The 53,368-nt window shown below is 64.9% G+C and carries 62 protein-coding genes and 2 pseudogenes (2 of these 64 running past the window's edge); 36 read left to right on the forward strand and 28 right to left on the reverse strand.

Features of this window, described 5'->3' with window-relative positions:
- From der to ACNQFN_RS06150, 9 genes are all read left to right on the forward strand, one after another.
- Positions 1-527: the final stretch of a ribosome biogenesis GTPase Der gene (gene der, locus ACNQFN_RS06110; RefSeq protein WP_068636060.1), read on the forward strand. 802 nt of this gene lie to the left of the window's left edge; only the last 527 of its 1,329 coding nucleotides appear in the window; its start codon lies off the left edge, out of view; its stop codon occupies positions 525-527.
- 115 nt (positions 528-642) lie between these two features.
- Positions 643-879, forward strand: coding sequence for an RNA chaperone Hfq (gene hfq / locus ACNQFN_RS06115; protein ID WP_004342183.1), 237 nt, complete (start codon positions 643-645; stop codon positions 877-879).
- A 51-nt stretch (positions 880-930) separates the two neighbouring features.
- Positions 931-2,076, forward strand: a complete 1,146-nt coding sequence (gene hflX / locus ACNQFN_RS06120; protein WP_068636061.1) for a ribosome rescue GTPase HflX — start codon at positions 931-933, stop codon at positions 2,074-2,076.
- A 14-nt stretch (positions 2,077-2,090) separates the two neighbouring features.
- Complete coding sequence (gene hflK, locus ACNQFN_RS06125) at positions 2,091-3,380, forward strand: FtsH protease activity modulator HflK (RefSeq protein WP_068636062.1); 1,290 nt, start codon at positions 2,091-2,093, stop codon at positions 3,378-3,380.
- Positions 3,380-4,261 carry a protease modulator HflC gene (hflC, locus tag ACNQFN_RS06130; RefSeq protein WP_068636063.1) on the forward strand — a complete coding sequence of 294 codons (882 nt, stop codon included), beginning with the start codon at positions 3,380-3,382 and terminating at the stop codon, positions 4,259-4,261. Before hflK ends, hflC begins: the two co-directional genes overlap by 1 nt.
- Positions 4,262-4,268: 7 nt before the next feature.
- Entirely contained in the window at positions 4,269-4,454 is a 186-nt protein-coding gene (locus tag ACNQFN_RS06135) for a DUF2065 domain-containing protein (protein WP_068636064.1), read from the forward strand.
- A 6-nt stretch (positions 4,455-4,460) separates the two neighbouring features.
- A complete protein-coding gene (locus tag ACNQFN_RS06140; RefSeq protein WP_068636099.1) occupies positions 4,461-5,621 on the forward strand; it encodes an ATP phosphoribosyltransferase regulatory subunit in 1,161 nt (386 codons plus the stop codon).
- A 3-nt stretch (positions 5,622-5,624) separates the two neighbouring features.
- Entirely contained in the window at positions 5,625-6,935 is a 1,311-nt protein-coding gene (locus ACNQFN_RS06145) for an adenylosuccinate synthase (RefSeq protein ID WP_068636065.1), read from the forward strand.
- Positions 6,936-7,397: 462 nt separating this feature from the next.
- Positions 7,398-7,712: an integration host factor subunit beta gene (locus tag ACNQFN_RS06150; protein ID WP_418648272.1), complete on the forward strand. Its 315-nt coding sequence runs from the start codon at positions 7,398-7,400 to the stop codon at positions 7,710-7,712.
- 90 nt (positions 7,713-7,802) lie between these two features.
- Here the strand turns inward: ACNQFN_RS06150 and mobH are convergent, their stop codons facing one another.
- Positions 7,803-9,590, reverse strand: a complete 1,788-nt coding sequence (gene mobH, locus ACNQFN_RS06155; protein WP_418648273.1) for a MobH family relaxase — start codon at positions 9,588-9,590, stop codon at positions 7,803-7,805.
- Positions 9,591-9,819: 229 nt separating this feature from the next.
- Here mobH and ACNQFN_RS06160 point away from each other — a divergent pair, with 229 nt between their 5' ends.
- The 8 genes from ACNQFN_RS06160 (at position 9,820) to ACNQFN_RS06195 (ending at position 20,283) form a co-directional block, all read left to right on the forward strand.
- On the forward strand, positions 9,820-10,392 hold the full coding sequence (locus ACNQFN_RS06160) for a hypothetical protein (protein WP_418648274.1): 573 nt from the start codon (positions 9,820-9,822) through the stop codon (positions 10,390-10,392).
- Entirely contained in the window at positions 10,389-11,759 is a 1,371-nt protein-coding gene (locus ACNQFN_RS06165; protein ID WP_418648275.1) for a 7-cyano-7-deazaguanine synthase, read from the forward strand. The genes ACNQFN_RS06160 and ACNQFN_RS06165 overlap by 4 nt, the downstream gene beginning before the upstream one ends.
- Positions 11,756-12,925 (forward strand): XRE family transcriptional regulator, encoded by a 1,170-nt coding sequence (locus tag ACNQFN_RS06170; RefSeq protein WP_418648276.1) that lies wholly within the window; start codon positions 11,756-11,758, stop codon positions 12,923-12,925. Before ACNQFN_RS06165 ends, ACNQFN_RS06170 begins: the two co-directional genes overlap by 4 nt.
- A complete protein-coding gene (locus ACNQFN_RS06175) occupies positions 12,900-13,559 on the forward strand; it encodes a hypothetical protein (RefSeq protein ID WP_418648277.1) in 660 nt (219 codons plus the stop codon). The genes ACNQFN_RS06170 and ACNQFN_RS06175 overlap by 26 nt, the downstream gene beginning before the upstream one ends.
- Positions 13,560-14,153: 594 nt before the next feature.
- On the forward strand, positions 14,154-15,524 hold the full coding sequence (ltrA, locus tag ACNQFN_RS06180) for a group II intron reverse transcriptase/maturase (protein WP_418646661.1): 1,371 nt from the start codon (positions 14,154-14,156) through the stop codon (positions 15,522-15,524).
- A 567-nt stretch (positions 15,525-16,091) separates the two neighbouring features.
- Complete coding sequence (istA, locus tag ACNQFN_RS06185; protein WP_418648894.1) at positions 16,092-17,618, forward strand: IS21 family transposase; 1,527 nt, start codon at positions 16,092-16,094, stop codon at positions 17,616-17,618.
- 42 nt (positions 17,619-17,660) lie between these two features.
- Positions 17,661-18,449 (forward strand): IS21-like element helper ATPase IstB, encoded by a 789-nt coding sequence (gene istB, locus ACNQFN_RS06190; RefSeq protein WP_418648278.1) that lies wholly within the window; start codon positions 17,661-17,663, stop codon positions 18,447-18,449.
- A 385-nt stretch (positions 18,450-18,834) separates the two neighbouring features.
- On the forward strand, positions 18,835-20,283 hold the full coding sequence (locus ACNQFN_RS06195; RefSeq protein WP_418648279.1) for a hypothetical protein: 1,449 nt from the start codon (positions 18,835-18,837) through the stop codon (positions 20,281-20,283).
- A 190-nt stretch (positions 20,284-20,473) separates the two neighbouring features.
- Here ACNQFN_RS06195 and ACNQFN_RS06200 read toward each other — a convergent pair whose 3' ends face one another.
- Together ACNQFN_RS06200 and ACNQFN_RS06205 are read right to left on the reverse strand one after the other, a co-directional pair.
- A complete protein-coding gene (locus ACNQFN_RS06200; protein WP_418648280.1) occupies positions 20,474-21,838 on the reverse strand; it encodes a hypothetical protein in 1,365 nt (454 codons plus the stop codon).
- Between the two features lie 133 nt (positions 21,839-21,971).
- On the reverse strand, positions 21,972-22,439 hold the full coding sequence (locus tag ACNQFN_RS06205) for a hypothetical protein (RefSeq protein ID WP_418648281.1): 468 nt from the start codon (positions 22,437-22,439) through the stop codon (positions 21,972-21,974).
- 462 nt (positions 22,440-22,901) lie between these two features.
- On the opposite strand from ACNQFN_RS06205, the gene ACNQFN_RS06210 reads away from it, so the two are divergent.
- Genes ACNQFN_RS06210 through ACNQFN_RS06220 form a run of 3 tightly spaced genes read left to right on the forward strand, consistent with a single transcriptional unit; the run spans position 22,902 to position 24,093 of the window.
- Entirely contained in the window at positions 22,902-23,222 is a 321-nt protein-coding gene (locus ACNQFN_RS06210; RefSeq protein ID WP_418648282.1) for a type II toxin-antitoxin system PrlF family antitoxin, read from the forward strand.
- On the forward strand, positions 23,222-23,680 hold the full coding sequence (locus tag ACNQFN_RS06215) for a type II toxin-antitoxin system YhaV family toxin (RefSeq protein WP_418648283.1): 459 nt from the start codon (positions 23,222-23,224) through the stop codon (positions 23,678-23,680). The genes ACNQFN_RS06210 and ACNQFN_RS06215 overlap by 1 nt, the downstream gene beginning before the upstream one ends.
- 29 nt (positions 23,681-23,709) lie before the next feature.
- Positions 23,710-24,093, forward strand: coding sequence for a DUF3742 family protein (locus ACNQFN_RS06220; RefSeq protein ID WP_418648284.1), 384 nt, complete (start codon positions 23,710-23,712; stop codon positions 24,091-24,093).
- 25 nt (positions 24,094-24,118) lie between these two features.
- On the opposite strand, the gene ACNQFN_RS06225 is transcribed toward ACNQFN_RS06220, so the two are convergent.
- Positions 24,119-25,633: a conjugal transfer protein TraG N-terminal domain-containing protein gene (locus tag ACNQFN_RS06225; RefSeq protein ID WP_418648285.1), complete on the reverse strand. Its 1,515-nt coding sequence runs from the start codon at positions 25,631-25,633 to the stop codon at positions 24,119-24,121.
- A gap of 13 nt (positions 25,634-25,646) precedes the next feature.
- Complete coding sequence (locus ACNQFN_RS06230; protein WP_418648286.1) at positions 25,647-25,988, reverse strand: hypothetical protein; 342 nt, start codon at positions 25,986-25,988, stop codon at positions 25,647-25,649.
- Positions 25,989-26,227: 239 nt separating this feature from the next.
- On the opposite strand from ACNQFN_RS06230, the gene ACNQFN_RS06235 reads away from it, so the two are divergent.
- Both ACNQFN_RS06235 and ACNQFN_RS06240 read left to right on the forward strand, forming a co-directional pair.
- Positions 26,228-26,899 (forward strand): hypothetical protein, encoded by a 672-nt coding sequence (locus tag ACNQFN_RS06235; RefSeq protein ID WP_418648287.1) that lies wholly within the window; start codon positions 26,228-26,230, stop codon positions 26,897-26,899.
- On the forward strand, positions 26,892-27,602 hold the full coding sequence (locus tag ACNQFN_RS06240; protein ID WP_418648288.1) for an RES family NAD+ phosphorylase: 711 nt from the start codon (positions 26,892-26,894) through the stop codon (positions 27,600-27,602). Before ACNQFN_RS06235 ends, ACNQFN_RS06240 begins: the two co-directional genes overlap by 8 nt.
- 60 nt (positions 27,603-27,662) lie before the next feature.
- On the opposite strand, the gene ACNQFN_RS06245 is transcribed toward ACNQFN_RS06240, so the two are convergent.
- The 7 genes from ACNQFN_RS06245 to ACNQFN_RS06275 form a co-directional block, all read right to left on the reverse strand.
- Positions 27,663-29,051 carry an integrating conjugative element protein gene (locus ACNQFN_RS06245; protein ID WP_418648289.1) on the reverse strand — a complete coding sequence of 463 codons (1,389 nt, stop codon included), beginning with the start codon at positions 29,049-29,051 and terminating at the stop codon, positions 27,663-27,665.
- Positions 29,052-29,062: 11 nt separating this feature from the next.
- Positions 29,063-29,998 carry a TIGR03756 family integrating conjugative element protein gene (locus ACNQFN_RS06250; RefSeq protein ID WP_418648290.1) on the reverse strand — a complete coding sequence of 312 codons (936 nt, stop codon included), beginning with the start codon at positions 29,996-29,998 and terminating at the stop codon, positions 29,063-29,065.
- Positions 29,995-30,432: a TIGR03757 family integrating conjugative element protein gene (locus ACNQFN_RS06255; RefSeq protein ID WP_418648291.1), complete on the reverse strand. Its 438-nt coding sequence runs from the start codon at positions 30,430-30,432 to the stop codon at positions 29,995-29,997. Before ACNQFN_RS06255 ends, ACNQFN_RS06250 begins: the two co-directional genes overlap by 4 nt.
- A 121-nt stretch (positions 30,433-30,553) precedes the next feature.
- Positions 30,554-31,123, reverse strand: coding sequence for a hypothetical protein (locus tag ACNQFN_RS06260; RefSeq protein WP_418648292.1), 570 nt, complete (start codon positions 31,121-31,123; stop codon positions 30,554-30,556).
- A gap of 108 nt (positions 31,124-31,231) precedes the next feature.
- A complete protein-coding gene (gene radC, locus ACNQFN_RS06265; RefSeq protein WP_418648293.1) occupies positions 31,232-31,732 on the reverse strand; it encodes a RadC family protein in 501 nt (166 codons plus the stop codon).
- 187 nt (positions 31,733-31,919) lie between these two features.
- A complete protein-coding gene (locus ACNQFN_RS06270; RefSeq protein ID WP_418648294.1) occupies positions 31,920-32,114 on the reverse strand; it encodes a hypothetical protein in 195 nt (64 codons plus the stop codon).
- A 94-nt stretch (positions 32,115-32,208) separates the two neighbouring features.
- Positions 32,209-32,433 (reverse strand): hypothetical protein, encoded by a 225-nt coding sequence (locus ACNQFN_RS06275; protein ID WP_418648295.1) that lies wholly within the window; start codon positions 32,431-32,433, stop codon positions 32,209-32,211.
- A gap of 234 nt (positions 32,434-32,667) precedes the next feature.
- Here ACNQFN_RS06275 and ACNQFN_RS06280 point away from each other — a divergent pair, with 234 nt between their 5' ends.
- Positions 32,668-33,279: a DUF6088 family protein gene (locus ACNQFN_RS06280; protein ID WP_418648296.1), complete on the forward strand. Its 612-nt coding sequence runs from the start codon at positions 32,668-32,670 to the stop codon at positions 33,277-33,279.
- Positions 33,272-34,291, forward strand: a complete 1,020-nt coding sequence (locus tag ACNQFN_RS06285; protein ID WP_418648297.1) for a nucleotidyl transferase AbiEii/AbiGii toxin family protein — start codon at positions 33,272-33,274, stop codon at positions 34,289-34,291. Before ACNQFN_RS06280 ends, ACNQFN_RS06285 begins: the two co-directional genes overlap by 8 nt.
- Here the strand turns inward: ACNQFN_RS06285 and ACNQFN_RS06290 are convergent.
- The 4 genes and pseudogenes from ACNQFN_RS06290 to ACNQFN_RS06305 form a co-directional block, all read right to left on the reverse strand.
- Entirely contained in the window at positions 34,275-34,400 is a 126-nt protein-coding gene (locus ACNQFN_RS06290) for a hypothetical protein (protein WP_418648960.1), read from the reverse strand. The two genes, ACNQFN_RS06285 and ACNQFN_RS06290, sit on opposite strands and share 17 nt — an antisense overlap.
- 14 nt (positions 34,401-34,414) lie before the next feature.
- Positions 34,415-34,552 (reverse strand): annotated as a pseudogene (locus tag ACNQFN_RS06295) (TIGR03756 family integrating conjugative element protein); the annotation flags it as partial.
- Positions 34,549-34,674 (reverse strand): annotated as a pseudogene (locus tag ACNQFN_RS06300) (DUF1525 domain-containing protein); the annotation flags it as partial. The pseudogenes ACNQFN_RS06300 and ACNQFN_RS06295, both read right to left, overlap by 4 nt.
- Before the next feature lie 29 nt (positions 34,675-34,703).
- The gene (locus ACNQFN_RS06305; protein WP_418648298.1) at positions 34,704-34,958 is read right to left on the reverse strand and encodes an antitoxin; all 255 of its coding nucleotides are present in this window, start codon (positions 34,956-34,958) and stop codon (positions 34,704-34,706) included.
- Between the two features lie 682 nt (positions 34,959-35,640).
- Here ACNQFN_RS06305 and ACNQFN_RS06310 point away from each other — a divergent pair.
- Positions 35,641-36,414, forward strand: a complete 774-nt coding sequence (locus ACNQFN_RS06310) for a sulfite exporter TauE/SafE family protein (protein ID WP_418648299.1) — start codon at positions 35,641-35,643, stop codon at positions 36,412-36,414.
- Positions 36,415-36,481: 67 nt separating this feature from the next.
- Complete coding sequence (locus ACNQFN_RS06315; RefSeq protein WP_418648300.1) at positions 36,482-36,652, forward strand: hypothetical protein; 171 nt, start codon at positions 36,482-36,484, stop codon at positions 36,650-36,652.
- Positions 36,653-36,697: 45 nt separating this feature from the next.
- Here the strand turns inward: ACNQFN_RS06315 and ACNQFN_RS06320 are convergent, their stop codons facing one another.
- Positions 36,698-37,063: a winged helix-turn-helix transcriptional regulator gene (locus tag ACNQFN_RS06320; RefSeq protein WP_418648301.1), complete on the reverse strand. Its 366-nt coding sequence runs from the start codon at positions 37,061-37,063 to the stop codon at positions 36,698-36,700.
- Between the two features lie 90 nt (positions 37,064-37,153).
- Here ACNQFN_RS06320 and ACNQFN_RS06325 point away from each other — a divergent pair, with 90 nt between their 5' ends.
- A complete protein-coding gene (locus tag ACNQFN_RS06325; protein ID WP_418648302.1) occupies positions 37,154-37,480 on the forward strand; it encodes a nuclear transport factor 2 family protein in 327 nt (108 codons plus the stop codon).
- A complete protein-coding gene (locus ACNQFN_RS06330) occupies positions 37,480-38,259 on the forward strand; it encodes an SDR family oxidoreductase (protein WP_418648303.1) in 780 nt (259 codons plus the stop codon). Before ACNQFN_RS06325 ends, ACNQFN_RS06330 begins: the two co-directional genes overlap by 1 nt.
- A gap of 17 nt (positions 38,260-38,276) precedes the next feature.
- Here ACNQFN_RS06330 and ACNQFN_RS06335 read toward each other — a convergent pair whose 3' ends face one another.
- The 11 genes from ACNQFN_RS06335 to ACNQFN_RS06385 form a co-directional block, all read right to left on the reverse strand.
- Positions 38,277-38,471, reverse strand: a complete 195-nt coding sequence (locus ACNQFN_RS06335; RefSeq protein ID WP_418648304.1) for a hypothetical protein — start codon at positions 38,469-38,471, stop codon at positions 38,277-38,279.
- A 162-nt stretch (positions 38,472-38,633) separates the two neighbouring features.
- Complete coding sequence (locus ACNQFN_RS06340; RefSeq protein WP_418648305.1) at positions 38,634-38,999, reverse strand: SH3 domain-containing protein; 366 nt, start codon at positions 38,997-38,999, stop codon at positions 38,634-38,636.
- A 112-nt stretch (positions 39,000-39,111) separates the two neighbouring features.
- Positions 39,112-41,958 (reverse strand): conjugative transfer ATPase, encoded by a 2,847-nt coding sequence (locus ACNQFN_RS06345; RefSeq protein ID WP_418648306.1) that lies wholly within the window; start codon positions 41,956-41,958, stop codon positions 39,112-39,114.
- A 1-nt stretch (position 41,959) separates the two neighbouring features.
- Positions 41,960-42,397, reverse strand: a complete 438-nt coding sequence (locus tag ACNQFN_RS06350; RefSeq protein WP_418648307.1) for a TIGR03751 family conjugal transfer lipoprotein — start codon at positions 42,395-42,397, stop codon at positions 41,960-41,962.
- Positions 42,378-43,781 (reverse strand): TIGR03752 family integrating conjugative element protein, encoded by a 1,404-nt coding sequence (locus ACNQFN_RS06355; protein WP_418648308.1) that lies wholly within the window; start codon positions 43,779-43,781, stop codon positions 42,378-42,380. Before ACNQFN_RS06355 ends, ACNQFN_RS06350 begins: the two co-directional genes overlap by 20 nt.
- Positions 43,771-44,649, reverse strand: a complete 879-nt coding sequence (locus tag ACNQFN_RS06360) for a TIGR03749 family integrating conjugative element protein (protein WP_418648309.1) — start codon at positions 44,647-44,649, stop codon at positions 43,771-43,773. Before ACNQFN_RS06360 ends, ACNQFN_RS06355 begins: the two co-directional genes overlap by 11 nt.
- The gene (locus ACNQFN_RS06365) at positions 44,646-45,308 is read right to left on the reverse strand and encodes a PFL_4703 family integrating conjugative element protein (protein ID WP_418648310.1); all 663 of its coding nucleotides are present in this window, start codon (positions 45,306-45,308) and stop codon (positions 44,646-44,648) included. Before ACNQFN_RS06365 ends, ACNQFN_RS06360 begins: the two co-directional genes overlap by 4 nt.
- Positions 45,305-45,703: a TIGR03750 family conjugal transfer protein gene (locus ACNQFN_RS06370; RefSeq protein ID WP_418648311.1), complete on the reverse strand. Its 399-nt coding sequence runs from the start codon at positions 45,701-45,703 to the stop codon at positions 45,305-45,307. The genes ACNQFN_RS06365 and ACNQFN_RS06370 overlap by 4 nt, the downstream gene beginning before the upstream one ends.
- Before the next feature lie 10 nt (positions 45,704-45,713).
- Entirely contained in the window at positions 45,714-46,079 is a 366-nt protein-coding gene (locus ACNQFN_RS06375) for a TIGR03745 family integrating conjugative element membrane protein (protein ID WP_418648312.1), read from the reverse strand.
- An 11-nt stretch (positions 46,080-46,090) separates the two neighbouring features.
- Positions 46,091-46,324 carry a TIGR03758 family integrating conjugative element protein gene (locus tag ACNQFN_RS06380; protein WP_418648313.1) on the reverse strand — a complete coding sequence of 78 codons (234 nt, stop codon included), beginning with the start codon at positions 46,322-46,324 and terminating at the stop codon, positions 46,091-46,093.
- Positions 46,321-46,647 (reverse strand): RAQPRD family integrative conjugative element protein, encoded by a 327-nt coding sequence (locus tag ACNQFN_RS06385; RefSeq protein ID WP_418648314.1) that lies wholly within the window; start codon positions 46,645-46,647, stop codon positions 46,321-46,323. Before ACNQFN_RS06385 ends, ACNQFN_RS06380 begins: the two co-directional genes overlap by 4 nt.
- Here ACNQFN_RS06385 and ACNQFN_RS06390 point away from each other — a divergent pair.
- The 8 genes from ACNQFN_RS06390 to ACNQFN_RS06425 form a co-directional block, all read left to right on the forward strand.
- Positions 46,631-47,302 carry an SDR family oxidoreductase gene (locus tag ACNQFN_RS06390; RefSeq protein WP_418648315.1) on the forward strand — a complete coding sequence of 224 codons (672 nt, stop codon included), beginning with the start codon at positions 46,631-46,633 and terminating at the stop codon, positions 47,300-47,302. The genes ACNQFN_RS06385 and ACNQFN_RS06390 overlap by 17 nt on opposite strands.
- Before the next feature lie 31 nt (positions 47,303-47,333).
- Positions 47,334-48,116, forward strand: a complete 783-nt coding sequence (badI, locus tag ACNQFN_RS06395; RefSeq protein WP_418648316.1) for a 2-ketocyclohexanecarboxyl-CoA hydrolase — start codon at positions 47,334-47,336, stop codon at positions 48,114-48,116.
- A 67-nt stretch (positions 48,117-48,183) separates the two neighbouring features.
- Positions 48,184-49,338 carry an acyl-CoA dehydrogenase family protein gene (locus tag ACNQFN_RS06400; RefSeq protein WP_418648317.1) on the forward strand — a complete coding sequence of 385 codons (1,155 nt, stop codon included), beginning with the start codon at positions 48,184-48,186 and terminating at the stop codon, positions 49,336-49,338.
- 42 nt (positions 49,339-49,380) lie between these two features.
- Positions 49,381-50,553: an acyl-CoA dehydrogenase gene (locus ACNQFN_RS06405; protein ID WP_418648318.1), complete on the forward strand. Its 1,173-nt coding sequence runs from the start codon at positions 49,381-49,383 to the stop codon at positions 50,551-50,553.
- Between the two features lie 28 nt (positions 50,554-50,581).
- Positions 50,582-51,391 (forward strand): ABC transporter ATP-binding protein, encoded by an 810-nt coding sequence (locus ACNQFN_RS06410; protein WP_418648319.1) that lies wholly within the window; start codon positions 50,582-50,584, stop codon positions 51,389-51,391.
- Positions 51,388-52,095 (forward strand): ABC transporter ATP-binding protein, encoded by a 708-nt coding sequence (locus ACNQFN_RS06415; protein ID WP_418648320.1) that lies wholly within the window; start codon positions 51,388-51,390, stop codon positions 52,093-52,095. Before ACNQFN_RS06410 ends, ACNQFN_RS06415 begins: the two co-directional genes overlap by 4 nt.
- 52 nt (positions 52,096-52,147) lie before the next feature.
- Positions 52,148-53,035, forward strand: coding sequence for a branched-chain amino acid ABC transporter permease (locus tag ACNQFN_RS06420; RefSeq protein WP_418648321.1), 888 nt, complete (start codon positions 52,148-52,150; stop codon positions 53,033-53,035).
- A gap of 3 nt (positions 53,036-53,038) precedes the next feature.
- A protein-coding gene (locus ACNQFN_RS06425) for a branched-chain amino acid ABC transporter permease (RefSeq protein ID WP_418648322.1) crosses the window boundary here: on the forward strand, positions 53,039-53,368 show its 5' end (the start). Its footprint extends 612 nt past the window's final position; only the first 330 of its 942 coding nucleotides appear in the window; it begins with the start codon at positions 53,039-53,041; the stop codon falls past the right edge of the window.

Genomic DNA, 53,368 nt, shown 5'->3' on the forward strand with positions numbered 1-53,368 from the left:
CCGCGCAGGACATCTCCGACCAGGATGCGCACATCGCCGGCTTCGCACTCGACGCCGGGCGCGCGCTGGTGGTCGGCATCAACAAGTGGGATGCGGTCGACGACTACCAGCGCGACCGCCTGAAGGCGGACATCGCGCGCAAGCTGGCCTTCCTGGGCTTTGCCCGTTTCCACCAGATCTCGGCGCTCAAGTCGCAGGGCATCGGCGGCCTGCTGAAGTCGGTCGATGCCGCCTATGCGGCGGCGACCTCGAACCTGTCGACGCCGCGGTTGACGCGCACGCTGCAGCAGGCCGTGGCCCGCCAGGCGCCGCCGCGCCACGGCCTGTCGCGGCCGAAGATGCGCTATGCGCACCAGGGCGGCATGAACCCGCCGGTGATCGTGATCCACGGTACCGCGCTGGAGGCCATTCCCGCCTCCTACGTGCGCTACCTGGAACGCTGCTTCATGGAGGCTTTCAAGCTGCAGGGCACGCCCTTGCGCATCCAGTTCCGCACCACGCACAATCCGTACGCTGCACGGGACTGAGCGCGTGGACGACGAGAACCTGTTTCCACACCCGGATTTCGATGCATACTGCCATGTGGCGGTGCAGCATCAAATCCATTACATTCTTACAAACAGAAAATAAAGAGGTTCATACATGAGCAACAAAGGGCAACTTCTACAAGACCCGTTCCTGAACACGCTGCGCCGGGAACACATCCCGGTGTCGATCTACCTGGTCAACGGCATCAAGCTGCAGGGCCAGGTCGAGTCCTTCGACCAGTACGTCGTGCTGCTGAAGAACACCGTCACCCAGATGGTCTACAAGCACGCCATCTCCACCGTCGTGCCGGCCCGTCCGGTCGTCATCCAGCAGCAGGAAGAAGGCAACTGAGCATCGTAGCCATCGTTCGCAGCCGCGCGCGAGCGGCTGCCGGGAGCGCCCATGTTTGAGCGCCCCGCAGCGGGAGAGCGCGCCGTCCTCGTCCAGCTCGACCTCGGCCAGGGGCTCATCGACGAACGCCTGTCCGAACTGAAGCTGCTGGTCGGCAGCGCGGGCGCATCGATCGAGGCCGTGGTCCAGGGCCGGCGCCAGGCGCCCGATCCGAAGCTGTTCGCCGGCAGCGGCAAGGTGCAGGAGATCGGCGAAGCGCTGCGCGCGCATTCGGCCGACATCGTGATCTTCAACCACGCGCTGTCGCCCGGCCAGCAGCGCAACCTCGAGCGCGAACTGCAGTGCATGGTCATCGACCGCACGGCGCTGATCCTCGACATCTTCGCCCAGCGCGCGCGCAGCCATGAAGGCAAGCTGCAGGTCGAACTGGCCCAGCTCGAGCACCTGTCCACCCGGCTGGTGCGGGGCTGGACCCACCTCGAACGGCAGAAAGGCGGCATCGGCCTGCGCGGCCCCGGCGAGAAGCAGCTCGAAACCGACCGCCGCCTGCTCGGCCATCGGGTCAAGATGCTGAAGTCGCGCCTGGCCCAGATCGAGAAGCAGCGCAAGGTTCGCCGCCGCGCCCGGGAACGCCGGGAGGTGCTGTCTGTCTCTCTGGTCGGTTACACCAATGCGGGCAAGTCGACGCTGTTCAATGCATTGACGAAGGCGGGCGCCTATGCGGCCGACCAGCTCTTCGCCACGCTCGACACCACCTCGCGCCGGCTCTACGTCGGCGGTGCGAACGTGGTGCTGTCGGACACCGTCGGTTTCATCCGCGACCTGCCTCACGCCCTCGTCGCCGCGTTCCGCGCGACGCTCGAGGAAACGGTGCAGGCCGACCTGCTGCTGCACGTCGTCGATTCGGCAAGCGAGGATCGCGATGCGCAGATCGCTGCGGTGAATGAGGTCCTTGCCGGGATCGGCGCGGCCGACGTGCCGCAGGTGCTGATCTGGAACAAGATCGACCTCACGCATGCCGTGCCGGCGGTCGAACGGAGTGACTGTGGTAACATTCGGCGCGTTTTTTTGAGCGCCAGAACGGGCGAAGGTCTTGATCTGCTTCGCGAAGTGCTCGCGGAAGTGGCTCAGCAGGCCTTTCATGAAGATGCCGACCGGGAGTCCGGTACGGTGGAAGAGCTTCCTATTCAATCGTGATTACGGGCATTCTCATGTCACTTAACGACCCCCGCTGGGGCGGCCAGGGCGGCGACGATGATCGCGACCGCGACGATGGGCGGCGCGGCAACGACAATCGCGGCGGTAACGACAACCGTGGCGGCAATCAGGGGCCGCCCGACCTCGAGGAGGTTTGGCGCGACTTCAACCAGCGCCTGTCCGGCATGTTCGGCGGCAAGCGGCAGAACCGCGGCTCGTCGGGCGGCGGTGGCGGCGGCAGGCCGCAACTGCCCGAGTTCTCGTTCAAGCAGTTCGGCGGCGGCCTGGGTGCGCTTGTCGCGCTCGTCGCCGTGGTGTGGGCCGCGAGCGGCTTCTACACCGTCGACGCGAACCAGCGCGGCGTGGTGCTGCGGCTGGGCGAGTACGTCCAGACCACCGAGCCCGGTCTGCGCTGGCGCCTGCCGTATCCGTTCGAATCGCACGAGATCGTCGACCTGACCGGCGTGCGTACCGTCGAAGTGGGCTACCGCGGCTCAGAGCGCAACAAGGTGCTGCGCGAGTCGCTGATGCTGACCGACGACGAGAACATCATCAACATCCAGTTCGCGGTGCAGTACGTGCTGAACAGCCCGGAGAACTACATCTTCAACAACCGCTATCCGGACGAGTCGGTGGCGCAGGTGGCCGAAACCGCGATGCGCGAGATCGTCGGCAAGAGCCGCATGGACTTCGTGCTCTACGAAGGGCGCGAGGAGATCGCCGCGACCGCGCACGAACTGATGCAGCGCATCCTCGATCGCTACCAGACCGGCATCCAGATCAGCCGCGTGACGATGCAGAACGCCCAGCCGCCCGAGCAGGTGCAGGCCGCGTTCGACGATGCGGTGAAGGCCGGCCAGGACCGCGAGCGGCAGAAGAACGAAGGCGAGGCCTATGCCAACGACGTCATCCCGCGGGCACGCGGTGCCGCGTCGCGCCTGATCGAGGAAGCGAACGCCTACCGCGAGCGTGTCGTCGCCAACGCCGAAGGTGAGGCGAGCCGCTTCGACCAGGTGTTCACCGAGTACCAGCGTGCGCCCGACGTGACGCGCGAACGCCTGTACATCGAGACCATGCAGCAGGTGATGTCCAACACGTCCAAGGTGATGATCGATGCGAAGGGCAACGGCAATCTGCTGATGCTGCCGCTCGACAAGCTGATGCAGCAGGCCGGCGCCGCGTCGCGGCCGGCTGCGGGAGCCGCGCCCGCCCAGTCGGCGGCCGGATCGAGTGCATCCACGCTGGCATCGGATCCGCGCAACAGCCGCGACCTGATGCGCAGCCGTGAGCGGGGAGAACGTTGATGCGTGACAAGCTGTCTCTGATCGGCGGCATTATTCTGGTCGCCATTGTGATCGCCTCGGCGTCGCTGTTCACTGTCGACCAGCGCCAGTATGCGATCGTGTTCCAGCTGGGCGAAGTCAAGGAGGTCATCTCCGAGCCCGGCCTCAACTTCAAGCTGCCGCTGATCCAGAACGTGCGCTATTTCGACAAGCGCATCCTGACCCTGGACACGCCCGAGCCCGAGCGCTTCATCACTTCCGAGAAGATGAACGTGCTGGTGGATCACTTCGTCAAGTGGCGCATCGTCGATCCACGGCTCTACTACGAGTCGGTGGCCGGCGACGAGGCGCGTGCGCGCACCCGCCTGACGCAGACGGTCAATTCCGGCCTGCGCGAGGAATTCGGCCGCCGCACCATGCACGACGTGGTGTCCGGCGAGCGCGACCGCATCATGGACCAGATGCGCGAGCGCGCCGACCGCGACGCCCGCAGCATCGGCGTGCAGATCGTCGACGTGCGCCTGAAGCGGGTCGACCTGCCGAACGAAGTGTCGGAATCGGTGTTCCGCCGCATGGAAGCGGAGCGTACCCGGGTGGCGAACGAACTGCGCTCCCAGGGTGCCGCCGAAGCCGAGAAGATTCGCGCCGACGCCGAGCGCCAGCGCGAGGTCATCATCGCCGAGGCCTACCGGACTGCCCAGCAGCTCCAGGGTGAAGGCGATGCCAAGGCCACCGCGATCTATGCCGAGGCCTTCGGCAAGAGCCCGGATTTCTACGCCTTCTACCGCAGCCTCGAAGCCTACCGTGCCAGCTTCGCCGGCAAGGATGACGTGATGGTGGTCGATCCGAGCTCGGATTTCTTCCGCTTCATGAAGGACATCGGGGGCGCACAGCGCAATTGAGACCCTGATGGGCGCCTCCCTGTTGACCGCCTTCGCGCTGATGCTGATCATCGAGGGCATCCTTCCCTTCGTCGCGCCAGCCGCCTGGCGCGAAACTTTTTTGCGCCTCGCCAGCATGGCCGATGGCCAGATCCGCTTCGTCGGGCTGACTTCGATGCTGGGGGGTGTGTTGCTCCTTTTCGTCCTGAACTGAACGCTCATGCGCTGGGTATTGCCCGACCACATCCAGGACGCGCTGCCGTCCGAAGCCCACCAGCTCGAAACGCTGCGCCGCCGGCTGCTCGACGCCTTCCGCGTCCGCGGCTACCACCTGGTGATGCCGCCGCTGCTCGAATATCTCGACTCGCTGACCACCGGAGCGGGGCAGGACCTCAAGCTGCGCACCTTCCAGCTCGTCGACCAGTTGTCGGGGCGGACCATGGGCGTGCGCGCCGACATGACGCCGCAGGTCACCCGCATCGACGCGCACCTGTTGAACCATCGCGGCGTGTCGCGGCTGTGCTACTGCGGTAGCGTGCTGCACACCCTGCCGTCGACGCTGACGGCGACGCGCGAGCCGCTGCAGCTCGGCGCCGAGCTCTACGGTCACGCCGGCATCGAGGCCGACGTCGAGATCCTGCGCCTGCTGGCCGAAGTGATGCGCCTGGCCGAAGTACCGGCTTCGCGCATCGACATCAGCCACGTCGGCCTGTTCCATGCGCTGGCGGCCCGCGCCGGTCTGGTGCCGGGACGCGAGGAAGAGCTGTTCGATCTGCTGCAGGCCAAGGACGTGCCGGCGCTTCGGACGATGCTGGCCGATGCCGCCGAGCCGGTGCGCGCCGCCCTGCTTGCGCTGCCCGACCTCTATGGCGGGCCGGAAGTCCTCGAGCGCGCGGCGGCCTGTCTGCCGCGGGACGAAGAAATCACGGTACTGCTGGACGAGCTGCGCCAACTGGCCGGCGTGCTGGCCGACCTGCCGATCAGCTTCGACCTGTCGGACCTGCGCGGCTATCACTATCACAGCGGCATCGTCTTTGCCGCCTATGGCGCCGAGTCGCCGGCGGCGCTGGCGCTCGGCGGGCGTTACGACCGGGTCGGCGAGGCCTTCGGCCGCGCGCGGCCGGCGGTCGGCTTCAGCCTCGATCTGCGCGAACTGGTGTGGCATCTGCCGGCGCCGCTGGCGCATCCGGGCGCGGTGCTGGCGCCCTGGGTGGGCGATGATGCCGAGCTGGCTGCCGAAGTGGCGGCGCTGCGTGCGCACGGCGAGATCGTCGTCACGGCATTACCCGGGCATCAAGGAACTTGGAACGAGGCCGGTTGCGACCGGCAACTGGTCAGGCGGGACGGTCGCTGGGCGATCGTGCCGTTACAGGGAGAGTGAGAAATGGCAAAGAACGTCGTCGTCGTCGGCACCCAGTGGGGTGACGAAGGCAAGGGCAAGATCGTCGATTGGCTGACCGACCACGCCAAGGGGGTCGTCCGCTTCCAGGGCGGCCACAACGCCGGCCACACGCTGGTGATCGGCCAGACCGAATACAAGCTGAACCTCGTGCCCTCGGGCATCGTGCGTGAAGGCGTGGCCTGCTTCATCGGCAATGGCGTGGTGCTCGACGCCCATCACCTGCTGTCGGAAATCCGCACGCTGGAAGCCGGCGGCATCGAGGTCCGCGACCGCCTGCGCATCAGCCCGGGCTGCCCGCTGATCCTCGGCTATCACAGCGCGCTCGACCGCGCGCGCGAGGCCGCCAAGTCCGCCGGCGACAAGATCGGCACCACCGGCAAGGGCATCGGCCCCACCTACGAGGACAAGGTCGCCCGCCGCGCGCTGCGCATCTATGACCTGTTCGACCGCGAGCGCTTCGCCGCCAAGCTGAAGTCCAACCTGGAATATCACAACTTCGTGCTGACCCGGCATCTGGGCGCCGAAGCGGTCGATTTCCAGACGGTGTTCGACGAAGCGATGGCCGATGCCGAAGAGCTGCTGCCGATGGTGGCGGACGTCTCGGCCGAGTTGTACGCGATCAACAAGTCGGGTGGTTCGCTGCTGTTCGAAGGCGCGCAGGGCACCCTGCTCGACATCGACCACGGCACCTATCCCTTCGTCACCTCGAGCAACTGTGTCGCCGGCCAGGCCGCGGCAGGCTCGGGCGTCGGTCCCAGCCGCCTGCACTACGTGCTGGGCATCACCAAGGCTTATTGCACCCGCGTCGGCGGCGGCCCCTTCCCGACCGAGCTCGACATCGACACCAAGGGTGCGCCCGGCGAGCAGATGTCGACCAAGGGCCGCGAATTCGGCACCGTCACCGGCCGCAAGCGCCGCTGCGGCTGGCTGGATCTGGCCGCGCTGAAGCGCTCGATCATCATCAACGGCGTCACCGGCCTGTGCATCACCAAGCTCGACGTCCTCGACGGCCTGGAAGAACTGAAGCTGTGCACCGGCTACATGCTGGACGGCAAGCGCATCGACCTGCTGCCGATGGGCTCGGAAGAAGTGACGCGCTGCGAGCCGATCTACGAGACCATGAAGGGTTGGAGCGGCACCACCTTCGGTGCGCAGAGCTGGGATGCGCTGCCGCAGGAGGCGCGTGCCTACCTGCACCGCATCGAGGAGATCTGCGAAATTCCGATCGACGTGATCTCGACCGGCCCCGAGCGCGACGAAACGATTCTGCGTCGCCATCCGTTTGGTGCCTGAGCGCAAGCCGCAGGCGGCGAAGGCGCCATACGGCCGCTTTCGCCTGCCTGCCGGAAAGACGGCGCTGTCCGTATCTCCGGCCACCTTGTGTGGCCGTGGCGCGGGCGGTGCCGTTTTCTTTTGGGCAGGCACGGCTGGCGATGTAAACGAAAAAAGCCGACTGAAAGCCGGCTTTTCCCTGCAGCTGGTGCCCAGAAGAGGACTCGAAGATTAATTATAATCTATTGATTTATTTGAATAAATAATTATTCGATAAATCTAGTGTACTCACTGATGTACTCAAGACGGGCTGGCTTCCGAGTGCCTTTGATGGTTGCCAGTGGACAGCATCCAGTCGCCATCGAGCGCTAGATGGGTGACATGAAGATTTACATTAATCCGAGTTCCGGAGTTCGTCGCAGAGCGGAAGGCACATTCCGATAAGGTGCCAGAAGTTACTGTTTCTATTGATATAATCGCCGGATGATGAGATCTGAACTCATCGACCGGTTGGCACGGCGGTTCCCGCAGCTTGTTGTGAAGGACGCCGAGGAGGCAGTGAAGGTGCTCCTCGGGGCGATGATCGATGCGCTCATTCAGGACAGCCGTATCGAGATTCGGGGCTTCGGCAGCTTCTCACTGAACTACCGGCCACCGCGGGCGGGCCGCAACCCCAAGTCCGGTGAGACGGTACATGTGCCCGGGAAGCATGTGCCGCACTTTAAGCCCGGGAAGGAACTGCGGGAGCGGGTCGACTTTGCACCTGCACCCGTGGTCACCCGCAAGAAGGCCGCTTGAACGGTGTCTGATCCGGACCGGCGGCAGGGTGTGTTGCCGCTGCTTGAGCGTGCGGAATAAATTGCGCCCCACGAGGCCTATGCTCGGGATTCATTCCAGTACACAGAGGTAGGGATTGTTTGGCGGTATCTCGTCGAACAGGTGCTTGGGGTCTTGTAGCAAGTAGCCGTGCAATCGCCGTGACTTGCGCGGACCGACCACTTCGCAGGTCCAGATGTTCAGGCCGCTGCCCTGCTTGCGGTGCAGATGCAGCCGTTCGAAGCGTTTCTGTACCCACTGCCAGTCCGGCAGCTTGTCCTGCTTGGCGAGAAGCCCCGTTTGCGGGTGCTCCTGAGCGTAACGCTGGAATACGCCCGGGCTGACCAGGTAAACAGTATCGGCGACGGTATGCACCAGCGCCTTGGCATCGTTGATGACCAGCTTGCGGGTGGCGATGCTTTGGCGCAACCAGGCGACGAAGTGTTCGCCCGAGGGTGCGGCATCCGCCCCGTCCGGCGCCTGCTGTGCTGTGTCCGCGGCCGCTCCGGAAGGTAAGTTCGCCTGCGGCGGCTCGACAGAATCATGCGGCTCGAGGGCCGAGGCTGGCACGGCATCCGGCGTACCGAGCAGTTCCAGCAAGGCACCGACACCGTCGTTGTGGGAGGCCGATGCAGCATCAGGCATGGGGGAGGGCGGTGGGGACTCGGAGTCGCCCGATGGCGTGGTAGTCGTCTGCGCGCGCTCGCCAGCATCCTCTGCGATGTCTACGGAGCCCGCAAACGGAGGGGGACGTTCTCCGCTTTCCCAGATCAGGGCTGGTGCCAGCCGCAGGAGCGTGAAGGTGTGCGACCAGCCGGCCTCGCTCGTGACGGTCGCCCGCCAGATCGCCTTACCGTCGGGCGTGGGCTGGAGCATGCCGTGGTCCTGCAGCACGTTGAAGACGGCCGTGTTGCTGGCAGGGATGCCTTCGATCCCCTGGGACAGCAGATGTGCGCGCAGCTTGTCCGAGACGGTCTTGCTGACCAGCCACAGGGCGTCCTGCGTCAGCCAGCCGTCCGAGGCCTGGGGTTGGTTGAGTTTCAGCTCTTCCTTGAGCAGGTAGCGCAGGCCATCGAGCAGCTTGCGTTGCAAGGCATGCTTCGGTGCGGCCATCGCCTTGGCCGGATCGCCGCCGAGTGCCTGGGCGACCGAAGCCCGGTCAGCCTGAACGACCAGTTCGCCGAGCACGCCGGCGTGCTCGTACTGGCCGGCGAGCATATAGAGGAGGGCTGACCAGGCTTCGGCGTAGCCGCTGAGCCAGTCGAGGATCTCGCGGTCCAGCAGCCGATGGTAGAGCAGCCCGGAGGCCGCGCTGTGCAGGCGGTACGCGCGATCCGGGCGATAGCGGAAGCGGTAGTGCTGCCGCAAGGGGCCGTGCCAAGGGTGCCAGGTGCTGCCGTCGGCCAGTTCGACGTGCAGGTCGACGGCGATCTTGCCAAGGTCGTGCAGCAGCGCAGCGTAGGCCGTGGCCGCGGTCCAGGCCTCCGATTGCGCGTCCTGATCCTCGGGCATGGTGCCGGTGGGCAGCAGATACGACTGGCGCAGTTTCAAGGCGTAGGCGACGATTTCCAGCCCGTGATCCAGCATGCCTCCCGGATAGGCGTGGTGGTGGCTCTCGGAGGCCGGGAACTGTTGGACCAGTTCGGCGTAGCGTTCCAGTGGGGTGAGGTAGAGTGCCGCGAACTGCCGGCGCGACAACGAGGTGCGCTGCCAGATGTGTTCCAGCAGGCGCTGCCGCCGTGGCGTCGCCAGTAGGGTGGCGGCCGGCTCCGGGCGCAGCAGCCCTTTGCCGTTTTCGTCTTCGGCAGGAAGTGCTGGTGGCGCTGGTGTGGTGCGTTTTCGCTGGAATAGCGTGAGCATCGGTTTCTCCTGGTGCTGCGGCAGATCGGAGCGCCTTTTCCTCTCCGGGATTGGGTGCCTTATGGAAGCCTTTGGGTATAGGGCAACCTGGGATGCAGGCTCCACCGTCAATATGAGGTGGCCTCTGCTCAGATTGAAAGGGCGTCGCTGATTACTGTCACGACTCGCGGTATTTGTGATTTGACATTGTCTGATTTTTTTTACTATGATCTGACAAGGAGGTCGGATCATGAGTGATGGACCACATAGAAGTCTTCCGATGCGAAAGCCTTGGAAAGAGCTGGCCAAGCGCGGGGATCAGCGCACTTACGACGTCGAGGAGGTGGCAGAGGCTGCAGCGGGCGCGCTTGCTAGCGACTTCAAGAACGAGGTCAAGTGGTCGCTGATCGAAGCTTTGAAGTCCATCTTCACTGGCCGTGACAACTCCTTGAGGTTGCCTGAAATCGCCCTGCAGGAGCTGGAGGATGCTAAGGCGTTGGCTGCTGGTTCTGTATTTGGAATGAACGCAGTCGCGTGGAGTATTGAACTCATCAGCGACGGCAGATTTGGTTTGGATGCTTTGCATGATGCGATTGGTCTCGCGGCCAAGATGCGAGGTTTCGCAAACATACGGTCGGTTGAAGAACACTACCTTCGGGAATCAAACCAGCGGCGGGCAGATCACGTAAGTAAGAGAATCTATAGCGCCATCTCCGGCCTTTCAGAAGGCAAGCTGGGTTCGATGCTTGTGGCTCCTGAATCTACCGGAGCCCGTCGCCCCAAGAAGAGGACCCATCTTGATGAGGGAGTGCCTTTGCGATGAGCCTATTACCTCTCAAGGAGCTAGTGGTCGATGTGGTCGAGGCTGGTGCACGTCGACGCAAAGGAGCGGTCCCCTGCAGGCTTGAGCGAAACATTAATTTTGACCTTGAAGCCCTTGAATCCTTTTCGTCGCTCAAGTGGCAACCAACGGTGTATGATGCACTTGTCGTAGCTGCAGCCGTAGAGTTCTGCGATCGTAGTCTTGCCCGTAGTGCAATGAATTGGGGACGGAAGTTCTCCGTGTATATTCCCGTTCATGATCCAGACAAATGGTCAGACAAGGCGGTAAATCGGGTTCTGGTGGAGGCATTGAACCTGCTTACCGGAGACGACTGGTACTTCGAATTCCGTTCTCGCAAGGCATCAGCAGAGCCACCACTTCAGGATCGCATGAGGTTCCCCTCCAATGCGGAGGCCGTCATCGCCTATAGCGACGGAATGGATTCGTATGCGGTTGCAGGACTCGAGAGGAAGCGTCTTGGTAGTCGATTGGTGCGGGTGAGAGTGGGCAGAAAGCAGCGCGATATCTCAAAAAAGGAGCGCCTTCGGCTTCCTTTTGTTGCTCTTCCGTATGTCGTAAAGCTTGACAATGGTAGGAATGCCGAAAACAGTGCACGCAGCCGGGGATTCAAATTTAGCGTCGTATCTGCAGTGGCAGCATACTTGATCGATGCTCCATCGGTCATTGTCCCTGAAAGTGGACAAGGAGCGTTGGCACCGGTGCTACTTCCTGTTGGACAGGGCTATGAGGACTATCGGAGTCACCCGGTCTTTACTGCATTGATGCAACGTTTCTTCAATGCTTTGCTCGGGTATCAGGTTCAGTACCAATTTCCGCGCTTGTGGATGACGAAGGGTGAAACCCTGCGCGAATTTGTTGATAGTTGCGGCGGTGATGCACGTTGGGCAACGACCAGATCATGCTGGCAACAATCTCGACAGGTGGCCGTCTCGAGTGAAAGGCGGCAATGCGGAGTTTGTGCGGCCTGTATACTCCGCCGTCTGAGTGTTCATGCCGCCGGCTTGAATGAGCCGCCAGAAAATTATGTATGGGAGTCACTGAAGGCCGCTATCTGGGAGGAGGGCGTGGCCAAGGATTTCGGCAGTTTTACAGCGGCTTTGCGTGAGTATTCCATCGCGGGAGTGCTTCACTTTGAGCACCTCGCGGCAATTCGGGAGTCTGTGCAGTATGAACTGATCAAGCGCCGAAGAACTAATGAACTGGCTCGTTCCCTGGCGGTGTCGCCACTAGCTGTGGAGCAGAACCTTGATCGGCTTTTGCAACAACACGCCATGGAATGGTCAGCATTCACTGACGATCTCGGACCAGAGTCGTTTGTGAGGCAATGGATAGATGAAGCATCATGACCAAACCAACTTATGATTTGAGCCCGCTAGAGCTAGGCGAGAGATTGAAGGTCGCGCGGGAGACTGCGAACATCACCCAAGACGCTGCTGCCAAGGCAGCAGGCATCGCCCGTACTACGCTCGTCTCCATTGAAAAAGGCCAGCGTACTGCGAGGCTCGAGGAGATCCAAACGCTGAGCTGCCTTTACGGTATATCCGCCAATTCGCTGCTGCGTCGAGAGGCTGTGCATGTGGACTTGGTTCCACGCTTTCGATCACTTCCGGAAACCGGCGACGCCGGTATAGGGCAGGCTGCGCGGATGCTGAATGATCTCGTCAGGGCTGAAGTGGAGCTTGAGAACATCCTCGGTATCCAAAAGCCGTACAATTACCCTGCAGAAAAAACTATCCTACCAGGGGACGTCCGCAAACAAGCGGAGCATGATGCGCAGAGCTTGCGCAATTGGCTGGGACTTGGGGAAGGGCCGGTCCAAAACCTGTTTTCGCTTATGGAGCTGCAACTCGGGATGCGGATTTACGCCCGGAAACTCGACCCCAAAGTCTCAGGTCTATTTGCCTTTGATGACGCGGTTGGGGCCTGCATTCTGATCAACGCCAGCCATCGAAAAGATCGCCGAACCCTGACTGGCGCCCATGAGCTTGGTCACTTCATTGCAACGCGTCGCCGGCCGGAGATCTATCAGGACGAGAAATATGAAAACTCTCGCGAAGAGCGCTACGCGAATGCATTCGCAAGTGCATTCCTTACGCCGGCCCGTGCTGTCATGGAGAAGTTCAAGGAACTGACCATTGGGTCAACCCATCTGACGCGCAGGCATATTATCCTGCTTGCCAACTTTTTTGGGGTATCTCGCCAAGCGATGGTGCTACGGCTTGAGGAACTTGGCCTGACGAAGAAAGGAACCTGGGATTGGTTCATGGACAATGGAGGTATCACCGACGAACAAGTCCACCAGGTTCTTGGCTCAGCAGCACACGATCCAACTCCCATTGATGGAGCGCAATCATCGAGACTTTTCCTGCTGGCGATCGAAGCGTGGAAAAAAGATCTGATCAGTGAGGGGCAGATGTCGGAGATGCTGAAGCTTGATCGGGAAAAGGTTCGCCAGCTGCTCGATGAGGCAGAAGAGGACGAAGTAGATGACCTTTTCAAGTTGCCTCACTAATCACGACCAAGCTCTCGTCCTCGACGCCAGCGTCATCATAAATCTGCTGGCAACGGGAAGTGTGGGCGCTATTCTGCAAGCGTTGGATGTTCGGCTAATCGTGACGGACAATGTCGTTCGCGAGATCGGGCAGGGTGAAGTCAATGGCCGCCAAGAACCCAAACTGCTGGCAGAGTTAATCGGCAATCAGATATTGAGAGTGGAGGAGCTTGCCGGCCCATCACTAGAGAACTTTTTCGATATGATCTCTGGCCACACCTCGAACTCTCTCGGCGACGGTGAGGCTGCCACTATCGCGTTCGCGCACAACAATGGATTTTCTGCCGCTATCGATGAGAAGAAGGCAGCCAGGATCGTTGGAGAACGTTTTGGGGCGCTGAAGCTGGTCACAACCGTTGATATCCTTGCCTATGGGCCCGTGCAGGCATCGCTGGGACATGAGACTCTATCCAATGCGACGCTTCGAGCGCTGCGACATGCAAGAATGCAAGTTCGGGATCATCAAGTCGACTGGATCGTTCAATTGATTGGGGTAGAGAATTTGATGGCGTGTTCGAGTTTGAAGAGGCATGCGAGGAGCAAGGTGAAATCATTAGGCCCCGCCACCATAGCTTGTGGAGATGCCATCAAATAGCACAAGCACTCCTTTGCCGGACCACACATACGGTACAGGTAATACTCATGAACAAGAACGAACATGTTGGTATCGCAAATTGCTCTGGACGTTGGTTCGGCAAACTGCCGGCGGGAGAGTGACATGCGTTGCTAGATGTGTTCCAGCAGTAGCTGTCGGCGCGGCGTCACCAGCAGCGACGGGGCCGGCTCCGGCCGGAGCTGCCGTTTGTCGTGTGCGCCCAGCATGGGCGCCCTCCTGCGGGTGCAAGTCCCGCCGTAAGTTGATCACAGCGAACGAAGTGAAGCGCAACTGCGTGAGGGTGACCGAGCGTGGGGAGGAAGCGTGGAGCATAAGCTGCGAGCCGATGGACAAGAATCGGATAGAAGGCGCTGCGGAGCAGGGCGAGCGAGCACGTAATCGCGAAGCTCTCGTGATCAAGGCGAAGTGGCGTAGATCCGGCGGTTGTGCAGCGAAGGAGTGCGTTCTTACCTGGGGAGGTCTCGCCTTGTGCCTGAAAGGGCGACGGCGCTTAACCGGAGCGAGAAGTCAGCAGAGGCCGTAGTAGCCGCTGGTTTGGGGCGAAGGGCCGAACGAGTAGGAGGGCCGAAGGCCGTGTTGCTCGGACGTGAAGTGCATCAGAAGCTCGGGGAGCCGGGGCGCAATGCGGGAGGGCTCGGTGAAGCCGCGTCCGAAGCAGTGCGTGATGAAGCACGGACGGCGCGGCATGGAACTGGAAGCCCGGGGCGAGATGACCTGCTTGCGCAGGTGCTCGCGAGCGCGAACATGGAGGCGGCGTGGAAACGCGTCAAATCCAATCGCGGCAGTGCTGGGGTGGATGGGTTGTCGATCACCGAGACGGCGGAGCAACTGAGAGCGCACTGGCCCCGGATTCGGGAATCCTTGCTGGATGGCAGCTACCGGCCCCTGCCGGTGCGCCGTGTCCAGATCCCGAAGCCCGATGGTGGGGTGCGCGAATTGGGGATTCCGACGGTGACGGATCGGCTGATCCAGCAAGCCCTGCTGCAAGTCTTGCAGCCCAGGATTGATCCAACGTTCTCTGAACACAGCTACGGCTTCCGGCCGGGACGCCGTGCCCACGACGCGGTGCTCGATGCACAGCGCTACGTGCAGGACGGTTACCGGGTGGTGGTCGATGTGGATCTGGAGAAATTCTTCGATCGAGTCAATCACGACATCCTGATGGAACGGTTGTCGAGGCGAATCGAGGACAAGGCCGTGCTGCGGCTGATCCGTCGTTACCTCGTGGCCGGGATCATGGATGGCGGCGTGGCCATGGCGCGCTACGAGGGGACGCCGCAAGGCGGCCCACTGTCGCCGCTGCTGGCCAATGTGCTGCTTGACGAGGTGGATCGGGAACTGGAGCGACGGGGCCACCGTTTCGTTCGCTATGCCGACGACTGCAATGTATATGTACGCAGTGGTCGCGCAGGCGAACGGGTGCTGGCGGGCCTGACCAAGCTCTACGAACGACTTCACCTGAAGGTCAATGACGCCAAGACGGCCGTTGCGCCGGCCTCGGGCCGCAAGTTTCTGGGCTACGCCTTCTGGTACGGCCCGGGCGGACAGGTCAAGTGCAGGGTGGCCGACAAGGCGCTCAAGACCTTCAAGCAACGCATCCGGCAATTCACGCGTCGCTCGGGTGGGCGCAACCTGACCGAGATTGCCGAACGGCTGCGGGCCTACATGCCGGGCTGGAAGACGTACTTCCAGCTTGCGCAGACACCCAAGGTGTTCCGCAAACTCGACAAGTGGATAAGACACCGGCTGCGTGCGGTGCAGCTCAAGCACTGGCGTCGGGGTACGACGATGTACCGGGAGTTGAAAGCGATGGGCGCCTCGGAAGAGGATGCCCGCAAGGTGGCGGCGAACAGTCGGTGCTGGTGGCGTAACAGCCGCATGCGATTGAACCGCGCGATGCCTGTCGCTTACTTCGACCGACTCGGCGTCCCTCGGCTCTCATAACCTCAACGACTCGAACCGCCCGGTGCGGACCCGCATGCCGGGTGGTGTGGGAGGGGTCGGCCGGGTAAGCTGGCCGCCCCTATCCCGATTTTCCACTGCATTCGGCAGTACTGCCGACGCAGCGCGCTTTCGCTGGAACAATGCAAGCATCGGCATTTCCTGTTGTTGTGGCAGGCTGGCACCTTTTCCTTTTCGGGCAGGGCCTTTCCCCTTGCTCCCCGTTCCCTTCCCCTTCCGGTATTTGCCTTTATTGGACACCTTGGATATAGGGGCAACCGGGCTTGCGCTACGATGGATGCGGGATTGAAAGATTCGTAATGAGCATTGAATGTATTTGGGCTCTGTCACCGACCGGCACATTGGAGCCATTTGATGATCGGCACAATGGAGCCACCGCGTGATCGGCACATTGAGGCCAGTCCGTGATCGGCATATAGGAGCCAGTCGCGGATCGGCGTAATGGAGCCACTTCCACTCTGACAGACGTCTCGACCTTGACCGGTCCATCGCTACCCTGCTGCCTTTTTGTTCGGCAGGAGGTAGGCGGTGGCCCGAAGGAGTATCGAGATGTACGAGTACCGCCAGGCCCTGATGCGCATGCGCCAGGGCGATTCCGAGCGCGAGATTGCGCGCTCCAAACTGATGGGGCGCAGCAAGGCGGCCCGGTTCCGCGAGTTGGCTCGCACCCAGGGTTGGCTCGATCCCGAGCGCCCCCTGCCCAAGGACGCCGAGATCGCTGCCGCGCTCGGACAGCCGAAGTTGCCGGCGACGGCCCAGTCCTCGATTGCCGCGTACCGGCCGCTGGTCGAGCAGTGGCTGACGCAGGGCGTCTGCGGCGTGGTGATCCACACCACGCTCAAGCGCGAGCACGGCTTTGCCGGGCACTACTCGAGCGTGCGCCGGCTGATCGCACAGATCGGCCGCGAGCAGCCCCCCGAGACCACGGTGCGGTTGAGCTTTGCGCCGGGCGAGGCCGCGCAGGTGGACTTCGGCGCGGGTCCGCAACTGGTCGATCCGGCCACGGGTGAGATCCGCCGCACCTGGGCGTTCGTGATGACGCTGTGCTTCTCGCGTCACCAGTACGTGGAGTTCGTCTGGGACCAGAGCGTGCGGACCTGGCTCGGCTGCCACCGTCGCGCCTTCGAGTGGTTCGGCGCCGTGCCCGCGCGGCTCATCATCGATAACGCCAAGTGCGCGATCACCCGCGCGTGCATGCACGATCCGCAGGTGCAGCGCGCCTACGCCGAGTGCGCCGAAGGGTACGGCTTCCGGATCGACGCCTGCCCGCCGCACGACCCGCAGAAGAAGGGCATCGTCGAGGCCGGCGTCAAATACGTGAAGGGCAACTTCCTGCCCACACGCAGCTTTCGTGATCTGGCCGATCTCAACGCGCAGGCGCGCGAGTGGGTACTGAAGGAAGCCGGGCTGCGCATTCACGGCACCACCCGCGTGCGCCCGCTCGACACCTTCGCGGTCGAGCGCAGCACCTTGCTGGCGCTACCGGCGGTGCCGCCGGATCTGGGCACTTGGCACGCGGTGACGGTGCATCGCGACTGTCACGTCAGCTTCGAGCGTGCGCTGTACTCGGTGCCGTTTGCGCTGGTGGGCAAGGCATTGTGGCTGCGGGCCACCGACGCCGTGGTCAGCGTCTATCACGACTTCAAGCCCGTCGCCACGCATGCCCGCGCGCGGCGCCCCGGTGAGCGTCGCACCGTCTCCGATCATCTGCCGCCGGCTGCCCAGCGCTTCTTTGCGCACGACCGCAACTGGTGTCTGCAGCAGGCCCGCGAGATCGGAGACGCCTGCGCGCAACTGATCGGGCAACTGCTCACAGACCGCGTCAGCGAGCGCCTGCGCGCAGCCCAAGGCGTTCTCGCGCTCAAGGGGAAGTACGGCACCGCGCGCCTCGAGGCCGCGTGCGAGCGGGCCATCGCCCACGACAGCCCGCACTACCGCACCGTCAAGACCATCCTCGCCGGCGGTCACGACCTCGCCCCGGTGAGCACGATCACCCCCGAGCCCTATGCCGGCCGTGCCCGCTTCGCGCGCGCCACCGCGTCGCTGTTCGAAGACGACGGCCCCACGTTTCACTGACCCGGGCGCAGCACGCGCCCACTTCACCCAAGGAGCCTCACCATGAACCCCGCCACCGAACTGGCGCCGCAGCTCAAGCAGTTGCGCCTCTCCGGCATCCTCGACTCGCTCGACACCCGTAACCGCCAGGCCATCGACGCCAAGCTCGCCTACACGGAATTCCTCGCCCTGCTGATCCAGGACGAGATCGCCCGGCGCGAGCAGAAGAAGTTTGGCACCCGGCTGCGCCGCGCGGCCTTCCGCGCCACCAAGACGCTCGAAGGCTTCGAGTTCGACCGCCTGCCCTCGACCAACCGCGCCCTGGTCCATGACCTCGCCACCGGGCGCTACATCGACGAGCGCGCCCCGGTGCTGATCGTTGGCCCCTGCGGCACCGGCAAGAGCCATCTGGCGCAGGCGCTCGGACACTGCGCCGTGCGTCAGGGGCACGACGTCATCTTCGCCTCCTGCGCGCAGTTGCTCGCCAGCCTGAACGCCGCCTGCGCGGTCGGCACCTATGAGCGAAAGCTCCAGCAACTGGCGCGCGTGCCGGTGCTCATCATCGACGACTTCGGCCTCAAACCCCTGCGGGCGCCCGCCGACGAGGATCTGCACGATCTCATCGCCGAGCGCTACGAGCGTGCTGCCACCATCGTCACCAGCAACCTCGACTTCACCGAGTGGGATCAGGCCTTCCCCGGCAACCGGCTGCTCGCCTCGGCCACCGTCGATCGCCTGCGCCACAACGCCTACTGCCTCACCCTCGACGGGGCCTCTTACCGTGCGCCCCGACAGGGGCCGAATCGGGTGAAAAGCGCCCTTGCCAGCACCCCGAAAAACATCGATTCTTGACCCCCCAACGACGTCCGTCAGAGCACGGTTCGGGTGGCTTCTATATGCCGATCATCGGTGGCTCTATTGTGGCGGTCAGTGACAGGGCTCTCCAATACGCGAGGGGCTACTTTCGTTTGCAGAAGTCGAACGCTTGTGTTTCGAGCTGTTTCCTCGGGAGAAGGGCGCAAGGGGGCACAGCAATACGGCAGCTGAAATCTCGCGGGGGCCTTGCTGTAGCCCACTGCATCAGCTAAGCTAGTCCCCCGGTGTTCGTCGCATGCCGTCCGTCCGCATCGGAGAAGCAGCCACAGCGACGTATTTGGTATTTCGATTTCTTCCCAGACACTTCTTCGCGGGCGTTTGGCGAGCGGACCGTCCATGTCAATGCCTGCACGGAGAGATCGTGTCTGCATACAATGCGAATGCTTCGTCATTCGACGGGGCGGCCGGGGCGCTCGACCTCGGCATGGAATCGTTCTGGTTCAACTACTATCCTGCGAAATACTGCGGCCGTCTGGCTGAACGCATCAAGCTCACTGCCAAACTGCTTGCCAGGAGCACTGGGCTTCAGCAAAGCAAGGCGCTCGAAGCGGTTGCACGGGCTGTTCACTTTCCGTCGTGGCATGATCTTTCGGCCCACCTTGCGCGTGGCACTGGTGCAGAAAGGGAACAACTTCCCAACCACTGGCTCAACGCATTAAGTGAAGCATTTGTGCTGATGGTGGAAGCTGAGGACGAAGTTGCATTGCCCAGTGTTCAGCTTGATGCGTTCGAACGCTTTGGCGGGGTATTGACCACGTTGACCGGCGCCCCGAAGCAGTTGGTGCTGAATAGTGTGTGTGCCGTGCTTTGTGGCGGACCGTCATGGGAGGACGTGCGGGCCCGAAGCCCATTGAAGGCGAGACAGCCGCTGTACGAGTTCATCGTGCCGAATGAGAGAATGGACGCACAAGGCGATGGGTTCTTCGCTTCGAGCCCAGCCTGCCGGCAACTGACTGGGGAACTCGACGAGCGCTGGCAAGGCTACGAGCAATTCACCAAGGCACAGAAGCGAAGAGCGCGCCAGTGGGTGGAAAGTGCGCTGGCGGCACAGCCCGGCTTCCTTGAAGGCGGTCTTGCGCTTGCATGGATGCAGCATGACGCGCATGAGCCGGAGTCTACCTCAACGGTCAATCGATTTATCAAGCAAGCCGACGCTTTGATTCCCCCAGGGTACAAGGGGCGCATTGTTTGGGGGCACCTGGGCAACCGCATCTATCACCGGCTATTGTGGCTGAGCCTGAAGCTCCATCACGAAGCCTGGGATTTGCCGGCGGCTGCGCGCGTGGCCCGAAAGCAGTTGAAGCTGAATCCCAACGACAATCTCGGTGTCCGCTACGCCTTGCCGTTGATTCTCCTCGAGCGGGGAGAGCATGCGGCGGCACGGAGGGCAATGACGTCCTTCAAAGGGGAGGCTGGATTGACGGCAGCGGCCATTCGCGCGTTCGTTGAATATGCTCTCGGCAACGGCCGGGCATTCCGGCGTGAGCTGGCCATGGCGCTGTTCACCTTACCTTGGATGCGAATCTTCCTGCTCAACCAGCAGGCCCCTCTACCGGATGGTGACGATGGGTTCCGGGGTGTGCACCCTGACCTTGAAACATTCGTCGAGTTTGCGTGGCCAGCGTATGGCGCTGTGCCGGGCTTGTGCAAAGCATGCGAGGCGTTCTTGGCTGAGCCGGAGGTGCGGCAGGCTGAGGGAGAGCTGAGGCAGTACTGGAAAGGGTTTTGGCAAAGGAGGGACGGCCAAGCTGTCGGAACCCATTATGGATGGGGTGCGCTTGTGCGCACATGGGCCGACAGGTTTGCATGAGGCTGTTGAAGGCGGGCAGCCACTTGATTGGCGGTTAACTGAAGCCCATCTTCGCACGCAATGAGGTCTTCTTAGGCCACAAAGGTGTATTGGCACCACACACCGCCAAACCGCGTGTGAAGATGGGGCTGCGCCGCCCGGTACTTCTCGGCCAGTGCCGGAATTGGCCGTATGCTTTTCGGCAAATGCCTTACTGCAGCGACACGCCGTATCGTTTGAAAAGCGCATCGAAAAAGGTTTTCACGTCGGCCTTGGCTGTGGAAGGCTGCAGTTCCGTCGCACCGAACCGAAAGACTTCGTAGCCTGAAAGCTTTAACTCCCTGTCGGCCGCGACCATTCGGGCATACCGTGAAGCATCCGCCTGGCCAGTGGCATCCGCGTAGTGGTGCTTGCCATCCACCTCGATGACGATGCGCACACCCTGGGGCAAGAGGAGGAGGAAGTCCATGCGAAAACGCAGCAAGGCATCCCGGCCCCGTTCCGTGACGGTTCGGTGATCCCAGTGCAGCCAGACCTCCGGCAGCAGCGCGGGTAACGGCGGCACGGCGCTGCCGTAGCCTTCGTAGAAGGCGTCGAACAACGTCCGCTGTGGTGGTGAACTTGCCGGTAGGCTCGAGCGCAGACGACGGTAGAGGGAGCGCTTGGCAAATTCGGTTTCCGTGATGTTCTCGGTCTCGCTCCACCAGCGCTGTAAGTCATCCCACCGAAGCCCTTCGCTGCCGATGGGGCGGTCGTATACAAGCACCTTGTCGGCGTTCGTGACGATCTCGATGTCATTGTCTATGGCATCCCGAAAGCGGAGATCGGGTTTGTTGGATGAGGCGAAGATGAGATTCTTCGGCCGCCCTCTGGGGGTGGTGTGTAGCGAGATCAGGGTGAAGACGGGATAACCGCCTTCCGTATCGGTTTCGCGCAGTTCGACGCCACAGCCTTGCAGGGGAACATTGACGCAAGTGACGAAACGGCGCTGCGCGGCTTCATCCGGACGAACATCTGCAGAGGCGAGGCCCTCCAGGAAAAGGGCGAATCGGTAGTCCGATGCATCATAGACACCCAGCCGGTCAAACAGCAGTTCGGCGCTCCAATCCCCCGGATTGCGGTGGACATGTTGCTGGATTTCAGCACGCAGGCCTGTGTCTTGTCCGAGCAGGCCAGCCCAGGGATCGGTATCCAGAATCCAGAGCTGATCCAGCAGTTCGTCAAATTTACGGGCGTCGCCATACAGCTCGTCGCATTCGATGGCACGCGCCACCTCTCGCCGGAATCGTTTCGGAATGGGAGGGGCGGCAGACTCGCTCCAAAGGATATCCTGGATCTGATTGCGGATGGCTGCTTCCGGAGGGTGCTGGTTCAAGAGCCGTCGTGCCACGCTGGGCAGGTCGACGTCGGCTACAGCGTTGAAACTGCTTTCGATACGTTCTCGCTTTACACCTGCTTCGTCGGGTGAGGGGAGGCCCAGTTCCGCACAGAACGAAGAAAGCTGTGCATGGGAAACCATGTCCTTCTGGCTGATGATGAGGGAGGCGAGAATGTGGCGCAGTTGGATCAGATCCATGTGACAAGGCGATCTCATTGTGATTACTCGGGCCGACGACGGCGAATCGAGTATAGCGTGGTCGGTAACTACCTCTTGAACAAGTGCTTCAGCATGAAAGAGCCGCGCAATGCGCGGCTCCAATGGCAGGGTTTCAGTAGATATTGAATCCACCGCACTCCCGTAGGAAGGCTTCGAACTCACGCACGTTCTCGACCGAGAACGGGTAGTTGGTCTCGAAGTTCGGTCTGCGGCCGGCACCGTTGCAGCCGTTGCAGAGCAGTGGGCCGGGGCCGGTGTGAGGCGGTTCGGCGCGCCTGCCTGCCCCGCCGCATATGGTGCAAGGCTCCTCTGGAAGTGCTTCGAGATAGGCCGCGTAGCTTTGCGCATACTGTTCCGTTTCGCCGGAGGCCAGTGCAGCGGCCAGGCGGTCGGCCAGCTTGCGTGCGCCACGGCTGCCGAGTCCCCAGCCGTCGTTGGAATGGCCGAGGTTGTTCAGCGGGATGATGTCGGGAGCGATGCTCTCGCAGTATGCCCACAAGGGACGCCACCACCATACGTTGTTGCGGAAGTACTGGCCCCGTTCAGAGATCGGGGATCGTCCAAAAACGTCCATGCCCATGATCGATGCTCCTGGAACACGGAGCAAACCGTCTGGATCGGGCGGATACCGCCGTCCGGCTGGGCCGGGATAGGAAAGACGGATGCTCCTGAGTAGAAAAAAGGGGCATCCGGGCCGGCAGGGCACGAATGCCCCACCGGGGAGAACAACGATTCCGGAAACTCGCCGTGGTTGATCGACGAGCCGCAGCCGCGCCAGGTTGGCGCCGGATGAAGCTGCATGGGTGTCGCCCCAATGGGCGGCGGAAGGGTCGCGCGAGGCGAACCGACAGCATGAGCATCAAAGCACGCACCGAAAGTCCGAGGTGCCGTCAATTGGAAAGGGCGCCTATCCGCATTCACAAAGGGGGCGGCGTCACCAGGGGCCAAGGATGTGGGAGAGGTCGTGCAGGCCAGTGGGTGGATGTTTGACGTTGTAAGGAATATTCCTTACTATGGGGCTGTAGACGCAGGAGGCTATGCCATGCCGACCATCCACGAACTCGCCACGATCACATCCAAGGGTCAGATCACCCTGCCCAAGCCCATCCGCCAGGCGCTCGGGGTCGACGTCGGTGGCAAGGTCGCGTTTGATCTGCACGAAGACGGCCAGATCGTCGTCAGCCGTGCGGACGCGGAGCATGAAGACCCGGTCATCGGCGCGTTCCTGGATCTGCTGGCGAAGGACATCGAAACCGGTCGCCACGTCCAGGGGCTGCCGGACGATCTGGCCCGTGCGATGCTGGCGCATGCGGGCCACAAGGTGAGCCTGGGCGATGATTTCGATGAGGATGTGGAAATCTGATGCAACAGCATGGCTGGACGCTGCTGTTCCACGACTGCGTGATCGAGCAGTTGCAGAAGTTGCATGTGGCCGCCCAGCGTGCTCAGCAGACTGATCCAGTGGGGTTCGAATCCAATGCGAACGTCAAACTGTTCCGGGCGTTGAGTCAGTGGATGCTGGAAGGGGTGCCGAGCGACCCGTCGCGGGACGAGTACCGCCAGGGCAACACCCTGGGGCCGGCCCATCGCCACTGGCGGCGGGCCAAGATCGGGAGACGGTTCCGGCTGTTGTTCCGCTACGACTCGAAGGTCAGGGTGATCGTCTATGCTTGGGTCAACGACGAACAGACGCTGCGCTCGTCGGGCAGCAGGTCCGATCGGCATGCGCTCTTCGAGAAGATGCCGGGGCGAGGCCATCCGCCTGACGATTGGAACGCATTGATGGCTGCCAGCCAGCAGGATTGGAGCAAATTGGAGTAACCGAATCACGTACGTAGCAGGTGACGCCCATGGGTACGAAGACCCGTATCAGCAATGCAGAGCGCTTCGGCCGCTGGCTGGGCGGGGTGTGGCGTGGCTATGTGCGTCAAGAGCGCCGGGTCGCCGGCTGGTTGTTGTCACAGGGACTGCCCCCAGGAGGGGCCACCGTCTTGCTGTGGGGTATCAAGTTGGTTGTCCTGGGGATGCTGCTGTACGCCGCATTCTGGTTGGCGTTGTTGCTCTTGTGCATCGCCATTGTGGCCTGGGGACTGCGCAACGGTGATCATGATGAGGCAGAGGAATGGGCGGTCGGTGAGCAAGCCGAGCACAAGAACAATCCTGGCTACCATCCGGTGCTTTATAACGACGCACCCGATTCACGCTACGTTGATCCGCGGTATGACGATGATTAGTTTGCTTGGATCTCGGGTTGGCGGTTCATTTGAGCTTGCCTGATACCATTCCCGGCGCTTTGCCTCCTGCTTGACCTGCTGGCCGCGTGCCATCCGAGAGTCCTTGGAGGAGGCCCCCGGTGCGTACTCCGACCCAGGACAAGGCAGCAACCCAAAATGCAGGCAGCGCGATGAACATCGTCGCCATGACGAAGTTCAGCAGCATGTCCCCGAAAGTGTTGTTCAGCCCGATCAGCGAATCGAAGTTCGTGTGAGGCCGGTTCCATCCCCAGCCCCAGCCGTAGAGCGCATCGAGAATTGTCGAATCGATCCAGCGCGCCAACTGGAACCAGAACTCCACGAAGAACAGGGAGAACTGCACCACGCTCACCGTGACCACGGTCTTCAAGTCGTAGGTGCCGATCACCAGCACCAGCGGGATGCAGATTACGAGGGCCATCTTGAGCAGTGACAGCACCATCGGCAGCGCCTGGCGCACGGCATCCATCGCCGGAAAGTAGGCGAGGGCGCCCAGGGCCAGCCCCGCGTCGCTGGCGGCGCGGGTGACGACGTTGGGCAGGGTCATCTCGATCTGCCCGCCGTAATCGGTGTAAACCGTTCCCTGGTTCAACTTCTGCTGCCGGGGCGAGGCAATCGCACGGATTACCGAGTCATTCACCCGCTCCTGGCTCAGGAAACCCGCCCACTGGCCAAACCGGGCCAGCAGGCCGGGATCGACCTGGGCCAGCAGGCGCGCGCGCAGCCCGTCTCCATCGGCCCACCACTGCCGGCAGGTCGGGTAGCCGGCGCCGCTGGGTGCCTCGGCCAGCCCGGCGTCGCGGGTGCCGTCGTAGGGCCAGCCTTCGCGCGGGGTGCGGGAGCGGTAGGTGTCGTAGAAGCCCGGCGTGTCGAGGAAGAAGCGCGAGCCGATCCAAGTCACGTCGTACATCTGTTCATCGTTCAGGCTCGGCCGGTTCATGAACAGCCTGGCGCGGGCCGGCCCGTAGCAGTCGTGGGTGAAATCCGCCACTTCCTGGGCCAGCACCGGATCGTCGATGCGGGTGGCGTCGATCGCCATGCGCATCTGCCGCAGGTCCGTACCGCACGGGATCGCCGCCACCGAGGCGCCGGTGAGCGCACGCGAGATCGCATGCATGAAGAACCACCACACCGGCACCTTCGCCGACTGGTTGTTGAGCGTGCTGAAGGATTGCGACCAGCCTGTGTCCGCGGGCAGGGAGACATTGACCTGGCACTGGACCGAGCGTGAGCGATCGAACCGGAGCGTGTTGAAATCCACGTCGATGAACGGTACTCCCGCGAACAGGACCACCACGATGGCGACCCAGACGCGGTTCTCGATGCGCACCGAACTGAGCACGCCCTTGTTGCCCTCGTCGGCGCCTTCGGCGCGTGCCCGGAGCCATTCCTGGATGATGATCGCCAGGAACGGCAGGGCGAACACGCCACTGGCGATCAGGGTCGCCCAGATGCCGTTGTGGACGATCCAGGCGACCAGGGTCAGGTAGTACTCCAGGTAGTCGGTGGTGTAGAGCGTCATGGCGGCCTTCTCCTCATCCGGCCTGCGCGAACCGGCTGATTTCCAGCGCGACGATCGCCAGCACCGCCCCGAGCTCCGTCCGCAACAGGCGCTGACGCGGGCCGGCCCCCGGTTCCCGCGCCAGCAGGCGCCGACGCATCCACAGCCAGCCCCAGGCGGTGCCGGCATAGAGCAACAGGCGCCAGGCGAGGAAATGGCCGGCATGCGCATCCATCCACTGCTGCCAGCTCTCGATGCCGCCGGCCAGCCGGATACCGACGAGGTTGGCGGCGATCGTCGCGGCCAGCAGCAGGATCGTCCATAGCAGCACCGGGCCCAGACGCTGCCCCCATCGGCGGAGCACGGCCCGCTTCACGGCCGTGCGCTCCCGTTGTAGCCCAGTGGTTCGGTCGGGTGGCTCTCGATAGCCGCCATGTCCAGATTTCCGGTGATCGACGCAGCCTGCAGTTCAGCCGCATCGGCGTGCGGCCGCGACAAAGAAAGGGGACGCCGCCGTTTCCGATTCCGGGAGGCGGGAACGAGTGGACGTGACAGTGTGGGTTATTCTGGTTATATTGAATCGATCAGATTCTTGATAATCGACTGGAGATCGCCATGAGCGCCGTACATGATTCGCCTGCCTTCTCCGCGCTGGTCGGAACGCCCCGGGAAGTGCGGAGCCGGCTCGACAAGTCCAAGGCCCGGCAAGTCATCGTGCTGCCGGTGGAAGAGGTGGACTCGAAGCACGCCGACCTGCTGGTCCAGACGTTGAACTCCGTTGCAGCTTTCATCACCGTGAAGCTGAGGGAGCAGGACGAGCAGGTTTTCAAGGCTTTGGTCAACGCCGTGGTGCCCAAGGCGCCGCCCTCGCCGAACCTGGTCAAGGAGGCGGTGATGGTGGCGCGGGCGCGCAAGGCCGTGCTGGAAGGCGCGGACTGGCTGACCGCCGCCCAGGTTGCCGAGGTGGCGGGCCTGAGCGCGAGCAACCCGAGCACACAGCCCAACAAGTGGAAGCGTCAGCGGCAGATCTTCGCCATCCACCACAACGGCGTCGACTACTTCCCCGGCTACGGCCTGGACCCCGAAGCCGGCTACCGGCCACGCAAGGCCCTCAAGCCCATCCTCGAAGTCTTCGGCGCCGAGAAGGACGGCTGGGGCCTGGCGTACTGGTTCCTCTCCGCCAACAGCTTCCTGGGGGGACGCAAGCCGCAGGACGTGCTGGCGAGCGAGCCCGAGCAGGTCCTCGCCGCGGCCAGGGACGAGATCGAAGAAGTGGCCCATGCCTAGGCAGAAGAAACCCGCGCCGGCGCAGACCCGTCCGCCGCCGGCGGCCACTGATGACCATCTGACCCCCAAGCCGCCGGCCACGCTCCACGTCACGTCCGTCACCCTCGCCCGCGGTCAGGCGCTGCACCGGGTGCATTCGAACGAGTACAACGGCGACCAGTTCAATCCCGGCCTCAAGGGCAATGCGCGTTTCAGCCCCATCCGCAAGGCCAAGGGCGATCTGATCCCGACCCTCTATGCGGCCGCTACCTTCGAGGCGGCCCTGATGGAGTCGGTGTTCCACGACATTCCCCATACGCCCGGCTTCAAGCAGTTCGACAAGCGCAAGCTGCAAGGGCAGATGCATTCCGAGGTCCAGGCCACGCAGGACCTGAAGCTCGCCGACCTCAGCAGCAAGCCTTTGCGCAAACTGGGAGTGACACGCAAGCAATTGATCGATACGGAGAAGGACCAGTACCCGAAGACGCGCGAGTGGGCGCAGGCCATCCACGCGCAGCACCCCGACGTCCAGGGGCTGTACTGGACCTCGCGCCAGGATGACTCCGCCCGTGCGGTGATGCTGTTCGGCGATCGGGTACCCAAGGGCGTGCTGAAGCAGGTGGGCGATTCACGCAGCCTGCTGGGCGAGCAGGCCTACGGCGAGGTGCTGGACCTGGCCGAGGTCATCGGCGTCGATATCGTGTCCGGCAAGGGCAGCAGGTAAAGGCCGGCCGGGATCATGCGGATGCCGGAAACCCGGCCATCCGCATGTTTTCGTATCGATTCAAGGGCTGCCACCGGGTGGCTGTTGCAACTGGTCGAGGCGGTCGCGCACCGGATCGCCTTGATAGATGCCGCGCGAGCCCGCGGCACGTGTGCTGTGGCGCTGGATGATGGCCGTGGGCGAATTGCCGGCGAGTTCGCGGCGCAGTTCGAGCTCGGTCTTGAGGTTGTGGATCTCGCGATCGAGGATGTCGCTCTCGTGCGAGATCGCCTTCTGGGCCAGCTCATTGGCGGCCACGTTCGGCTCCTTGCGCCCGGTGAGCAGCATCCGCTGCAACAGTAGGGCCTTTTCGAGCACACTGGCGAGCGCCACTTCGGACACAAGACGCCGAGCCAGGATGTCCTGGTCGGGTTCATCGCGCAGCGCCTCGATCACGCCGCGGGTGATCGGCAGCGAGACGCTGCCGGCCGCCTGCAGGTTCTCGAAGGTGGTCGGCCGGCTGCCGGCGACGAGTTCCTGCAGGACCTGCAGCTTGTCTTCATACTCCTCCTGGATCAGCGGCGTCAGGCCCACGCCCGGCGTGGTCACGGTCTTGGTGCAGGCCTCGCAGGTGCGCTGCTCCTGTTCGCCCAGCACCCGGATCGCCCAATCCGCGGCATCCCCGGGAGAACGCCAGGTCAGGCACGCCAGGTTGCCGTTGCAACTGGCCGGATCGAGGGGGCCGGTATCCGCGACGGCGCGGCCGTTGAGCAGGTTGTAGCCCGCACGCGTGACGTCGCCGACGATGCGTACCGGGGGCTGCCCGGCGCCACCCGCGCTGTCGCCGCCGACCCAGGGCACGCCGTTGTTGCCCCGGTTCGACTCGGCCTGATCGACGGCCGAGACGGCATCGTTGCTGCCGACCGCGTCCCGCAGCGCGATGCCTTCGGCGAGCTGATCCCAGCCGAACTGGCCGCCGGCCATGTCGGCCATCCGCTCGGCCATCGCGCGGCAGGTGAGCTTCGAGCGGTCGAAGTCCAGGCGGGCCTGCAGTATCCCGTTGGTCAGCAGGTTGTACAGGCCCGGATCGGCGCGCTGGATGATCAGCGCCGGCAGCGAGGCGACCGCCGCCGTGGCGTTCTGGATCACCGACGACATGATCGTCTGGAAGCCGTTGGTGATCCCGTTCAACTGATTCTGGAGGGTGGTGGTGATCGACATGTCGCCGCAGATCAGATTGGCATTCCAGCCGACCCCGACGCCGATCGAGCGCATGCCGGCCGCGCCACCCATCGACACCGCGCGGCCGCCGCCAATCGAATACAGCACCTCGTCGCCGATGACGGAACCCTGGTGCTGCACGCCGTACTGATTGACGCTGGTCTGGGCGCCGGCGCCCGTGCATGCCAGTGCCAGAAGCGCAGCCAGCAGGGCCGGGCTGTGAGGGGGGGAGAATGCTAAACGGATCATGATGGCGGACCTCAGTCGAAATCGATGCTGCCCAGGAACGCCTGGCCGCGCTGCCGGCAGCAGGCATAGGGGCGCCACAGCGCCCAGGCGTAATCGCCGCGCTGCGCCTGCTCGCGCGTGTCGGCGTGGGGAAAGACCGTGCACGAACTGGACAGCGTCGGTGTGAGTTCCTGCCACTTGCCGGTCGAGGCGTCGCTCTCGACGAGTTCGCCGGCCGGCCAGTAGCCGTCGCGGGCATCGGCCAGCAGCGGCTGGTACACGTGGGGCTGGCTGCGCCGGGTGACGACGTCGCCGGCGCGCTGGGCGACCACCGCGCCGCTCATGTAATCGTCGGCCTGATGCAGGAAGCCGCCGCGCGGATAGACATTGCCCCACAGGTTGCGGTCCGAGCGCGTGCCGATCTCGCGCCGGCCGGGCATCAGGGCTTCCGGGTAGGCCATCTCCGGCACGTTGTAGCGCCATGCGACGGTGTCGAGGGTGCTCAGCAGATACGGCATGAAGGCCGTGCCGGCGCCTTCGCAGCTATAGCCGAAGGATGCAGCGAATTCGCTGAAAACCAGGCTGGCGGGATGGCCGATGACGTCCGCGTTCTTGAACCTGGCGAGATTGTTCTCGTGCTCCTCGTTGGTGGTGCCGTCGCCGCCGGCCCGAGCCGTGGCATTGGGCGGGCTCATTGCCCGCACCTCGGTCCAGGGGGATTCACCGGTGTTCGAGTAGCTGGAGACGACGGCATCGGGCACGTAGTGCCGTACCTTCACCGAGGTGCGCACCGAGCAGCCGCCATAGGTGCAGTAGAGCCAGTAGCAGATGCCCACGACCCGGTATTCCAGGCAGTCGGGCGACAGTGCCGATGACACGATGGTCGCGGTGTCGAGCGCGAACGACGACGGTGCGCCCGCCAGCAGGGCGGCGGCGATGCCGGTGCGCAGGCGGCGGGCGGGTTTCACCGTTGCGCCCGCCGGTAAGTCTCGATGCGGGCAACCGACTTGGCCACGTCGGGTTCGCCATAAACCACGTAGCGCCGGTCCACGACCACCGCAGGAAGGGTGGTGACGCCCAGACTCCACGCATCGGCCACGCCCTGGTAGGCCGCCCCGATGCGCTGCTGCAGTGCGGTGCCGCCTGCCTTCAAGCGCCGCCGCACGACTGCGGCCGCCTCGCCGGGACCGGCCGGCAGGTTCGCCGCCAGTTCGGCCTCGATGCGCGCCGGGCCGTCGAGTTCGATGACTCGGGCATGGGGCGGTGCTTGCACCGGGCGGCGGCTGTCGGTGACGACGATCAACTCGCCCGCCAGAGCGCGCGCGCTGAGCAGCACCGTGCCCAATCCAAGAACGAGCGGGTTTCGCCAGGCAGCGAAGGGGTGAGGGCGCAGAGCCGGCATATCGAACCACCGTGAAATCGATGGGTGGCAGTCGACACCCAGGGCGGTTCTGAAGCGACAAGGAAACGGAAACCGGTCCGCCCGCTTTGTCGGGAGGCGGGAGCCGAAGCTCCCGCGGGGATCATGTTGCGGCGGCCAGCAGCGCCTTGCGGGCATGTTCGCGCCAGCACCTGTCCACCAGCCGGCCTTCGAGAAGACGCGCCCGCCGACACAACTCTTCAGCGGTGCAGAAGTTGTCCCAGCCGGTCTCGTAGGCGGCTTCGTCGTGCAGCTTGCCAGCTTCCCTGATGACCTCTTCGGCCTCGAGATCCGAGGCGACCGGCGGACACCAGCGGACACGGCCCTCCCGGGCCTCTCCGGCGAGAACGTGGCGTCCGTCACGATCCCGGATGACGAACAGCGCGGGCGCGAAACTCAGGGCATCGCAGTCGTCGCCGCAGGCGGGGTCGTCCTGTGACAGCCAGGCCTCGGCCAGCGCCATGGCCTCCTCGATCAGGCCGCACTGGCCGACGTCGACGACACAAGGCGCCCGCCAGGTACCAAGGGCGGGGTCGTCTTCGAGATATTCGGCCTCCCCCCGGCAGATGACGTTGAACTGGCGCCAGAACACGTCCTCCCGGAGGTAGGAGCCGGCACGATAGGGATTGGCCACGAAGCGCACGCCGTCGAAGAGATGAATCCTGGGTTGCATGATGTGCTCCTTGGAAAGGGAGCGGACGCCGGCCGACCCGTGCGGGCCTGATGGATGCCCGTACGGGTTGGAGGGGATGCGCCGGGCGCGGCGCGGTGGTGAGTACGGCTACAGCAAGCCGGTCTCGGCAAACGAATACGGGGTGCCCCGGCCGATGATGAAGTGGTCCAGCACGCGGATATCGACGGTGGCCAATGCATCCTTGATCCGGCCGGTAAGTGAAATGTCGGCGGGGCTGGGCTCGATCACCCCGGAGGGGTGGTTGTGGGCGAGGATCACGCAGGCGGCATTGAGCGCCAGGGCGCGCTGAACGACCACCCTGGGGTACACCGTGGTCGTGTTGATCGACCCATTGAACAAGGGCTCGCAGGCAATGACCTGATGGTGGGCGTTGAGAAAGACGACGGCGAAGACCTCCCTGGGCTCGGCCATCAGCTTCAGGCGCAGGTAGTCGCGCACCTCGGCGGGGCTGCCCAGCGCAGGCCCCGTCTTGAAGAGGCGGTTTTCCAGCAGGGCGATGGCCTGCCGGATGATCCAGTCATCGCTCGGGGAGATGGGATGGATGTTCGATCCCGCACGGGAATCTTCGGCGGTGAGCACAGGGGACATGGCAACCTCCAATGGATGAAATCGGAGGCGCCCCCGGGAGGACGAGTCCTCCGAAGGATGGCGAGAAGATGAAACGGGTGAAGAGCGGGCATCCGCCACCTGGCGGTGGCTGTTCGCGCGAGGGATGCGGGGCGAACGGGGGTGACCAGCACGCGCGAAAGCGGTGCCGTAGCCTTGAAGATCGTGGCTACCTGGGCATGTCGTCGACGGGGTCGGCAGGCATGGCTATGGATTCTGTGGAGCCGGATGAGTGGGCGATGGCCGGTGCATCGGACGCAAGCGGATCGGGCACTGACAGCAGCGCATCACCCTGGATCAAGCCGTGCAGCAGCGGCTGACCGGCGGGCGTTTCCAGGCACACGTTGATGCGCAAGTCGAGCATGCCGGCAGAGCCGTATGGGCCAACAATCCGGCACGGTGCCATCCCGGTTGTCGTTCGGCTTCCGGGCGCGAGAAAGGCACCCCATCCCGACGCCTCAAACGGACGCCGAACAGGCCTGCTTTGACTCGTTCTCGCCAGCGGGAGCGGGACGGGTCTCGACCAGTTGCTGCCCATGCGGCAGGAGACTGGCGGGTCCCTTGAAGGTGAAGTCGCATTCCGGACAGACCCAATAGTCGCTGGTCTCTCCGAACGCACGCTCGAACCGGTCTATGGCGACCGGGGTATGGCAGCTCGGGCAGTTGAAGTGGGTCGTGCTCATGATAGTTCCCCTTGGGCTGTAATTTTATACACTGATCGAGGCTGCGCAAGCTGGACCTGTTCAATCGGATGCTCCTTGCACGGCCGGCACGCGCGCTGAATGATCACGCGGGGATGGACTTTGACGCTGTCGAGCGTGCTTTCTGAACCGCGTTTCTCAGGCACGGCCCCGGTTTTGCATGGCTTGCAGGTTGTTAGATTTTTATGGAGAATATTAAACAGAATGGAGGTCATGATGAGCACCGCCCAGGCCATACGCGAACGCATCGCGGCACACCCCGCCGGCGAGCCCTTCACCCCCGCCCTGTTCGCGGGGTTGGGGTCGCGTGCGGCCATCGACCAGACCCTGATGCGGCTCACCCAGGCCGGCCGGATCGAGCGCATCGGGCACGGCCTGTACAGCGTGCCCAAGGCGGGGCGCTTCGGCGTCAAGGCCATGCCGGCCCCCGAGAAGGTGGCGCGGACGGTGGCGGCGAACGAGGGGGCGACCATTGAGGTGCATGGCGCCGAGGCCGCGCGGCGCTTCGGCTTTTCGACGCAGGTGCCGGCACAGCCGGTGTTCTGCACCTCGGGGTCGTCGCGCACGGTGCGTCTGGGTAGGATGGTGGTGCGTCTGCAGCACGTGGCACCGCGCAAGCTGGTGCTGGCGGGACGGCCGGCGGGGCAGGCGCTGTCCGCGCTGTGGTATCTGGGCCGTGGCCAGGTCACCCCGGCGACGTTCGGGCGCATCGCCGAGAAGCTGCCGGCGGCCGAGTTCGAGGCCCTGCGTGAGGCCAAGTCCTCGATGCCGGCCTGGATGGTGGCAGCGCTGGCCGGCTATGAGCGCGGCGAGCTCAGGCATGGCTGAGCCCCCCGTCCGCTACTTCGATCTCGCCCCGGCGGAGCAGGCCGAGCTGCTGTACGGTCTGGCGCCGGTGCTGGGGCGCCGCGCCGAAATCCTGGAAAAGGACATCTGGCTGTGCCTGGCGCTGGGCATCCTGTTCAGCCTGCCAGGCCGCCGGCCGATGGCGTTCAAGGGCGGCACGTCGTTGTCCAAGGTCTATCAGGCCATCGAACGCTTTTCCGAGGACATCGATGTCACGGTCGATTACCGCAGCCTGGTCGAAGACGCGCCCGATCTGGCGGCGCTCGCCAGCAACAGCCAGCGAAAGAAGCTGTCCGATGCGCTCAAGGCGGCGCTGGCGGAGCACGTGACTGCCGAACTGCTGCCGGCGCTGCGCGAGGCCCTGGCGCAGGCCCTGCCGGGGCAGGAGATCGCCGTCGAGATCAGCGAGGACGCGGAAAAACTCTGGCTCTATTATCCGAGCGCCGTGGAGAATGCAGACGCCTACCTGCGTCCGAGCGTGCTGATCGAATTCGGCGGGCGCAATGCCACCTTGCCGCAGGACACCCTGGAAATCGTGCCCGATGTGGCCGTGCATGTGCCGGGTCTGGCATTTCCGGCCGCGCAGGTCGCGGTGCTGTCGCCCATGCGTACTTTCTGGGAAAAGGCGACGCTGATCCATGTCGAATGCCATCGCCCGGATCTTCGGGCGGGGGCCGAGCGGCTGTCGCGGCACTGGTACGACCTGGCGCGGCTGGCCGACCACGAGGTCGGCCGCAAGGCCATGGCCGATGTCGAACTGCTTCGCGACGTGCTGAGCATCAAGGAGACGTTCTACCGCAGCGGCTACAGCCGCTATGACCTTTGCCTGACGGGGAGCCTCAGGTTGATCCCGGCGCCGGCGCAGCTCGACGTTTTGCGGGAGGACTACCAGGCCATGATTTCCGCGCAGATGTTCTACGGCGACCCCCTGCCGTTCGAGCGCATCGTCGAGCGCCTGGCTGCCCTGGAGCAGGAGATCAACCAGGGGCGGTGAGCGCATCCGGATCGGTGTGCAGGGCCAGCGGTTCGATGCCGCGGGCGCGGTCGATCATCTCGGCGATCCTGAGCGCCGCGTCCAACTCGCCAATGCCGTACTGTTGCATCAGGCGGTAACGTTTCCCACGACCCGGTATTCCAGGCTGTCGGGCGACAGGGCCGAGGACACGATGGTCGAGGTGTCGAGCGCGAACGAGGGCGAGGCGGCCGTCAGCAGAATGCTGGCGATGCCGCTGCGCAGACGGCGAGCGTGGTTCATCGCTGCGCCCTCCGATAATGCTCGATGTGGGCGACGGCCTTGGCCACGTCGGGTTCGCCATAGACCACGTGACGCCGGTCCACGACCACCGCGGGAAGGGTGGTGACGCGCAGATCGGCGGCGGCGCCCCGGGTGAGGCGGTAGGGGAGCGTCACGCCCGGCTTTCCCGGCGCAGCACGTCATTGGCCACATCGGCGATGCTGGCTTCCACCAGCTCGCCGCGCTCGGCTTCGGCGATGCGCTCGGCAAGCAGGGCTTTCAGCGCCTGGAGCGCCTCGTCCTCCCCCTGGGCCGAAGGGAACAGGCGTTCCAGCGTGTATTGCTTGATGCTCTTGCCTTCCAGTGCGGCCTTGGCCTTGAGAGCCTGGTGCTGCTGCTCGGTCACCTCGATGGTCAAGCGGCTCATGGGGGTTCTCCATCGGTCGGCTGCCAGGGTGTCCAATATCGCACAAATGTGGGTATGTAAAAAATCACAATGGCCCTCTTCGCTTTCGCCGATATGCGTTTCAACTGGTGAACAAGGGAAGAGGGCGCGCCTGGTGAGGGCCGGATGCGCACGGCCGCCAGCAGCGAATCGGGCGGAAAGCCGCTCCAGGTTTGACGTTCCGCGCCCACGCTGTCGCGCAGCTTGGACGGGCAGCGGGCTGCTTCAGATGCACCAGGAATAACTCATTCGTCGTTTAGAAGAAAAAATCTTAGAGGGGTTGGAGTTTGTCAATGGCATAAAATATAAGTGCGAATCACCCTCAGTACGACAACTTTGCGACGTAATCGACCGCGACAGTTGCGCCGTGGCCAGTTCGTGAAGGGCCGCCCTGGAGCGGGGCGGGCAAGACGCTCCATGCGTTCTTAATCCCTCAATTCGATGCGACACTGGCGCCTTCCGGGCTTGTTGATTCTCGTATCGCCGATACGATAATTCCGGCGCGGCAGTCTTCTCAATCGTAGGCATCCCCTGCGTTCCGGCGTCGGGCTTACGAGCTGCCTGCCGGGAAATCCCAGACAGCGTCTCGGAATTTCACCTTCTCCGAACTGGCGTAGGTCTTCACGCTGCTGCATCAGCAGTAGCTGATCTGGCCTTTGTAAAGATGAAGCTCAATGGCGGAGCGTTGCCTACATTGGACAATGAAGCGATCTGGTTGGGGTCAGCGTTTCTCGGCATTGCCCTGATCTATGCAGCGGTAGGTCAGGCCGGGGCATCGGGCTACATTGCAGCGATGGCGCTGCTCGGCTTCGCACCGCTGGCCATGAAGACGACAGCGCTCGCCCTGAACCTACTCGTCGCGGCGATAGGCACCTTCTATTTCTTCAGAGCCCGGCGGTTGTCGTGGCGGAATGTCTATCCTTTCGCCGTGCTCGGGTTTCCCTTTTCTTTGCTTGGCGGTGCGGTCCAACTGCCCGAAGCGGTCTATTTTCCGGTTGTCGGGGTGATCCTCATCCTCTCGTCGCTCCAGATGGCGCGAACTGCCATCGGGAAGGGGGCAACAAGTGCCGCTTCGCCGTCAGCGCCACCGTTCTGGGGAGCCCTGGCGACAGGGGCGGTCATCGGTTGCGTATCCGGAACCACGGGAACCGGGGGCGGCGTATTCCTCGCTCCTGTGATCCTTGCCATGAACTGGGGAACAGCACACCAGACCGCTGCGACGACGGCTGTCTACAATCTCATGAATTCGGCCGCCGCCTTGTTGGGTGCCTATGCCTACTGGGGGCAGATTCCCGCATCCCTGCCAGGATGGCTCTTGGCTGTTGCCGTTGGGGGGTCGATAGGCGCGTTCGTCGGCAGTCGGTATCTCTCGGAGCGCTGGCTTCGTGGCATCCTCGCTCTGCTGTTGCTGGTTTCCGGGGTCAAACTGGTGTTGTAGGGACTTCAGGCGTGTTCCTGGGGCAGTCGTACTTGCGTGCGACCGTGTTCTCGAACCGTGCTGCCGGATGCCGAGCTGGGGCCACGACGAGGTGTTCGAACCGGGCAAGCCCGGCATCGTCGCGCCGCAGGTCGAGCACTTCGTCGAGCCCCAGGGGCCGATGCGCATGTACGTCGAGTTCCACGCGCTGCCCGAGCAGGGGCCGGCCGAGCCGCACACCCCGCGCGGGAAGGAGTGAGGAATGCGCCGCCGGGGCGGCGGCGCCCGTCGATCAACGGAGTCCTCAGACGATGGTCTTCCCGTCCGGGACGTCCTTCGATAGCAAGGCTTCGCGCTGTTCCGCCCATTGCAGCATCGCATCCAGCGCAGGACACAGGGCTTGCCCCCATTCTGTTAGACGGTACTCGACCTTTGGGGGTACCTGCGGATACAGCTTTCGCGCGACGATTCCATCGGCTTCCAGTTGCCGCAACTGCTGGGCCAGCATCTTCTGCGAAATGCCTGGGATCAACTTCTCCAAGTCCGAATAGCGCTGCACTTTTCCATCGAACAGGTGGAAAAGAATGATCAGCTTCCATCGACCTTCCAGTAGCCGAAGCGCTTCCTCGACGCCCAGTGCAGCCGTTGCCGGCGTGTATGTCTTCCTCATGCCTCAGTCACTTACTTTTTGGTGCGTTCTTGATGAGTGGATAGTCTATGACGAAAATACCTGTACAGAAAATCCAGCGAGAACGCGACCATGACCCTCTCTCTGCCAGATCCCGTTTCCACCTATTTCGAGGTCAGCAATGGCTCGGACATCGCTCGACTCACCCGTTGCTTCGCGCCCGATGCGGTCGTGGTTGACGAGGGCCGCACCTACCGGGGCCACGACGCCATCCAGTCCTGGCAGCGTGAAGCACAGAAGAAGTTTCAGTACACCGTCGAGCCTGTCAGCATCTCCCGAGACGGTTATCGGCTGACGGTCACGGCACAGGTCGCCGGCAACTTCCCTGGCAGCCCGGCGCGACTCGACCATGTGTTCGTTCTGGCGGGAGACAGGATCGCGTCACTGGAGATCGGCTGATGTCCATGCACTTGGAACTGCAAGGCAAGCGCGTGCTGGTGACCGCGGGCACCAAAGGTATCGGAAAGGCCGTCGTCGACCTGTTCCGCGAACTCGGGGCGAGGGTGCTTGCGACGGCACGGGAGCAGCCGGCCGATGCGTCAGCCGACCGCTTCGTGGCGGCTGACCTGACCACGGTAGAAGGTTGCGACCGCGTGGCGAGCGCCGTCGCTGCCCACTTCGGAGGCGTGGACATCATCATCCATGTCCTGGGCGGCTCGTCGGCACCTGGCGGAGGCTTCGCGGCATTGGGTGAAGACGAGTGGCAACGCGAACAGAATCTCAACCTGCTGCCTGCCGTTCGCCTCGATCGCGCGTTGCTGCCCGGCATGCTGGCGCAAGGCGCAGGCGTCATCGTTCATGTCACCTCGATCCAGCGCGAGCTTCCCCTGCCGGAATCGACCACCGCCTACGCGGCTGCGAAGGCCGCGCTCTCGACATACAGCAAGAGCCTGTCGAAGGAAGTCTCGCCCAAAGGCGTTCGCGTCGTCCGGGTAGCGCCTGGGTGGGTGGAGACCGAGGCATCTGTGGCCATGGCGGAACGACTCGCCTTGCAGGCAGGCACCGACTACGAGGGCGGCAAGCAAATCATCATGAATTCGCTGGGGGGAATCCCATTGGGACGGCCATCGAAGCCCATCGAGGTGGCAAACCTCATCGCCTTCCTGGCATCCCCGCGCGCGGCAACGATCACCGGAACGGAGTACGTGATTGATGGGGGCACGATTCCCACCGCATAGCCGGGCCGGCCGCCGGATCAGCTCAGGTGGTTGTGGATGAGCCCGTGCTGCGCCGGCGTCAGGAAACACACCGGCTGTTCTTGCAGCACGACGGTTTCACCGTTGAACCACACCAGATCGGCCAGGCCATCGCCCCAGTGCAGCCGTGCTTCGCGGAATACGAGGACCTCGCGCTGCTCGTGACCGGTATCCACATCCTGCAGGCTGGACACGGCCCGCGCGGTGATCCAGAGCCATTCCCTGGCCGGCGCAGCCGGGCCAGCGAGGGGGCGTGGCGCCGGATCTCGACGAGGCAACCGCGGGGCGAGTGAAAGACGCGTGCAACGTCGTAGCTGTTCGGGTTCATGCCTGACCACCCCAGTGCCCGGCGCGAGTCATGGTTGGGATTCCTGCAGATTGGCGAGGGGAACCCAGCCCGATTCCGAGCGGGCGGGGTCTTCGCACCAGGCCCACCCGTTGAGCATTCTTGAACCGAGAAGCACGTCTCCCACGCGCACATCGAGTTCTCTCGCCGTGTAGTCCTCGCGCGCACGTGCGTTGGCGCCACCGATGAACTCGATGATCTGGGCCGGCACCCAGCCACCTTGCTGCCCTGGCGTGTTGCAGAAGAACCAGTTGTTCCAGCCCTCCGGCCCCTCATACTTTTCGCCGACGCTCAGAGGGGCGCCTTTGGTGAAGGTGATCGGTTCCGGGTACTCGCTTGCATGGTCTTGGGTGACAACGAATCGTTTGGTTTCCATCAGCACAACCCCCAGGTTAACCGTCGATTCTTAGGAAATGTCGCGGGGTTGTCCACACTCCGTTTCTCCTGAAGCTGGGTTTCGATTTCTGTGAATGAGCGTGTCTGCAGGCTTACCACAGCGCCGGGGTTTCGATTCCCCGGGAACGGTCGATCTGCGCGGCGATGCGGATGGCGGCATCCAGTTCGCCGATGCCGTATTGCTGCATCATCCGGTAGCGCTCGGCTTTCTCTTCGGGTTCCGTTTGCGCGAGTGCGAGGTACAGGCTCGGCGGCACTGCGCGGAACAGCAGTTCCATGCTGCGCGAGAGAATGACCCCCTCCGAGAACTTCCCCGATTCCTTCCTGGCCGAGCGCATCAGCGCCTTTTGTGCCGGCGTGAGTTCGCGGAACCGTGCGATCTTGTCGACTTCGTCCGGCGGCATGCTGAGGCAGATCCACCACTCGATCATGTTGAGCAACACTTCCGCCTCGCGTGGCAGATCGTCCAGGTTCTGCGTCGCCAACCAGAACCACGCGCCCAATTTCCGCCACATTTTCGTGATCTTGACGATGTAGGGGGCCAGCAGCGGGTTCTTGGTGATGATGTGGCCCTCGTCGGTGACGGAGAGGATGGGGCGTCCCAGGAACTGGTCGCGCTCGGCGATGTTGTTGATGGTGTTGATCAGGCTGATGTACGCGATCGAGAGCTGGGCGTTGTAGCCTTCCCTGGCATACGTCGCCAGATCGACGATGGTGATGTCCGCTTCCGGCCACGGCGTGCCCGGGCGGTCGAACATCTCGCCGTCCGCGCCCTGGGTGAAGATGTCCATCGCATCGGCCATCTCCAGCAGCCGGGTGCGGCGGATGTCCGGCAGGCTCGTGTCGGCCCCGCGTTCGCGTAGCGCGTCGCGCACGTCGCGCGTCAGCACCGAGTGCCGGGCATCGTGGCAGTGCCGGGCGGCGTCGAGGATGCACTGGCGGATCAGGCTGCGGTCGGCGCGCGTCATGCGGGCTTCCTCGCGCTCTTCGCCGCCGGTGATCATCAGCCGCGCGGTGATCTCAAGCTCGCCGAGCACGTCGCGCTGTTCGTCGCCTTCGGTTTCGTCGTCTTCGTCGAGCGCGTCGGCGTCGAGGGTGTGGACCTGGGCGGGCGTGTCGACCAGGCGCCAGGCGTCGGCGAACGGGGCCAGGCTGACGCCCGAGCCGGGCGCCAGTTTCACGCGATGGACGGTGAGCCCGAGCCGGGAGGCGAACTCGCCGAACAGGCCGAACGAGTTGCCGGCCTCCACCACGAAGAGGCGCGGCCGGTAGATCGCCACGACCTGGATGAGCAGGTTGTTGAGCGTGGCGCTCTTGCCGCTGCCGGTGGGGCCGAACAGGAACAGGTGCGCGTTCATCTGCCGGTCCAATCTGTTCAGCGGGTCGACGGTGAGGATTCCGCCGCCGCGGTTGAACAGGGTGTTGCCGGGGTGGCCCGTGCCCTGGCTGCGGCCCCACAGCGCTGCCAGGTCGACCGCGTGCTGGACCCACATCAGTTGCGTGTACCACTGCCGCCGGTCCTTGGCCGGGTCGTACACGCACGGCAGCCAGCGCAGATAGGTGTTGAGCGGTGCGACTTCGTCTTCTTCCCGGACGGGCTGCAAGCCGGCGTTGAGCAGCACGTTGCCCAGTTGCAGGCCGCGCGCATCGAGCTGGGCCGGATCGCGCCCGCGCAGGTAGAAGGTGAGTGCGCCGCGATACAGCTTGTGTGCGCTGCCGATCAGGCTGCGGGCCTGCTCCACGTCGTGGCGGGCCTGCTCCGATGCCAGGGTTTCACCGACTGCCTTGCGGGCGAGGTGGTTCAGGTGCGCTTCGAGCACATCCTGCGGCGTCACCACGAGCGTGAGGCACATCACGGTGTCTTCCGGCATCTGGTCGAACACGGCATTGATGGCGTCGCCGCCCTTGCGCGTCTCGCCGGTGAGATGTCCGGTGGAGGGCGGCGCGCGCAGGCGGTCGACCGCGATGGCGCGATGGGGCAGGCCGTCGAAGTACCACAGGCCTTCGGCGGCATCCGATCGCGGCTGGCCGAAGAACAGGCGCTGGGCAAAATCGGTGCCGCTGGCCAGTTCGATCTCGCCGGGCTCGGTTTCCTCCGGATAGCGCGTCAGCGCATGGAAACGTTCGCGGTCCTCGGCGGCCGGGCCGAGCAGCGTCGGGTGGGGGTTGAACCAGCGCAACAGCCATTCGTGGATGTCGGCCGCGCCCAGGCGCCGCGCCTTGACGCCGGCATTGACGAGCCCGCCGACGAGGCGGTCGCAGACCGTGTTCAGTGCCTGTTCGGGGGACTGCCCGCGGCGGGCCGGCGTCTGGCCGACGCGCCGATAGACGACCATGCGCGTGCGCCGGGTCTGGCCGCGCCACCGCAGACGGGAGACGGTGTTGTCCTCGAACAGCCCGCCGGGTTTCGAGATGGCGCGCAGGTGGTGCTCGAAATGGCGCAGGTAGAACTCGGTGAAGGCACTGCCTTTGGCACGGGGATGGATGTAGTTGCGCAGACCTTCCAGGTAGCGGTCCCAACGGGTTTCGTCCTGCGCGTAGAGCTGGATCACCCAGGGGTTGTCGTCCAACTCGTCGAAGGCATCCTGCAGCGCGTTTTCCAGCGTGTCGCGCACCTGCAGCAGCCACTCGGGTTCGCGGCCTTCGGTGCCGACCGGGACCAGTTCGAAGAACGCAGCGACCGAGGCGCCGTCTTCGAGCAGCATGCAGCCGGAATCGGGGAGGTATTCGACCCATGGCAGCAGGTCGGCGAAGGACGGAGCGACGTGGTACAGCGCCTGTTCGTCCGCGGCGGTGGCGGGTCGGCGTGCGGGGTCGCGCACGGTGCCGGGCTCGGGGATGCCGTGGGCGCGCAGCTCGGCGACGTGACGCGTCCAGGCGTCCGGCGGCGCCGCGTCCGCTTCCGGGCGGCGGCGCGGCTTGAGCAGCGGCCAGGCCACCTCAGTAGTCCTCGGTCCGTTCGCCGGGCAGGGCGTACTGCACCCGCTGGTACAGCGGAAACACGGTGCTGTAGCCAGGCACCGGCACTGGGTCCGTGCCGGCCAGATGCGGGAACACGTAGATCACCAGATCCGGGTTTGGCAGGCGGTGGAACTGGCGATGAATCTCGTTCTGCGCAGTCCGTGTGTAGCGGGCCTGCTCGCCGGGTGCAGCCTGCACGTCGGTACCGGTCAGGGGCCGGCGCAGGGACTGGCGGGCGTCGAGCAGTTGCCGGGCGGCCAGGCCGCCCGCGCCGCCGCCGGTCTCGACGTTCCAGATGTCGCGCATCGTGCGATCGTCGTGGGTCAGCAGTGCTTCCTTGCTGGTGGCGCAACCGCCCAGCGCGAGGGCGAGGGCCAGGGCCAGCACCGCGAGGCGGTCAGTCCAGATCAGGCGCATGGGAGGGACCTCCAGGGCGGTGATCGACGCGGCGCCCGGCCGGGTCGTAGTCGATGGCAAGCGGTTGTTCGAGATGGACGGCGACGCGGGCGCCGGGCTTGACGTAGATGGCGGCAAACGCCTGCCCATAGAGTTTGTTGACCCACTGCGACATGTCCTGCACGCCGCCGGCGAGGATGCGGCCCATGGCCTCGTTGCCCGTGATGCCCACGGTGCCGATCGAGCCGTCGGCCCCCACATAGGCCATGCGGCCGCTGTCCGAATCGATCAGCGAGGCGGCGCCGGCACCGGCGGCGGTGATCAGCGCATGGGTGCCGAGATACTGCCGGGCATTGCTGCGCCGCTCGCCGGACACGCAGGGAATGCCGTAGGGGTCGCTGATCCAGCCCAGACCGTCGGTGGTGTTGCTCTGCCGGCGGCGGCTTCCTTCGCTGTCCTCGGGAATGGTGAGGATGGTTCCGTCGTTGAACACGAACGTGACACTGCGAATCTGGCCGCGCACGCACGAGAGCGTCCAGTCGCCGGAGGCCGTGCCGCTCATCACCGCTCCGGCGACATCGGGAATGTCGATGCCGTTCGCGGTGAGATTGTCGGCGCCGATCAGCACTTTGAACGGGAACGGGTCATTGACCGTGCCGTCCACCGGCACCCGGCCGATCAGCGCAGTCATGGAGATCGAGCCCATCAGCGTGCTGTTCGTCGGCACGGTGTAGACCGCCTGGGCGGCCGGGGCGCCGACCGCGCGGCGATCGGCTTCCACCGCCGAGCCGGCGGCGGTTTCCAGCGTCTTCTGCGCCGGCCCGAAGCGGGTCGGGAAGCTGAAGCTGCCGCCGGAGTCGCGGCGCCTGCCGTCTTCGCGTGCATCGTCCGGTTCGATCCAGCGCACGGCCTCGCCGCCGAAGCCGGCGCCGTCGCCCGGTTCGAGCCCGAGGCCGACGGGCAGCTCGGCGTCTGCGCGGCCGATGCCGTCGAGCCGCTGCTGCAATTCCTGCAGCAGCCCCTGGGTACGCTGGCGTTCGGTGGTGACCTGTTCGCGGTCCTGGCGCAACTGGCTGCGCTCGGTTTCCAGCGCGCTCTGGATGCGCCGGTCGATGGCACCTTCGCGCTGGCGCAGGCGTTCGTTCTCCTCGCGCTGGGCCTTGTTCTCGGTCAGTGCGCTCTGCAGCTCGGTGCGCAGTTGCCGCACCTGGGCGACGAGGGTCGCCACGGTGTCGCGCGGGGTGTCGCCCTCGACGCCGAGAAGCTGGGCTTCCTCGGGGGTGAGGCGTGCCCCCGCATCACGGGCGGGCGGCTGGCCGCCGCCGGAGAACAGCTTGACCGCGGCGAAGACGAGCAGCAGTGCAAACGGGATCAGCAGCCATTTCAGCAGGCCGTTACTTTGCATTTCGGCCTCCGTCGTCGAAGCCGGGCACCGGCAGGTTGAGGGCGGCGTCGACCGGGGCGATGGCCGGCAGCAGGGCCTGGGCCAGGCCGTGGCCGCGGGTGACGAGATAGACGACAGTGGTGTCCTCCGGCGTGCCGGCCGGACCCAGCGTGGCGTGCTGGAAGGTGGCGGTCATGAAGCTGCCCTGCAGCGCGCGCGGATCGAGGTCGAGTCCGTGCGCGGCAGTGTTGCGCAGGCGCACGGCGCTGACCCACAGATCGTCCAGCCGCCACGCCGCCAGCCCTTCGGCCCGCACCGGCAGGGTCGGCAGCAGGCTGTGCAGCGGCAGGTCGCGGCGCAGGTTCACCCGCGTGATGCCCGGCACGGGTTCGATGGTGCGCAGGGGGGCGTACAGGCTTTGCGCGGCATGGCGGGTCAGCACCACGGGCACCGGCGTGGGGCGCTGCGGTGGTGTGGCGGCCGTCCCCGGCGTGTCCGCGGCCGGGTCGCCATGGCCGGGCGGCCCGTGCTCGATGATACGCACCGGTTCCAGCGGAGGCCGGCCTTCCTGCGCCGGCTCGGCGGCGATGTCGATCAGGATCACCGTGCCGGTGTCGGCGTCCTGCAGTTGCAGGCGAGTCGGTTCGATCGGTTCGCTGGCGCGCAGGTAGACCGTGCCGGCGGCGCTCTGCACGCGCAGGCGCGTACCGATCGATGCGGGTACGCCCACGCGCACGTTGCGGTCGATGAAGATCACCCGTTCCTGGTCGACGACGAGCGGTACGGCCAGCGGCAGCCGCTCCCAGCGCAGAATTTCCACGGCGTGGCCCGCGGTGGCGAGCAGGGCCAGCGCAAGCGCCACGAAGGCGTGCGGTACGAGGCGCTTCATGGTGTGTCTCCCTGGAGCGGGGCCAGGTCGGCCGGTGCGGCGATGCGCTGGGGGGCGCCTTCGTAGCAGTCGATCATGAGACCGAACGGGTTGCGCGCCGGGTCGACGTCTACGCGTGCGACCTTGAGGGGATAGCGCACGAAGGCGCGTTTCACTTGTTCGCTGGCGTAATACTCGTCGGCGGTGACGTCGAGGGTGACCACCCACTCGCGGTTGGAAACGGTGCGCACGCGCAGCGCGGGATCGTCACCGTAGCCTCGGCCGGGGATTTCGTAGATGCCGCGCACGCGCCGGCGCAGCTCGCCGGCATTGCGGCGGTATTCGTAGTCGTGCTGGAGGAAGACCCGGCACGCGGGGGTAAGGTACGGCGAGAGCACGTGGAGGTTGCGCGGATAGTCCTCGTCGCCATTGGTCGGCCAACGCTGCACCTGCTGCCAGACATAGAAGGTGAACGCATAGACCGACTCGGGTGGCACTTCCCACCATTTCCGGGTGCTGCCCGAGCGCAGGTCAGGCGGCACGTGGATCGTGAGATCGCGCGGCGCGCTCCACCAGCCGCCGCCCATCACCAGCGCCAGCACGAGCAGGGCGCAGGCGCCCGCGCGCAGGGTCCGGATGTGCGCCTGCAGGCGCTCGACCTCGTTCTTGAACCGGCTCACGGTGCCGTGCTCCTGCGCGTGCTCCACCGGCCGGAGCGGGTGATCAGTGCGTGGCCGCCAATGAAGGGGGCGAGCAGCGGCTGGCGCAGGGCCACCCGCCACTGGAGTTGCCGGTACAGCCAGGTGTCCGGCCGGCCCCGCTTGAGCCGGCGCAGCGCACCGCCGCCGGCGAACACACCGACGGCGACCGCCAGCACGATGGCGGTCGGGGCGACGGCGATGGTGGCAAGCGCGATCGCCAGGGGCACGCCCGCAGCCAGGCCGAGCACGCTCGACAGGCCGGTGCAGATCCACAATTCGTCCGCGGTCAGGCCGCGCACCACCACCGGGTGACGGTTCAAGCGGTGCGGCAGGAACGCCACCGTCCCGTCCGGGCGGATGTCCTGGTCAGTCATGGCGTGCCCGTCAGAGGATGCCGGTGGCTTCGGTGAGCAGCCAGATGCCCACGACCAGCAGGATCGCGCCCACGGCCACGGTCAGGCCGAACTGTCCCCAGGTGGCGCGGCCGGTGTGGATCTCGGCGTAGCGCGTGTAGGCGTGGTAGCACACGCCGACGAACATCGATGCGACCACCAGCAGGGCGATCAGCATCACGATGTCGTAGCCGTAGTTGCGCAGCGTTTCCATGATGCCGCTGCCGGTGCCGCGGGAAGGGTCTTCGAGGGTGGGCAGGCCCTGGGCTCTGACAAGCGGCGCCAGCGCGGCGAGTGCGGCGAGTGCGGCCAGATGCGCAGGGCGGGGAAGGCGGAGGAAGCGGGCAGCGCGATTCATGATGACGACCTCTACGAGAGCAGAAAGAAAGTCAGCACCAGGTACAGGGCGGCGAAGCGCACCACGACACCGAGGAACTGACGTTGGGAAAGCCGTTCTTCCGCCCAGCTGACATAGGCGGTGCGCATCGCCCACACGCCCCACACCAGCAGGACGGCGAACACGGCACCGATCAGCACGACCGACACGGCGGACGGGGTGAAGCCGCCGTTGGCCTGGAAGGCGGCGGTCTGGGCGGCGTTCATGGGGTGTGCTCTGGGTCGGTGGCCGGGGCGGCGGGCTGGCGGTAGTCGCCGAGCAGCACGGCGGGGTCGCGCGGCTGGGCGCGCGACGGGCTCAGGTAATCGCGGATGCCGGCGTGCACGCGCGCCAGGTCGGCGGTGAGGCGCGCGTAGTCGAAGTGGTAGCGGGCGCGGTCGTCGCGGGGGTGCGCCATCTCCTGCGCGACGAGCCGTTCGACGGCATCGAGCTGGCGCAACGCGACAGCCAGGCGGGCGTGCTCGGGCATCGGTTCGGCGATCTGCCGGCGTTTCGCCGAAGCGGGCGCCGCGGTGGCGGTGTTCGACATCGACCGGAATGCGGCGGAAACGGTGGCGGCCGGCATCCGCGATGCGGGCGGCAGGGTCGGCGCCTTCGAGGTGGATCTGACCAGCCAGGAATCGGTGATCGCCGCGGTGCGGGCGGCCGAAGCCCAGCTCGGCCCCACCGACGTGCTGGTCAACAACGCCGGCTGGGACCAGGCCGGGCCGTTCCTCAAGACCGACAAGGCGCTGTGGGAGAAGATCGTCGCGGTCAATCTCTACGGCGCGCTGTACATGCACCACGCGGTGCTCACCGGCATGGCCGCGCGCGGCGCCGGGCGGGTGGTCAATATCGCCTCGGATGCGGCGCGCGTGGGTTCGTCCGGCGAAGCCGTGTATGCCTTCTGCAAGGGCGGGCTGGTGGCCTTCTCCAAGACCATGGCGCGCGAGCTGGCGCGCAAGCAGATCAGCGTCAACGTGGTCTGCCCCGGCCCCACCGACACCGCGCTGTTCCGCGACTTCGCCGGCGAAGGCGAGCAGGGCGAGAAGCTCAAGGGCGCGCTCACCAAGGCCATCCCCTTCGGCCGCCTCGGCCAGCCGGACGACCTGCCCGGCATCGTGGCCTTCCTCGCCAGCGACGAGGCCGCCTTCATCACCGGGCAGATCATCAGCGTGTCCGGCGGCCTGACCATGGCCGGTTGATCCCGAAGAACGACACAGGAGCACAGCAGACATGGAATACCAGGACATCCTCTACACCAAGGCCGACGGCACCGCCACGGTCACCATCAACCGCCCCAAGCAGTTCAACGCCTTTCGCGCGCAGACCTGCGAGGAACTGATCCACGCCTTCAAGGATGCCGACGCCGACAAGAGCATCGGCGTGGTGGTGCTCACCGGCGCGGGCGAGAAAGCCTTCTGCACCGGCGGCGACCAGGGCACCCAGGACGGCGGCTACGGCGGGCGCGGCGTGATCGGCCTGCCGATCGAGGAAGTGCAGAGCGCCATCCGCGATCTGTCCAAGCCGGTCATCGCGCGGGTCAACGGCTACGCCATCGGCGGCGGCAACGTGCTGGTGACGATCTGCGACCTGGCCATCGCCTCGGACAACGCCCAGCTCGGCCAGGCCGGCCCGCGCGTCGGCTCGGTGGACCCCGGCTTCGGCACCGCGCTCCTGGCGCGCGTGGTGGGCGAGAAGAAGGCGCGCGAGATCTGGTACCTGTGCCGCCGCTATACCGCCCAACAGGCGCTGGAGATGGGCCTGGTCAACGCCGTGGTGCCGCAGGACCAGCTCGACGCCGAAGTGAAGAAGTGGTGCGACGAGATCGTCGAGAAAAGCCCCACCGCCATCGCCCTGGCGAAGAAGTCCTTCAACGTGGATACCGAGATGATCCGCGGCATGGGCGGGCTGGCCATGCACGCGCTCAAGCTCTACTACGAGACCGCCGAGTCGGCCGAGGGCGGCAATGCCTTCCGCGAGAAGCGCAAGCCGGAGTTCTTCAAGTACGTGAAGTAAAGCCCGGTCGCCGGTGCGCCGCGCGCGCACCGGTCCGGCCCATCGTCCCTTGCCCGGAGCAAGCGCCATGATCAGAGACCAGGAAACGCTGAACATCCTGCTCGACACCGTTTCCCGTTTCGTGCGCGAGCGCCTCGTGCCGAACGAGTCGCGCGTCGCCGAAACCGACCACATTCCCGACGAGATCGTCGCCGAAATGCGCGAGCTCGGCCTGTTCGGCCTGTCCATCCCGGAAGAACACGGCGGCATGGGCCTGACGATGGAAGAAGAGGTGCTCGCCACCTTCGAGATCGGCCACACCTCGCCCACCTTCCGTTCCCTGTTCGCCACCAACAACGGCATCGGCGGCCAGGGCATCGTCATCGACGGCACGCCCGAACAGAAGGCGCACTGGCTGCCGAAGCTGGTGACCGGCGAGGTCATCGGCTCCTTCGCCCTCACCGAACCGGACAGCGGTTCGGACGCCGCCAGCCTGCGCACCAGCGCGATTCGTGACGGCGAGCACTACGTGCTCAACGGCACCAAGCGCTACATCACCAACGCGCCGGAAGCGGGGGTATTCACCGTGATGGCGCGCACCGACCCGGCGAAGAAGGGCGCCGACGGCATCTCGGCCTTCATCGTCGAACGCGGCACGCCGGGGCTGTCCCTCGGGCCGCCCGACGAAAAGATGGGCCACAAGGGCTCGCACACCTGCGACGTGATCTTCGAGGACTGCCGCGTGCCCGCCGCCAACCTCATTGGCGGGCGCGAGGGCGTGGGCTTCAAGACCGCGATGAAGGTGCTGGACAAGGGCCGCATCAACATCGCCGCGATTTCCGTCGGGGTGGCCGAACGCATGCTGGCCGACGCGCTGCGCTACGCCTGCGAGCGCAAGCAGTTCGGCAAGCCCATCGCCGAATTCCAGTTGATCCAGGCCATGCTGGCCGACAGCAAGGCGGAGATCTACGCCGCGCGCTCGATGGTGGTCGACGCCGCGCGCCGCCGTGACGAAGGCCGCGACGTGGGCACCGAGGCGGCCTGCGCCAAGATGTTCGCCTCCGAAATGTGCGGCCGGGTGGCCGACCGCGCAGTGCAGATCTTCGGCGGCGCGGGCTATCTCGCCGAGTACGGCATCGAGCGTTTCTACCGCGACGTGCGCCTGTTCCGCATCTTCGAGGGCACCACCCAGATCCAGCAACTGGTGATCGCCCGCAACATGATCCGCGGCTTCAACGGCTGAGCGTCCGCGCGCATTTCCCTAAAAAAATCGAGGAGACAAGACATGTCATTCCAGTGGAACGACCCGCTGCGGCTTGATTCGCAGCTCAGCGAAACCGAACGCCTGGTGCGCGACACCGCCTACGCCTACAGCCAGGAAAAGCTGCTGCCGCGCGTGCAGCAGGCCTTCCGCCACGAGCGCACCGACCGCGAGATCTTCAACGAAATGGGCGAACTCGGCCTGCTCGGCCCGACCATCCCCGAGCAGTACGGCGGCGCGGGCATGAACTACGTCAGCTACGGCCTGATCGCGCGTGAAGTGGAGCGGGTCGATTCCGGCTACCGCTCGATGATGAGCGTGCAAAGCTCGCTGGTGATGGTGCCGATCTTTGAGTTCGGCACCGAAGCGCAGAAGCAGAAATACCTGCCGAAACTCGCCAGCGGCGAATGGGTGGGCTGCTTCGGCCTCACCGAGCCCAATCATGGCTCCGACCCCGGCGGCATGGTCACGCGGGCGCGCAAGGTCGACGGCGGCTACAGCCTGTCGGGCAGCAAGATGTGGATCACCAACAGCCCCATCGCCGACGTGTTCGTGGTGTGGGCCAAGGACGACGAGGGCAAGATCCGCGGCTTCGTGCTGGAAAAGGGCTGGAAGGGCCTCAGCGCGCCGGCCATCCACGGCAAGGTCGGCCTGCGCGCCTCGATCACCGGCGAGATCGTCATGGACGAGGTGTTCGTGCCGGAAGAAAACGCCTTTCCGGCCGTGCGCGGCCTCAAGGGCCCGTTCACCTGCCTCAATTCGGCGCGTTTCGGCATCGCCTGGGGTGCGCTCGGGGCGGCCGAGGCCTGCTTCGACACCGCGCGCCAATACACCCTGGACCGCCGGCAGTTCGGCCGTCCGCTGGCGGCCAACCAGCTCATCCAGAAGAAGCTCGCCGACATGCTCACCGAGATTTCCCTCGGCCTGCAGGGCTGCCTGCAACTGGGCCGGCTGAAGGATGCCGGCGATGCGCCGGTGGAACTCACCAGCATCATGAAGCGCAACGCCTGCGGCAAGGCGCTGGACATCGCCCGCACCGCGCGCGACATGCTGGGCGGCAACGGCATCTCGGACGAGTTCTGCGTGGCCCGCCACCTGGTGAACCTGGAAGTGGTGAACACCTACGAGGGCACCCACGACATCCACGCCCTGATCCTCGGCCGCGCCATCACCGGCATCGCCGCGTTTTCCGGCTGAAGCCCCCGCCCGCCAAGGAGAGGAGACCATGACGGACAAGACTGCGGCAGCAGCGCCGGACGACGACACGCCGATACTCGAAACCACGGGACTGGTGAAGGAGTTCCGCGGCTTCGTGGCGGTGGACGGGGTGAACCTGAAGATCCGGCGCGGCCACATCCACGCGCTGATCGGCCCCAACGGCGCCGGCAAGACCACCTGCTTCAACCTGCTCACCAAGTTCCTGCAGCCCACCCGCGGCACCATCCGCTTCAACGGGCGTGACATCACGCGCGAATCGCCGCAGCGTATCGCCCGCCTGGGGCTGGTGCGCTCATTCCAGATTTCCGCGGTGTTCCCGCACCTGACCGTGCTGGAGAACGTGCGCATCGCCCTGCAGCGCGGCCTGGGCACCACCTTCCATTTCTGGAAGTCCGAGCGTTCGCTGGATTGCCTGAACGAGCGTGCCATGGCACTGCTCGCCGAAGTCGGGCTTGAGGATCATGCGCGCATGGTGGCGGTGGAAATGCCCTACGGGCGCAAGCGCGCGCTGGAAGTCGCCACCACGCTGGCGCTCGACCCGCAGTTGATGCTGCTCGACGAACCCACCCAGGGCATGGGCCACGAGGACGTGGACCGGGTGATGCAGTTGATCAAGAAGGTCTCCGCCAATCGCACCATCCTGATGGTGGAACACAACATGAAGGTGGTGTCGGGCATCTGCGACGCCATCACCGTGCTGGCGCGCGGCGCGGTGCTGGCCGAAGGCGACTACGCCACGGTGTCGGCCAATCCCGTGGTCGTCGAAGCCTACATGGGAAGCGAGGCGGCGGCCTGCGCGGAGGGGGCCGTCCAGTGAGCGCGACCGAATACCTGCGGGTCGCCGACCTGCACGCCTTCTACGGCGAATCCCACATCCTGCACGGCATCGACTTCACCGTGCGGCGCGGCGAATGCGTGAGCCTCTTGGGGCGCAACGGCGCCGGGCGCACCACCACGCTGCGCGCCCTGATGGGGCTGACCGGGCGGCGCACCGGCTCGGTGATGATCAACGGGCGCGAGGCCATCGCCATGGCGCCGCACCGCATCGCCCAACTCGGCGTGGGCTACTGCCCGGAAGAGCGCGGCATCTACGCCAGCCTCACCACCGAGGAAAACCTGCTGCTGCCGCCGCAGGTGGGCAGCGGCGGCATGAGCGTGGAAGAACTCTACGAGATGTTCCCCAACCTGGCGGAGCGCCGCCACAGCCAGGGCACGCGGCTGTCGGGCGGCGAGCAGCAGATGCTGGCGCTGGCGCGCATCCTGCGCACCGGGGCGCGGCTGCTGCTGCTCGACGAAATCTCCGAAGGGCTGGCGCCGGTGATCGTGCACAAGCTCGCAGAGGTCATCGCCGAGCTCAAGCGGCGCGACTACACCATCGTGCTGGTGGAACAGAACTTCCGCTTCGCAGCACCCCTGGCCGATCGCCTGTTCGTCGTCGAGCACGGCCAGATCGTCGCCGAGATCGCCCAGCACGAGCTGGCCGGGCGCATGCCCTACCTGCAGGAACTGCTGGGGGTATGACGGCCATGCGATCCGCACGCCCGCAGTTCCTGAACATCGAGGACTCCCACCCATGAACGAACTCTTCGGCATCCCGCTCGCCGCGCTGCTCGGCCAGCTCATGCTGGGCCTGGTCAACGGCTCCTTCTACGCCCTGCTCAGCCTCGGCCTGGCGATCATCTTCGGCATGCTGCACATCATCAACTTCGCCCACGGCGCGCTCTACATGATGGGCGCGATGCTGGCCTGGATGGCGCTGCACTACCTGGGCATCAACTACTGGTGGGCGCTGGTGCTGGTGCCGTTGGCGGTGGGGGCGTTCGGCGTCGTCATCGAACGCACCCTGCTGCAGTGGATCTACAAGCTCGATCCGCTGTACGGCCTGCTGCTCACCTTCGGCCTCGCGCTGGTCATCGGCGGCGCCTTCCGCCATGCCTTCGGCGTCGGCGGCCAGCCCTACGCGATTCCGCCGCAACTGGCCGGCGCCATCGACCTGGGCTTCATGTTCCTGCCCAAGTACCGCGCCTGGGTCATCGGCGTGTCGCTGGCGGTATGCCTGGCGAGCTGGTACCTGATCGAGAAGACCCGCCTGGGCGCCTACCTGCGCGCGGCCACCGAGAACCCGCAGCTCACCCAGGCCTTCGGCATCAACGTGCCGCTGATGGTCATGCTCACCTTCGGCTTCGGCGCTGCCCTGGCCGGGCTGGCCGGCGTGCTCGCCGCGCCCACCACCCAGGTCAGCCCGCTGATGAGTTCCAACATGATCATCACCGTGTTCGCCGTGGTGGTGATCGGCGGCATGGGCTCCATCCTCGGCTCGGTGCTCACCGGCCTGGGGCTGGGCCTGATCGAAGGGCTGACCAAGGTGTTCTATGCCGAAGCCAGCTCCACCGTGGTGTTCGTGGTCATGGTCATCGTGCTGCTGCTGCGCCCGGCCGGCCTGTTCGGCAAGGAGAAATGAGCGATGAACAACAAAGCCGTCTCCGTCGCCTGGCTGCTGGCGCTCGCCGCACTGCTCGCCGCCCCCGCGCTGGTCTATCCGGTGCTGGTCATGAAGGTGCTGTGCTTCGTGCTGTTCGCCTGCGCGTTCAACCTGCTGCTGGGCTACACCGGCCTGCTGTCCTTCGGCCACGCCGCCTTCTTCGGCGCCGCCGCCTACGTGGCCGGCCATGCCATCAAGGTGTGGGAGCTGTCGCCGCTCGCCGGCATCGCCGTCGGCACATTGGCGGCCACCGCGCTGGGCTGGGCGGTGGGCGCGCTGGCGATCCGCCGCCAGGGCATCTACTTCGCCATG

Source organism: Thauera butanivorans, assembly GCF_048398245.1.
GTDB classification, from domain to species: domain Bacteria; phylum Pseudomonadota; class Gammaproteobacteria; order Burkholderiales; family Rhodocyclaceae; genus Thauera; species Thauera butanivorans.

Excerpts from the sequence above, each read along its gene's own strand:
- ACNQFN_RS06410 (WP_418648319.1), top strand. The coding sequence starts at position 50,582 with ATGACGGACAAGACTGCGGCAGCAGCGCCGGACGACGACACGCCGATA.
- ACNQFN_RS06375 (WP_418648312.1), bottom strand. The coding sequence starts at position 46,079 with ATGAATCGCGCTGCCCGCTTCCTCCGCCTTCCCCGCCCTGCGCATCTG.
- hflK (WP_068636062.1), top strand. The coding sequence starts at position 2,091 with ATGTCACTTAACGACCCCCGCTGGGGCGGCCAGGGCGGCGACGATGAT.
- hflC (WP_068636063.1), top strand. The coding sequence starts at position 3,380 with ATGCGTGACAAGCTGTCTCTGATCGGCGGCATTATTCTGGTCGCCATT.
- ACNQFN_RS06405 (WP_418648318.1), top strand. The coding sequence starts at position 49,381 with ATGTCATTCCAGTGGAACGACCCGCTGCGGCTTGATTCGCAGCTCAGC.
- ACNQFN_RS06205 (WP_418648281.1), bottom strand. The coding sequence starts at position 22,439 with ATGGGCATGGACGTTTTTGGACGATCCCCGATCTCTGAACGGGGCCAG.
- ACNQFN_RS06210 (WP_418648282.1), top strand. The coding sequence starts at position 22,902 with ATGCCGACCATCCACGAACTCGCCACGATCACATCCAAGGGTCAGATC.
- ACNQFN_RS06200 (WP_418648280.1), bottom strand. The coding sequence starts at position 21,838 with ATGGATCTGATCCAACTGCGCCACATTCTCGCCTCCCTCATCATCAGC.
- hflX (WP_068636061.1), top strand. The coding sequence starts at position 931 with ATGTTTGAGCGCCCCGCAGCGGGAGAGCGCGCCGTCCTCGTCCAGCTC.
- ACNQFN_RS06150 (WP_418648272.1), top strand. The coding sequence starts at position 7,398 with ATGATGAGATCTGAACTCATCGACCGGTTGGCACGGCGGTTCCCGCAG.
- ACNQFN_RS06280 (WP_418648296.1), top strand. The coding sequence starts at position 32,668 with ATGAGCACCGCCCAGGCCATACGCGAACGCATCGCGGCACACCCCGCC.
- ACNQFN_RS06145 (WP_068636065.1), top strand. The coding sequence starts at position 5,625 with ATGGCAAAGAACGTCGTCGTCGTCGGCACCCAGTGGGGTGACGAAGGC.
- ACNQFN_RS06140 (WP_068636099.1), top strand. The coding sequence starts at position 4,461 with ATGCGCTGGGTATTGCCCGACCACATCCAGGACGCGCTGCCGTCCGAA.
- ACNQFN_RS06340 (WP_418648305.1), bottom strand. The coding sequence starts at position 38,999 with ATGGAAACCAAACGATTCGTTGTCACCCAAGACCATGCAAGCGAGTAC.
- ACNQFN_RS06215 (WP_418648283.1), top strand. The coding sequence starts at position 23,222 with ATGCAACAGCATGGCTGGACGCTGCTGTTCCACGACTGCGTGATCGAG.
- ACNQFN_RS06420 (WP_418648321.1), top strand. The coding sequence starts at position 52,148 with ATGAACGAACTCTTCGGCATCCCGCTCGCCGCGCTGCTCGGCCAGCTC.
- ACNQFN_RS06170 (WP_418648276.1), top strand. The coding sequence starts at position 11,756 with ATGACCAAACCAACTTATGATTTGAGCCCGCTAGAGCTAGGCGAGAGA.
- ACNQFN_RS06245 (WP_418648289.1), bottom strand. The coding sequence starts at position 29,051 with ATGATCCGTTTAGCATTCTCCCCCCCTCACAGCCCGGCCCTGCTGGCT.
- ACNQFN_RS06275 (WP_418648295.1), bottom strand. The coding sequence starts at position 32,433 with ATGAGCACGACCCACTTCAACTGCCCGAGCTGCCATACCCCGGTCGCC.
- ACNQFN_RS06165 (WP_418648275.1), top strand. The coding sequence starts at position 10,389 with ATGAGCCTATTACCTCTCAAGGAGCTAGTGGTCGATGTGGTCGAGGCT.
- istB (WP_418648278.1), top strand. The coding sequence starts at position 17,661 with ATGAACCCCGCCACCGAACTGGCGCCGCAGCTCAAGCAGTTGCGCCTC.
- mobH (WP_418648273.1), bottom strand. The coding sequence starts at position 9,590 with ATGCTCACGCTATTCCAGCGAAAACGCACCACACCAGCGCCACCAGCA.
- istA (WP_418648894.1), top strand. The coding sequence starts at position 16,092 with ATGTACGAGTACCGCCAGGCCCTGATGCGCATGCGCCAGGGCGATTCC.
- ACNQFN_RS06135 (WP_068636064.1), top strand. The coding sequence starts at position 4,269 with ATGGGCGCCTCCCTGTTGACCGCCTTCGCGCTGATGCTGATCATCGAG.
- badI (WP_418648316.1), top strand. The coding sequence starts at position 47,334 with ATGGAATACCAGGACATCCTCTACACCAAGGCCGACGGCACCGCCACG.
- ACNQFN_RS06360 (WP_418648309.1), bottom strand. The coding sequence starts at position 44,649 with ATGAAGCGCCTCGTACCGCACGCCTTCGTGGCGCTTGCGCTGGCCCTG.
- ACNQFN_RS06330 (WP_418648303.1), top strand. The coding sequence starts at position 37,480 with ATGTCCATGCACTTGGAACTGCAAGGCAAGCGCGTGCTGGTGACCGCG.
- ACNQFN_RS06315 (WP_418648300.1), top strand. The coding sequence starts at position 36,482 with ATGCCGAGCTGGGGCCACGACGAGGTGTTCGAACCGGGCAAGCCCGGC.
- ACNQFN_RS06255 (WP_418648291.1), bottom strand. The coding sequence starts at position 30,432 with ATGCCGGCTCTGCGCCCTCACCCCTTCGCTGCCTGGCGAAACCCGCTC.
- ACNQFN_RS06380 (WP_418648313.1), bottom strand. The coding sequence starts at position 46,324 with ATGAACGCCGCCCAGACCGCCGCCTTCCAGGCCAACGGCGGCTTCACC.
- ACNQFN_RS06285 (WP_418648297.1), top strand. The coding sequence starts at position 33,272 with ATGGCTGAGCCCCCCGTCCGCTACTTCGATCTCGCCCCGGCGGAGCAG.
- ACNQFN_RS06160 (WP_418648274.1), top strand. The coding sequence starts at position 9,820 with ATGAGTGATGGACCACATAGAAGTCTTCCGATGCGAAAGCCTTGGAAA.
- ACNQFN_RS06370 (WP_418648311.1), bottom strand. The coding sequence starts at position 45,703 with ATGACTGACCAGGACATCCGCCCGGACGGGACGGTGGCGTTCCTGCCG.
- ACNQFN_RS06350 (WP_418648307.1), bottom strand. The coding sequence starts at position 42,397 with ATGCGCCTGATCTGGACTGACCGCCTCGCGGTGCTGGCCCTGGCCCTC.
- ACNQFN_RS06325 (WP_418648302.1), top strand. The coding sequence starts at position 37,154 with ATGACCCTCTCTCTGCCAGATCCCGTTTCCACCTATTTCGAGGTCAGC.
- radC (WP_418648293.1), bottom strand. The coding sequence starts at position 31,732 with ATGTCCCCTGTGCTCACCGCCGAAGATTCCCGTGCGGGATCGAACATC.
- ACNQFN_RS06175 (WP_418648277.1), top strand. The coding sequence starts at position 12,900 with ATGACCTTTTCAAGTTGCCTCACTAATCACGACCAAGCTCTCGTCCTC.
- ACNQFN_RS06225 (WP_418648285.1), bottom strand. The coding sequence starts at position 25,633 with ATGACGCTCTACACCACCGACTACCTGGAGTACTACCTGACCCTGGTC.
- ACNQFN_RS06320 (WP_418648301.1), bottom strand. The coding sequence starts at position 37,063 with ATGAGGAAGACATACACGCCGGCAACGGCTGCACTGGGCGTCGAGGAA.
- ACNQFN_RS06385 (WP_418648314.1), bottom strand. The coding sequence starts at position 46,647 with ATGTCGAACACCGCCACCGCGGCGCCCGCTTCGGCGAAACGCCGGCAG.
- ACNQFN_RS06260 (WP_418648292.1), bottom strand. The coding sequence starts at position 31,123 with ATGCAACCCAGGATTCATCTCTTCGACGGCGTGCGCTTCGTGGCCAAT.
- ACNQFN_RS06305 (WP_418648298.1), bottom strand. The coding sequence starts at position 34,958 with ATGAGCCGCTTGACCATCGAGGTGACCGAGCAGCAGCACCAGGCTCTC.
- ACNQFN_RS06220 (WP_418648284.1), top strand. The coding sequence starts at position 23,710 with ATGGGTACGAAGACCCGTATCAGCAATGCAGAGCGCTTCGGCCGCTGG.
- hfq (WP_004342183.1), top strand. The coding sequence starts at position 643 with ATGAGCAACAAAGGGCAACTTCTACAAGACCCGTTCCTGAACACGCTG.
- ACNQFN_RS06270 (WP_418648294.1), bottom strand. The coding sequence starts at position 32,114 with ATGCTCGACTTGCGCATCAACGTGTGCCTGGAAACGCCCGCCGGTCAG.
- ACNQFN_RS06355 (WP_418648308.1), bottom strand. The coding sequence starts at position 43,781 with ATGCAAAGTAACGGCCTGCTGAAATGGCTGCTGATCCCGTTTGCACTG.
- ACNQFN_RS06235 (WP_418648287.1), top strand. The coding sequence starts at position 26,228 with ATGAGCGCCGTACATGATTCGCCTGCCTTCTCCGCGCTGGTCGGAACG.
- ACNQFN_RS06400 (WP_418648317.1), top strand. The coding sequence starts at position 48,184 with ATGATCAGAGACCAGGAAACGCTGAACATCCTGCTCGACACCGTTTCC.
- ACNQFN_RS06240 (WP_418648288.1), top strand. The coding sequence starts at position 26,892 with ATGCCTAGGCAGAAGAAACCCGCGCCGGCGCAGACCCGTCCGCCGCCG.
- ACNQFN_RS06290 (WP_418648960.1), bottom strand. The coding sequence starts at position 34,400 with ATGCAACAGTACGGCATTGGCGAGTTGGACGCGGCGCTCAGGATCGCC.
- ACNQFN_RS06310 (WP_418648299.1), top strand. The coding sequence starts at position 35,641 with ATGAAGCTCAATGGCGGAGCGTTGCCTACATTGGACAATGAAGCGATC.